The following is a 55,587-nucleotide window of genomic DNA, read 5'->3' as shown; positions in this document are numbered from 1 at the left end:
GATCCAGGCGATGGTGGAATCGGTCGCGACCGGCACCTCGCCGGCGGACGCTGCAAGCAAGTACGCGCAGGACGTATCGAGAATCGTGGGGGCCGACCATACGATGGAGAAATAGCAGCACGGCCGCGGCCCCGGACTGAAAGGCGGTCCGGGGCATACCGGCGAAGCGGGAAGCGGGACGCCTGCGCATATCCGATAGGAGGGATCGACCATGAGCTCCATAGCGGCCGCCGTGCCGGGCAGGACGCGCAAGAACCGTACGTGGATCTACTTTCTGCTTCCGTCCGTCGCCATCATGCTGCTCTTCTTCATCTATCCGATCCTGCTGACCTTCTTCTATTCCTTCACGAATCTCGCGCTGACCGGGGAATCGGCCAAGGAGCTCAAGTTCATCGGCATCGACAATTACACGCATATGTTCAAGGATCCTACGGTGAGGACGGGCATCTGGAACACGATCGTGTTCCTGCTCGGATCGGCGGTCATCGGCCAGCAGGTGCTCGGCTTTCTGATCGCGCTGCTGATGAAGCACAAGAACAAGACGTTCCGGCGCATCATCGGCACGGTCGTGCTGGCGGGATGGGTGACGCCGGAGATCGTATGCGCTTTATGCCTGTACAGCTTTTTCGGAGACGAAGGGACGCTCAACGCCATTCTCGGATTTGTCGGAGCGAAAGGAATCGCCTGGCTGTACACGATGCCCATGTTCACGGTCATCCTGGCGAACATCTGGCATGGCACGGCCTTCTCCATGCTTGTATTCCAGGCTGCGCTGGACGATGTGCCGAGCGAGATCGAGGAGGCTGCCGTCGTGGACGGCGCTTCGAGATGGCAGATTCTGATCCGGATTACGATTCCGTACATCAAGGATTCCATTACGACGAATATGATGCTCGTGACGCTGCAGACGCTGGGAGTGTTCGGCCTCATCTACGCGATGACCGGAGGCGGGCCCGGCACGGCGACGACGACGCTGCCGATCTTCATGTACAATCAGGCTTTCGTCAATTATCAGCTCGGATACGGTACCGCCATCTCGCTGCTGCTCCTGCTGATCGGAATCGTGCTGAGCCTGTTCTACATCCGTTCGATGAAGTCTTAAGGAGAATCCGCCCTATGAAGAGGATGAAACGCAAGCATGCGGGCCGGATGGTTCCCTATGCCATCCTGGCCGCCATCGGCCTTTGCTTTGTTCTGCCCCTTTTGTGGGTGCTTGTCGCGTCCGTGGATCCCAATGCGATGCAGACGCTGAAGATGCCAAGCCGCCTGACCGGAGGGAATTACGCGTCCGTGCTGTCGGACAGCGGCAACCAGCGCGTGTTCGCGATCGGACTGCTGATGTCGCTCGGCCAAGCCGTGCTCGTCGTGCTGCTGGCTCTGCTGGCGGCATATCCGCTCTCCCGGTATCAGCTCAAATACAAGAAGCCGTTCATGCTGACGGTGCTGTTCATGACCTCGCTGCCGATCACGGCGGTCATGGTGCCCGTGTATCAACTGTTCCTGAGCCTCAAGCTCTACGACAACGTGATCGGCGTCGTGCTGTTCTACGTAGCCTCTTCGATGCCATATGGAATCTGGATGCTCAAGAACTTCCTCGATGCCGTCCCGGCGGATCTCGAAGAGGCGGCCTGGGTAGACGGCGCTTCCGTGTTCGCCGGCATCCGCAAGGTCGTGGCGCCGCTCATGGTGCCGGGCATTTGCACCGTCGCGATCTTCACCTTCTCGGGCAGCTGGGGGAACTTCTTCGTGCCGTACATCCTGCTGCAGTCGCCGGGCAACTTTCCGGCCTCGCTCAAGCTGTACCAGTTCTTCGGCCAGTATGGAATGGCGGATTACGGCAAGCTGGCCGCCTTCTCGGTGATGTACGCCATGCCGTCCATCGTGCTGTACGTCCTGTCCCAGCGCTTCATGTCCAAAGGGTTCGGCTTGCAGGGCGGGACGAAGGGGTAGGATGAAGCGGGGGAGAGAAGAGAACGTGAAAAAGGGGCGGCTGCCTGCGGCATGCCGTCCTTTTTATTTTCCGTATGGGATCTAGCAGGAGAAACAATTTAGAAAGCCGATTTCGAAATATACTTTAGTACTGAATTAATAATGGCGGCAAAGAGTAATGACATGAGCGACAAGAGCTGATGAGGCTGGCGGCCGCGAGCAAGGTGGATCTGGCCTGTGCCCGATTGGACGGAACGGTTTCCTTCCGCTCGTCGGACTCCCTCCTTCCAGGAGTGGACAACGATATAGACGGTGACCGAATTATCACCACATAGGCTACGTGTCCCCAGAGCGCGTCCAGCAGCTGGGTTCTTAAGAACACCTGGTTATTGTGGCTGGCCAGATGGAGTAGAAGCTCGAATTCCTTGGCGGACAAGGCAATCTCTTGCCCGTCTGCCGTGGCTGTATGACAATGACATTCTATATTATGCAGGCGCCTTAACTCACGACATCAGCAAAATCGGTATGCCCGACACAATCTTAAAGGGCAGGGGTCTTTTGAATGCAGAGGAGCGTGCGTTAGTTCGTCAGCACGTCGAAGATGGCCATGACTTGCTCAAATATCTGAATATGCCGGTTATTATGCTAGATATCGTGCGGTATCATCACGAACGGTTTAATGGATCAGGCTACCCTATTGGGTCTATCTGGACAGGAGATTCCACTTGCCGGACGAATAGCTGCTATAACCGACACTTACTCCGCTCTTACATCGGATCGACCGTATTCCAAGGCTGTGTCGCATGAAACGGCAATAGCCATTATGGAGAAGGATGCAGAGCAGTTTGATCCTAAAATTCTTGAGGTATTCATCCAAATGCCTGACGTTAGATTACCTAACCGAATGGTAGGCCAATGCCGAAGTAAAATTCAAAAGAAATTAAAAGGAGCGAAAAATAATGAAAAAAGTAGCTATCGGATTTGCAGCACTTGTGCTTGGAAGTATGACTCTATTGAGTCCAACAAAAGGATCTGCGGCATCAAGCGAGGTTATTATTCAACCTAAGCTTTCTATTGAAGTTCTTGTCAATGCCCGAAAAGTACAATTCCCAGATTCGAAACCTCAAATGGTAAACAATACGGTTCTTATTCCGCTACGCTTTGTGTCGGATAAGCTCAATGTGAAGCTTTCTTTAAGCGGCAAAGCCATCACGATGGTTAAAGGTGACAAAACGGTTAAGCTGACAATCGGAGCAAAAACGGCGAGTGTGAATGGAAAAACCATTACCCTGGGAGCAGCTGCATCGGCAACCAATGGCCGGACGATGGTCCCTCTTCGTTTTATCAGCGAGGCATTTGGAGAAGTTGTAGAGTGGGATAACTTGAATCAGTTTGTATGGATTGGAAATAAAGAAATACCTGACGCTGAGGATCTTGGAAAGAAAGAAGACATGAAATCATACTTGCATTACTACGGCGATCAGGATTTCTTTTTAGACACCTTTACTGACAAAGGTAAAATCAGATTATCAACTGCTAAGGTTCTATCCTCAAGGGATCTACCCTTCAAAATGGGCAAACAAATTTATTATCGTTTGGATCTAGCAAATACAAACCGGGGGGAGAAATATATTCGAGTATCCTCCACTGACTTTACTAATATCGGAGTTCTACTGGTATGCTTGGCCGATGATAATTCGGCACGTTCAAGACTTAGTACACTTCGGTTTAAAGAAGGCAATAAATCCATCAATATTCAATATAATCCCATTACATCAAGGACAGATGAAATTCAGATAAACAAGAAAGACTGGGAGAATTTTAAACCTTCTAATATAGATTTTCTTCAGATTACCGGCGGAACTTCTTACGCTTTATTATTCAAACCTGATTGGAGTGAATAAGAATTGCAAATCTCCAAAAAGACATTTATATCAATTTTCTTGATCCTCAGTATTTTATCAAGTTTTATACCGGCATTCGGCAAAGAAGTTCTTGCTGCACCAGGCGAAGGAAACCCAAGTATTGTTCCAGCTCGAGATATAAATAATCCGAACAGCGTATTCAGATACGCTGTTGGTTTTATGTATATGGATATTTGGAGTAATTCCGCGGGTCAGTGGACTACATATAAACCCAATGATGAAGTAACTTTTGACGCTCCTTATACTTTTAGTTTTCCAGGCAGAACTGTAAAAGACGTTACGATTCGGAAATTTAATTCATCTTCCCAAGCAGATATTGATTATTTTAATGCTTCGCGCCCGACGGAAGACGGGCAATATCAGAGTTATGAATGCTACGTTGGTCAAACCATAGGAAGTCCACAAGTTGTAAGTGGTTCCAAGACCGGTATAGATACAAGTACGGTGAATTTTAAAGCGCAAATTACAGGGAAGCTGTCTTCCAGTGTCATTTTCGAGCTTGAATGTCCAAACTGTTCTTCAAACGTTCACGGATATAGATACAAGCTTCAACGATCAAAGTAGAGCTATGAAGAAGGGGGAGTCGGTTACCCTTGGTACAAGCAGTGATTATGAATACATCGGTTATAAGGAAAGCACGTCGGAGGTACCAAGCGGAGGAGCAATCATATCAGGGAATCCTTCGGCCTTCATATACGATGGAGCATACGATACAAAATTTATTACTCTATACTATTCAAAAAAAGCAGATGGAACGGCATATATTCGTCATGTGACTCGGGATGGCACTAGTATTGACAATGTTTTTACTGACAAGTCCTGCCGGCGCGGCCATGCGGTCATGCCAGCAGAAGTAAGCATTGATGCATGTTAGCAATTCGCTTAACGAGAACGGCTTCCTTCATATCCGGAAGCATGAGATCAAGAATGACATAATTTGGCTGAAGCAGCTCGATGATCTTCAAGCCGTCTAGGCCGTTTCCGGCCACAGCGGCTTCATAGCTGTTTCGGTCCAAGTAATCTCGTGCGGGAAATATTCTTTTCATCCTCGATAAGGATTTTTTTTAAGTCTATTCATCGTGACTAATTCCAAGCATAATTTTTCCCTCAATATCCTTATTGTAGCTGACGCGGGGCTCAGTTGGACAGGTCATGCAGCGAGCTCACATAATCAGCGCGCAGCAAAAAAAATCTGTCTTACAGACAGGTTTGGAAGATGTTCAATAGAATCGGCGCGGCGCTACTTCAAAATCTTCTTGATCCACTTCAGTTTATCTCCATAAGGCGGATACAGGAAGCTGGAATTGAACTTCGTACTGCGCTTCAAGATGCTCTTCTTGTGGGAGAACAGCTCGTAGCTGTGGCGCCCGTGGTAAGCGCCGATCCCGGAATTGCCGACGCCTCCGAACGGAAGCTCGGGATTGACGATATGGGAGATCGTGTCATTGACGCTGCCACCGCCGAACGGCACGCGGGCCAGCACTTCCTGCTCCGCCTGCTTGCTGGAGGTGAACAGATAGAGCGCCAGCGGCTTGGGGCGGCTGTTGATGAGGCGGACCGCTTCGTCCAGGCTTTCGTACTCGAGAATGGGAAGCAGGGGACCGAACAGCTCCTCCTGCATGGAAGCCGAGCGGTGGAAGTCCGCCTCCAGCAGCGTCGGCTCGATATAAAGCCGGTCGCGGTCCATTTTGCCGCCGTGCAGAATGCCTTCCTTATCCTTCTCCAGCACGCCGGCAAGCCTGTCGAACTGGCGGGCGTTCACGATTCGGCCGAAGTCCGGGCTTGCAGAGGCATCCTCCCCATAGAAGCGGGTGAAGGCTTCCTTCAGCCGGGCCACCAGCTCCTGCTTGATCGATTTGTCCACGAGCAGATAGTCCGGAGCGATGCAGGTCTGGCCGGCGTTCATCAGCTTGCCCCAAGCGATGCGCATCGCCGCTGTCTTCAGGTCGGCCGTCCGCTCCACGATGACAGGGCTTTTGCCGCCAAGCTCCAGCGTCACGGGAACAAGGTTTTTCGCCGCGGCCTCCATGACGATGCGGCCGACGGGCACGCTGCCCGTGAAGAAGATGTAATCGAACGGAGCCGCCGTCAGAGCGGCCGTCGTTTCCTTCTCGCCTTCGATCAGGCGGATATAGGAAGGGTTGAACGTGTCCCGGATGAGCTCCGCGATGACAGCCGACACATGCGGCGTATTCTCGGAAGGCTTGAGCACCGCGCAGTTGCCGGCGGCGATCGCCCCGAGCAGCGGCTCGATCAGCAGCTGGAACGGATAGTTGAACGGGCCGATGATGAGCACGGTGCCGTACGGTTCCCGGTGAATGCGGCTGCTGGCCGGCATTTGGAACATCGGGGTGCCGGTCCGTTCGGGCTTCGCCCAGCGCTTCAGCTTGCGCGTCATGAGGCGCAGGCTGCTGAGCGTATATCCAATTTCGGACATATAGGCTTCGGTTTCGCTTTTGTGCAGATCCAGGTAGAGAGCCTCGCTCAGGCGCTGCTCGTAGCGGCGTATCGCAGCGCCAAGCCGGTTCAGCTGCTCGATGCGGTAGGCGATCGGAAGAGTGGCTCCGGCGGCGAAGAAGCGGCGATGCTCTTGAAGAACGGCTTCGACATCAGCGGGGGTAACGGTATTCATCCAGCGTCCTCCTTGACAAAAATGATGGCTTACAGGCAGTGTTCTTCCAATGCGGCGAGAAGCTTCTTCAACAAAGCGGCTGAAGCCTCCAGGGTGATGGAGTAATGGCGCTGCGTGCCCTGCTGCTCGCAGGCGACGAGGCCGGCCTGCAGGAGCAGCTTCAGGTGGTGGGAGACGGCGGGCCTCGATAGATGGAGCTTGTCGGTCAGCTCGTTCACGGTCAAGGTTCCATGCTCATGCAGCAGCATCAGAATTTCCTGACGGTTGGAATCTCCCAGCGTCTGAAAGACAGGAAGGCATTCCCGCAGATGCTGAAGCGTCAGCTTGCCCATGGGAATCTCCTCCTTTATCTATAGTCCAAAGGTTTAAAAATTTGAACGGATCTATTGGAATTATATCATGATGGCCTGAATGATCCAAACGCTGCGGCGCAAGCCGGCGATACCGGCCTCCGTAGGGATTCCGGCATTTCGGAGCCATACCAAAGGAAGCCCGGGATCGCTCCCGGGCTTGTTCCTTTTCCATCGAATTCGTCAAACGGCTTCGGCAGTGCCTTCTCCGCTGCGAGGGTTCCTGGACGCAAGGCAGTACCAGGCCAGCACGGCTGACGATATCAGGCTGACTCCCAGCAGGACGGCATAGACCTTGGAATAGCTGTCGGCAGCGGGCAGAGCGGAATAATGATGCAGCAGCAGGCCGCATACGGCGGTGGAGACCGAGCCTCCGAAAAACTGCATCAGCTGCATGAGCCCCATGCCTGAGCCGAGGGATTCTCTCGGCAGCAGCTGCGAAGTCTCGTTGTTCAGCGATGCGGTCGAGGCTGATATGGCAGGCGAGAACAGCATATATCCGCACAGGATGAAGGCCGCCGAATGGGGCAGGCCGAGCATCTGGGCGAGCAGAACGCCGGCGAGCACGCCATGCCCGATGAGCAGGAACAGCCGGTTCCCGAAGCGGTCGATCCAGCGGCCGACGAACGGCGTCAGAATGGCGGACAGGACCGCTCCCGGAGCGATCGTGAGGCCGATCGCCAGCGGAGAGCGCCCATACAGGTCGGCCAGGGCGAGCGGCATCAGGAACAGATTGCCGAGGTTCATGACGAGCACGCACCAGCCGACGGCCAGCAGCTTGCGGTAGCGCCGGTTTTTCAGCAGTCCGGAATCGAGGAACGGAGCCGGGCGGCGGCGGATATGCCAGACATGGGCGGCGAGGGACAGCAGGCTGACGGCAAGCCACCATGGCGACAGCCTCGTTATTGCTAGCAGCAGCGAGAGCGCGTTGACGACGGTCAGCGCCGCCCCGGCCTTGTCGAAGCCGCTGGACGGCGGCGCATCCTTCGGCAGCAGCCGGAGCAGGAAGGGCATGACGAGCAGCACGAGGCATGTAAAGCCGAACAAGCCGTTCCAGCCCCAGTACTCGGTGATCAGGCCGCCCACGATGGGACCCATCCCGAAGGCCATGGCGCTTCCTGCCGAGATCATCGCAATGGCGCTGCCTCTGCGGTGAGCCGGGACATACCGTCCGGCGATGATCAGGCCGAGGCCGGCCATGACGCCCGCGCCGGCCGATTGCAGCAGCCTGGCTCCGAGCAGGATCGCGAAGCTGCGTGCGAACAATCCGGTCACAGAGGCGATGCCGAGCACGGTCAGGCCGATGACGAGCAGCCGCCGGAGCGGCACGGAATCCGAGAGCCGGCTGTAGATCACGGTCGAGAGGGCATAACCGATGGAGTAGCCGGAGATGATCCAGGAAGCGAGATCGGCGGTGATATGAAGATCCCGGATGATGCTCGGCATCGAGACGTTGAACATCGTTGTGTTCATGATGACGACGAAAAGACCGCAGGTCCAGACCGCCATGATCAGACGATCGTTGACGGGCCGCGGCGATGAAGCGGAAGCGGATGACAAGGCGAAGGATTCCTTTCCAGGCTTTCTATAATAGCTTACTATATCATAGTTCAGAAGTGAGATTTATTCCGGCGGAGATATTGCATAAGGTTATTCTGGCTGCGCTTGTCGCCGCCGGCGTCATCTTCATCCCGCAAGCGTTCGTCAGCAACCCCTGGGAGCTGATGGGGCTGCGGTTTCTGCTCAGCTTGACTGCGGCGGGGCTGACCCCGTCCGTCAACATCCTATTTAAAAAAATCACGCCGGTATCCCTGACGGGCAGGATGTTCGGATTCTCGATGTCCTCCAGCCGGCGGATCAGTGGGATGACCGGATGACCTGATGAAGCAATACGCAGGAGACAACAAATAAAGCCGCCCGGATGCTCCCGGGCGGCTTCGCGGTCGGGACGGTCCATTTGGACCGTTCCGTTTTCATTGATCAAGCTTTTTTGAGCAGAAGATAGATGAAGTAAGGGGCTCCGATGAACGCGGCCACGGTTCCGGCCGGGATGCCGGCCGGATCGGCCATGTTGCGGCCGATCATGTCGGCCGCCATCAGCAGCACGCCGCCGGTGAGGATGGCGATCGGCAGCGACAGCTGGTTGCGCGGTCCGACTAGCGTCTTGGCGATATGCGGCGCCATCAGCCCGATGAAGGAGATGCCGCCGGTGACAGCGACCGAGGAGGCCGCCAAGGCGACGGCGGCGATGAGCAGCTTGATCCGCTCCCGGTTCACGGGCAGGCCGATGCCGACGGCTACCGGCTCGCTCAGCTCCAGCAGATTGAGCTGGTTGGCCTTGTAGAGGGTGAACGGAATCAGGATGATCAGCCACGGCAGGAGAGCCCAGATGAAGATCCAGTCGGTTCCCCAGATGCTGCCCGCGAGCCATTTGGCGATGAAGTCCACCTTCTCGCGCGTGGCGGAGGAGATGATCACGACCATGACGCCGGAGAGGGACAGGGAAAACCCGACTCCGACCAGCACGAGCCGGACAGGCTGGAGGCCTTCTCCTCTTCGGTAGGAGAACAAGTAGATGAGCAGGGCCGTGGCCATCGCGCTGGCGAAGGAGACGAACGTGATCAGGTACACGAACGAGCCGGGCTCGATGGGGGCGAACAGGAAGAAGAGCGCGACGCCGAGGCCGGCGCCGGTATTGATGCCGATAATGCCGGGATCGGCCAGATCGTTGCGGGTCACCCGCTGCAGGATGGCGCCGGAGAGGGCCAGGCCCATGCCGGCCAGGAACGTAATGAAGATTCTCGGGAGTCGGATCGACAGGATCAGATCCTCCTTGCCGGTTCCGTGGCCGGACAGCACGGGGAGCAGGCGCTTGTAGCCGAGGCTGGAGTAGCCCCATCCGGCGCTGATGAACATGAGGGTTGCGGCGAGCGCGATCAGGACAGCGACGATGATGCGCTGCCGGCGGATAATCGAAGAGGCGATCATTGGAAGGCAGGCCCTCCTTTCTTCACGATCCAGAGGAAGAACGGCAGGCCGATCATGGCGACGATAGCCGTAATCGATGTTTCGTACGGAGCGTTGATCGTACGGCCGAGCGTATCGGCGACCAGCATCAGCGCCCCTCCTCCGACAGCCGATACCGGGATGACGAACCGGTAATCGGGTCCGACGATCTTTCTCGCGATATGCGGCACGAGCAGCCCGAGGAACGCCAGGTTGCCTGCCAAGGCGACCGACGCGCCCGCCAGGATGATGACGACGACATACAGCAGCAATTTGATCCGGGCGATGTTCTGGCCGAGCCCGGTCGCCACGTCTTCATTCAGGCTCATGATCGTCAGATGCCTGGAGAACAGCAGCGCCAGCACGATGCCGGCGGCGATGAAAGGCGTAATGGCGCCGAGCTGCTTCCAGGTCGTGCCGATGACGCCGCCGGAGTTCCACAGGGACACTTGCTGCGATATTTTGAAATAAAGGCCGACAGCTTCGGCGACCGCGTAGAGAAGAGCCGATACGGCCGCTCCCGCAAGCACGATGCGAAGTGGCGAGAAGCCGCCCTTCTGCACGGCTCCGATTCCGAAGACGACGAGCGCGCCGAAGGAGGCTCCGGCGAAGCAGCTCAGCATGATGCCGAAGTAGCCGGCCTGAGGGAACAAGGCGATCGTGATGGCCAGCATCGCGTTGGCTCCGGCCGTCAGTCCCAGCAGGCCCGGATCCGCGAGCGGATTGCGGGTCATTCCCTGCATGACGGCGCCGGATACGGCGAGCGCGGCTCCGACGGCAAGCGCGGCCAGCTCGCGGGGAAGGCGGAATTCGCGGATGAGCACTATTTTTTTGCTCGTTTCGCTGGAGGTCATGGCCAGCCATACTTCGCGGAAGCCGATGTCGGCCGCTCCGAGCAGCATCGAGGCGAGGAAGGCGGCGGCAAGGACAAGCAGGGACGCGGCAAGCTTATACCCGAAGTGAAGCCTTCGGCGGATTGGACTGGACATCGTTGATCATTCCTTTACCCGAAATAGCGGAAAGGAATCCAGATAGAGTTCCTTCCGGCACGGATTAGTTTCCGAGGAAATGCTGCTTGAAGAATTCAAGCTGGTATTCGAGCGAAACCGGGTCGTTGAAGTAGAACTCTTTGCGTTGGCTTCGTACACCCGGTTGTTCTTGACGGCCGGAATGTATTTTACGTTTCGGATTCCTGGTAGGAGTTGTCGGTCCGGGTTTTTGCTGATGATCATATAGTTGTCCTTGAAGCGGGGATTGTCTTCGGACCAGCTTTCCACTCCGACCAGGTTGACGCCAAGCGTTCTTTATAAATGATAATGATTATCAGTATTAGTTGGTTCCCACTATAAAACGAGTAGGAGGAGGTTGTCAATACAAAATAAGGATGGGAAACAAACGATCGAGGCAGGACTGAAGTCCTTCTCCGGAAGTCCCAACGTTAACAGGGAGTTGATGAAAATCATCATGTTCGTTAACTTTCCTCTGCTAGGATAGATGCTGAACTAGCATAAATTTACATCATGCGGGGGCTGACGAGATGAAGAAGATAAGCGCGGTTGCAAGGTCCATGAAAATGAAGCTGGCGGCAAGCTTCCTCTTTATTGCCCTCTTTTTCCTGGCGGCTGTCCTCTATCAGGGCGGCATGCAGGGCGGCGTCAGGAATTCCATGACGCAGCTGAAGACGGAGATGGAGAAGCGGATAACGACGGCCAAGATCAACCAGTTCCTGCAGGAGATGAACGCAGCCGAAAGCCTGCTTAAGCAGACAAGCGACACGGAAACGGCCAAGTCGTTCGAGACGATGAGCGCCGCCCTGCATAAGGAGCTGGACAAGCTGTCGTTTCCGGAAGGAGGGACGGCTGCGGAGGATCTCGCCAATCTGAGAAGCAAGGTCGGCGAATATGAGAAGGATTTCGCCGGCATGGTCGAGGTACTCGACGATGAGGACATGGATCCGCTCGCCGTCCTGGACAAGGTCGATCAGCTCCATACGCACGCCTCGGCGGAAAGCCAGAACATGCTGGACATCACCTCGCGGCTGGGAGCGGCAGCAGACCGGAACGCGCGGTCGGCGCAGGAGCATTCGTTCGAGCTGCTCAGCCAGACTTCAGATGCATCGCTTTACGGTCTTGCCGTCGTCCTGATCTTCACGGTTATCGTGGCTTTCGTCCTGATCCGGTCGTTTGCCGCTTCGGTGAGCCGGCTGCAAAAGGCGGTCGCGGCGCTCGCTTCGGGAGATATGCGCGTGCGGATCAATTCCCGCAGGCGGGACGAGCTGGGAGAGCTCAGCCGGCACTTCGACGATATGGTGTCCAAGGTCCGCAGCATGCTGGGACAGACACGCGGAGTGGCCGCCTCGATGACGGACTACTCCGAGTCTTTCCGCTCCTCTGCCGGCGTTACAGCCAAGGCCAACGAGGACATTCTCGTCTCCATCGGGGAGATCTCCGCCGGAGCGCAGCAGCAGTCCGGATTGTCGGAGCATAGCGCCCTGCTTATCGGGCGGCTGGAGCATGAGCTGGATGAGATGCTGAAGGCGATGGACGCCGTCATGTCGGCAAGGGAGCAATCCGGCGCCAATATCGGCAGCGGGCTGTCGGCGATGGGCGAGCTGGGCGGTTCGGCGAAGCGCTCCGGCGAATCGATCGAGGGGATGTACCGGCAGCTGGATACGCTTAGCCGCCAGTCGGAGGAAATCAGCGGCGTCACGCGTCTGATCGCGCAGATTTCGGCCCAGACGCAAATTCTGGCCTTGAACGCCTCCATCGAAGCGGCTCAAGCCGGCGTTCATGGCAGAGGCTTCGCTGTCATCGCGGAGGAAGTCCGCCAGTTGGCATCCCAGACGAAGCAGTCCACCTTCCATATCGGCGGCCTGATCGAAAGGCTTCAGGAAGGGATGGCGAGCTTCCGGGAATCCATGCTGGAGACGAAGCGCGGACTTGACGAGCAGGAAGGACAGGTCGCGGTCACGCTCGACGCCTTTGAATCCATCAGCCGTTCCATGGAAGACATCGGCACCCGCATCCATCATGTCCACGGCCAGGTGCAGCGCACGCGCAGCAGCAACGAGGAGTTGGCCGGAGCGGTCCGCAGCGTCGCCGCCATAGCCGGACAGACCGCGGCGGGAGTAGAGCGGATGAGCGCCTTGAGCACGGAGCAGCACGAGGCGATCCGGGGAATCGCCGGCCAGGCGGGAGATATCCACGATCTGTCGGGCCGGCTGTTCGGGGAGATCAGCGTATTCGTCCTTGAAGACGAGGATTCCCATCCTCGATCCTAAATGAAAAAACGCCTGCGAAGGCGTTTTTTTCTTGTTCTTATTTGGCGCCCGGAATCTCGACCTGAGGGTCGACATCCTGATCGTAATCGACGCCTTCCGTCTCGAATCCGAACAGCTGGAAAAATTCGCGGCGGTAGCCTTCGAGATCCGTCAGGCTGTAGATGGAATCCGTGTCGACACGGTTCCAGACGGCATCCACTTCCTCCTGCACGTCGGCTCGCAGCTCCCAGTCGTCGATGCGGATGCGGCCTTTCTCGTCGACCGGCGTGCCTGCCGGATTGTAGAGGCGGTCGGCGAAGAGGCGGTGGGTCTGCTGGATCGTATTCTCGTGCAGCCCCTTCTCCTTCATGATCTTGTAGAGAGCCGAGACATAGAGGGGAACGACGGGTATCGCCGAGCTCGACTGCGTCACGAGCGCCTTGCTGACCGATACGTAAGCGCGTCCTCCGATCGGGGAGAGCTGATCTCCGAGGCGCAGCGCCGTTGCTTCCAGGTCGTCCTTGGCCTGGCCGATCGTGCCGTCGCGGTAGATGGCTTGCGTAATTTCGGATCCGATGTAGGAATAGGCGATCGTCGCGGCTCCTTCGGCGAGCAGGCCGGCGTCCTGAAGCCGGTCGATCCAGCGCTGCCAGTCGGCTCCGCCCATGACGGCTACAGTCTGGGCGATGTCGTCGCCTTCGGCCGGCTCGATCGTCACGTCGGTCACTTCGCCGGTATGAAAGTTGACGGTCTTGTTGCTGTACGGAGCGCCGATCGGCTTCAGGACCGAGTTGAACGTCTCTCCCGTATCGGGATCGGTACGGCGGGGAGCCGCGACGCTGTAGACGACGAGATCCACCTGGCCGAATTCCTTGGCGATGACGTCAACGACGCGGTCCTTGGTCTCGTCGGTGAAGGCGTCGCCCGTCACGCTGATGGACTTCAGTCCCGCTTCGGCCGCCTTGCGCTCGAATGCGGCGGAGTTGTACCAGCCGGCGGATGCGGTGCGCTTATCCGTCGCGGCGCTCGGGCGGAAGACTCCGATCGTGTCGGCGCCGGCTCCGAAGGCGGCGGCGATGCGGGCGGACAGGCCGTAGCCGGTCGAGGCGCCAAGCACGAGCACGCGCTTCGGCCCTTCCCATCTAGGCTGGCTTTTTATGTAGTCGATCTGCTCCTGGACCTGCTTGGCGCAGCCTTCCGGATGGGCTGTCGTGCAGATGAAGCCGCGGGTTCTTGGTTTGATGATCATGAAACGCTTCCTCTCTGTACCGATAATGATTGCTGTCTATATTTTAACGAGTTTGGCGCCAAAAGGGAAACAAAAGGGCTGAGGCCATCATGACTTCCGGCATGCAGGGGCATTCTAAGCAGGCTTCGCTGCCTGGCCGGCCGCCTGCCTGGCTGTCTGCTTGGCCGTGTCAGTCTGCCTGTCTATCCGGCTGTCTATCCGGCTGTCTATCCGGCTGTCTGCCTGGCCGGCTGCCTGCCAGCGGAGCGGGCGCATGTTCAGGAGAGAAAGGAGGCATGAGCCATGTCGCGCAACAAAAAGCATTCGTTCGAAGACAAGCAGAAGGGATACGCGGAGCGGAGCAAGGAAGCCGAGAACAACCTTGCCGCTTCCACGAACGAGAACAGGAACCAGAAAGGCCATGTGCCGAACAGCCCTTCGACAGGCTGATCGGGCAAGAGCCAAGCGTGAGGGGGCCGGACCGGGCGGAAGCCGGGTCCGGCTTTTTTTGGAGGTTTGACGGCGGCTCCCCAAGGTAAAGTATGATAGGCAGGGAATGAACGCCGAAAGGGGAGGATGCAGGGTGAGATTCAAAGGAAAAACGGTCGTCGTGACCGGAGCCGGTTCCGGAATCGGACGGGCCGTCGCGCTCGGATACGCTGCGGAAGGCGCGGATGCCGTGCTTGTCGACCGGAATCGGGATGGAGCCGATGAAACCGCGTCTCTGATACACGCAAGCGGAGGAAGCTGTTCGGCATGGACGGCCGATCTCGGCAAGCCCGAGGACATCGGCGCATTGTTTGCAGGCATAAAAGAACGTTATGGAAAAGTGGATATTCTGATCAACAATGCCGGCATCAGCGCGTTCAAGTCCATCTGGGAGCTGGAGGTGGAGGAATGGGACGAGGTGCTGAACACCAATCTGCGCGGCGCCTTCCTTTGCAGCCGAGCAGCGGCCCTCCTGATGAAGGCGAACGGCCGAGGAGGCTCCATCGTCAATATGGCCTCGACGCGCGCGTTCATGTCGGAGCCTTCCTCCGAAGCCTATGCGGCCTCCAAGGGCGGGATCCTGTCGCTTACCCACGCTTTGGCGCTGTCGCTGGGCGAGGAGGGCATTCGGGTCAACTCCGTGAGCCCGGGCTGGATCGAGACCGGCAGCACGGCCAGGCTGAGCGAAGCCGACCACAAGCAGCATCCGGCAGGACGGGTAGGACTTCCGGAGGATGTCGTCCGGGCCTGCTTCTACTTGACCGACCCGGACAACGATTTCGTCACGGGAACCAATGTGACGGTCGACGGGGGCATGACCCGCAAAATGATCTACATCGACTGACAAGCGACCGCCCTTCGATGATGCTCCAGCCGGATGCGGCAGAGCCATCATCAAGGGCGGCTGTTTTCGTTTTGCTCCTGGGAGAAATAAGCCCAATGCGAGCAGCGGCGAAGTCAAAGGGCTCGAGCGCGGATCGGGATACGATGGATAAAGTTTCCGCCATAGGGCTAATCTATCCTCGAAAGAGAAGCGGCTGGCCAAGAGCGGGGAATGGCATCCGCGTTCCGAGCAGCTGAAGGTCGCGTTCATTTCGACCTGGTCCACACCGGCAAATTACATCTGACCTGAACCTGGCTCGCGTTGAAAAGGCGGACAACCATCACATTCCCCTTCTATCGGCATACGATAGTCTATCAAATGCTGATAGAGGGGGGTAACGGGGATGAAAGATGCGTCCACGGGCTCGCTTGTTGCGATCATCGGCTTGATGATCGGATTTGCGTTCGGCGCCTGGCATCAATCGCTGACGCTGCTGCTCGTCTGCATGGCGGTCGATTATATTTCCGGAATGGCGGCTTCTCTGCGCGAAGGGAGACGTCTGAGCAGTCTGGTCGGCTGGTGGGGGCTGGCGCGCAAGGGACTTACGCTGCTCGTCATCCTCATCGCGCACCGGATCGACGAGCTTATGGGAGGCAACGCCGTCATGACGACTGCGATTTTCTTCTATACGGGCAACGAGCTGTTGTCCATCACGGAGAATTACGGCCGGGTCGGCTTGCCGCTGCCGGGAAGGATCAAGGCGTTCATTGAAATCTTCCGCAAAAAAGATTCATGATCGCCACGGAATGTTCATGAATCTGTCAAACATTTCGGGATAAAATAAAATTGAAAACGGTTAAAGCTTGTGATCATTTCCTATTCTTAGGTATTATAGAAGCAGTCATGGTCAAATATGGGCATCTCATCTAAGCATGAAGGGGAGCAAGGAACGCATGAAATACGTAATGTCTACAATGCTGATTATCGCAGCCCTGCTGGGTCTGTACATGCTGACGATCGGACTTCCGCTGCCGCCGAAAGACGAGAGCGCTGGACTGCCCGAGGGCGTCGAGCTGCTGAAGGTAACTGCGTCGCAGGACTTCGTGTTCGACCAGAAGGAATACAAAGTCAAGGCCGGCCAGAAGTACAAGCTCGTCCTGCACAACAAGAGCGGCATGCACGGTCTGGCCATCGAGGATTTCGGCATCGACCTGCAAGGCGACAAGATGGAGCAGGAAGTCACCTTCGACAAGCCGGGCCGCTACAAAATGCACTGTTCCGTCATGTGCGGAACCGGACATGCGGACATGGTATCCGAGCTCGTCGTCGAGTAGCATCGGCATCGGAAAAGCGTTTCTCCTTTTTGAGGAGAGACGCTTTTTTTGCGCTTCAGCGCGTTTTTTGCGATCGCTCATGCCGCCTGAGATGCCGTCGGCGCAGTCGCTGCGTCTCCAGCGCCGGATTCGATCGGCCTGCCGTCCGGCTGCTCCTGTCAGAAGCCATGCAGCCGCTTGTAATCTCCGGTTCACGCTCCGTTCACGCAGCATCTCTAAGCTGAAGGCATGAGAAGGAGGAGATGTTCATGTTTTTGGCTTTGCGGGAAATCAGGCATTCCAAGCTGAAGTACGCGCTGATCGCGACGATCATGCTGCTCGTGTCTTTCCTGGTGCTGTTCGTGACCGGGCTGGCGCAAGGATTGTCCTATGCGAACGCATCCTCGGTCGTGAATATGAAGGCCGATTACTTTATTGTCCAGAAAGGCTCGGACAGCCGGCTCGCCCGCTCCGCGATAACGCCGGTGCAGGGGGCCGCGGCCAAGGAGGCAGCCGGGGAGGAAGCCGTCCAGCTGCTTGGCGTTCGCATGGCTTCGCTTCAGAACGAAGCGACGGGGGCCCGGCTTGACGCCGCGCTCATGTCGGTGCAGCCGGATGGCTGGCTGGCGCCGCCCGTTGTCGAGGGGACGAAGCCGGCCGCAGGGACGGATGGCGCCATCGTCGTGGACCGGAAGCTGTCGGAATCGGGAGTTAGGCTCGGGACGAAGCTAACCGACACGGTCACGGGCCGCAGCTGGACCGTCGCCGGCTTCGTGAAGGATGAATCCTACAGCCATACGCCGGCGGCGTTCGTCAGTCCGGCGGAGTGGAGCAAGCTGCAGCAGTCCGGACGGGAAAGCGGCTACAACGCGATTGCGTTCCGCGGCAGCCAGGCCGATGCGGAAGCGCTGCAGGGCAAGCTGCCCGGCACGGAGCTGCTCGCCAAGAATCAGATTATCCAGGCGATTCCCGGCTATTCCGAGGAGCAAGGCACGCTGGTCATGATGATCGCATTCCTGTTCGTCATCTCGGCATTCGTCCTGGCGGTGTTCTTTTATGTCATGACCATCCAGAAGACGAGCCAATTCGGAATCTTGAAGGCGATCGGCTCCAGAACCGGCTATTTGTCGGCAAGCGTCCTCTGGCAGGTGCTCCTTCTGGCCGCGGCCAGCTTGACGGGGAGCCTGCTGCTCATCTGGGGCATGCGCGCGGCGATGCCCGCCACGGTTCCTTTCCAGCTTGATGCCGGAACGGCGGCCTTCACCTGCGCCTTGTTTCTGCTTACATCGATAGTCGGCTCGTTGTTGTCTGTCATTAAGGTAGCGCGCACCGACGCGCTGGATGCGATAGGGAGGACGGCATGATGAAACCGAGACTGATCATGGAAAATGTGACCCAGAAGTTCCAGGACGGCGAATCGAGCGTGACGATTCTGGACGGCTTGTCGCTGGAAGTCGGAGAGGGGGAGCTGGTCGCCGTGACCGGACCTTCCGGTTCCGGCAAAAGCACCTTCCTCTCGATCGCCGGAGCGCTGCTGTCTCCGACCGGAGGCGAGGTGAGCGTAGACGGACAGCCGCTCGTCGGCATGGATGCCGGACAGCTGGCGGATCTGCGGCTCACCAAGCTGGGGTTCGTGTTTCAGTCCGCGAACCTGATTCCTTATCTGCGCGTCGAGGAGCAGCTGCTGCTAGTGGCGAAGCTGTCCGGAACTCCTGCCGCCGCGGCATCGGAGCGGGCGAAGGAGCTTCTTGAGCGGCTTGGGCTTGGCCACCGCAGAAGATACTATCCCGAGAAGCTGTCCGGAGGCGAGCGGCAGCGCGCGGCCGTCGCGAGGGCATGGATGAACGATCCGTCGGTCATCTATGCCGATGAGCCGACGGCAAGCCTGGATGCCGAACGAGGCCGGGATGTTGTCCGCATGCTCCGGGACGGCGTGAAGGCGCAGAAAAAAGCGGGCGTCATGGTCACGCATGACGATCGGGTTCTGGAGTTTTGCGACCGCGTGCTGAAGCTGGAGAACGGCCGGCTGCAGCCGGCTTGAGCCCGGCCACTGCAGGAAACGGAAAAGCCCTGGCGGACATCTGCTCGAAGCAGGTGTCCGCCAGGGCTTTCCGGTTGATCAGGCGTTGCTTTTGCGGCGCTCGGCCTGGATGATCCGGTCGCAGGCGTATCCGATGGCCGCATAACAGGCGATCGTGAGCGCGTACATGATCCAGACCGGCGTGGCATGGATGTCGTAGAATACATCCGAGATCCAGGCGACAGGGCTGAACATGAAAAAGAGGAAGTTATGGGGGTCATACCCCGTCGAGCTGAAAAGGCATAGGGCAAGGCTGATCAGGACCGCGGCGATCGTGACGGGATAACGCACCTGTTCTTGCTCCCTTCTGCTGGCATTGCCGAATGCTGCGGCTTGAGTTATTATGGGTCAAAAGGGCTCGGGACATGCAGATGACGCAAGTTCCGCGCCGATTCATGATCAAGAGGGAGCGTTTTCACTACCATGCTGACCCATATCGTGTTCTTCCGCCTCAAAGACCGCAGCGCAGACAGCGTGGAGCGCACGGCCTCCGTCCTGCGGGACATGGAAGGCCGCATCGAGGTGCTCCGGCACCTGGAAGTAGGCGTCGATGTCGTCCATTCCGAGCGTTCGTACGATATCGCTCTCGTGACCAAGTTCGATTCCCTGGAAGCTCTTGGAGAATACCAGGTGCATCCGGTCCATCAGAAGGTCATCGAGCACATGAACGAGGCCCGCGAATCTTCCGTGAGCGTGGACTACATAGGCTGAACCAACAAGCAGGAGGAGCTCCGGCTTCTTAAGGAAGGTGCGTAAGTATGCAGGAAGAATCGCTTGGGGAAGATTTTTATCAGATGATCGTCTATCTGTTCGTCGTCATCGTCAGCAGCATCATCATGATAGTCTGGCTGAAGCGGCGCGGCAGAAAAAAGAATAACCGATAACGGAGGCGCTTCATGTATTACGTCAATGTGCAAGACATCCGTCTCAGGCTCGGCGCCATGCCGGAGCTTGAGCAGGCGCTCAGGGAGCTGGCGGCCGGCTGGCAAGGAACGCTGCTTCAGGGGCTCGCGCAGGAGAGAGCTCTCCATCTGGCGATCGAGACCGTGACGGACGTAGGCAGCTGCCTCATCGACGGCTATATCATGAGGGATGCGAGCAGCTACGAGGATATCGTCGAGATCATCGGCGGCGAGGAAGTCATCGATGCCGGGCTTGCCCGCAGCTTGTCGGAGCTGGCATCGCTGCGCCGCAAGCTCGTCCAGGAATATTATGATTGGCCGCGAAGCGAGCTGCATCCTTTCACGACGCAGCTGCCCGGCTGGCTGGCGAGCTTCCGGGATCAGGTGGAGACCTATCTCGCCAAGGAACAATGACAGCACGACTTCAAGTTCGAAAGCCGCCCTCCGGAGGGCGGCTTTTTTATTTTTAGATTGAAGTGTCAAGCCAAGCCCACGCCGCATCTACTGATCTCAGGCAATGGGCTCCCGCCCGGAACCGGAACATGCAGGAGGTGGAGGCATGGCAGCTTGGATCGCGGCGCTAGGGGCCGCCGTGGCGGCAATCGCCGTCGCTGCGGCGGCATGGCAGTTCGTCGTGGTGCTTCGCCGTCTTAAAGCCTGGATGGAAGAAGCCCAGTCGTCAGGAAACAAATCGCAGGAGCAGCTCGACGAGCTTCTGAGCGATGCGCGCCATGCTCTGCGGCCCGCAAGAGAGGCGGCTGAGGAAGCGAGGCGGCAGCTGATGCTGCTCGGTCCGGTCCTGGAATCCGCCCTCAAGCTGCAGGACGCAGCGAACCATGCCCAGATGGCGGCGCGCAAGATCGCTCATGCGGCTGCGGACACGGCCGAATCGGCTGCAGTCCGCGTAGAGCAGGCTGCCGGCAAATACCGGGAGCAGATCGATCAGGCCATCGGCATCGCCGAAGTCGCGCTCGAAGGATGGATGTTTTGGCGCAGCCGCCGCGAAAAGATTGGGATTTCTGCATGTTCCGTACGGAAGAATGGGAACCCTAACGAGGAAGGGAGCGATTAAGATGGCGAAGAAGAAATTTGGATTTGCATGGGGCGCGATTGCAGGAGGTATCGTCGGATCGGTGACGGCGCTGCTGCTGGCTCCGAAGTCGGGCCGCGAGCTCCGCTCCGACATCGGCGAGTATGCCGTCAAGGCAGCCGACACGGCTGTTGAAATCGGCGAAATCATCGGCGACAAAGCTGCGGCCGCGGCAAGGCAGACGGCTGCCGGAGCAACGGCTCTGAAGGAAAAAGCCATTCAAACGGTCGATACCTTGGCATCCGGAATCAAATTCTGGGACCGCGAGGAAGATCGCGAGCTTGCGGTTATCGAATTGGCGGCAGCTGCCGACGATTCCGATGTGTCGGATTTCGTTATCGATGAGCGCCTTGACGCGATCGATAGCGAAGCAGACGGCTCCGGCAAAATCTGAGGAGCCTCCAGCTCATCCTAGCGGATGCGGCTGGCGTACATAGACGGCGGTTCTCCATAGGAGCGCTTGAACACCCGCTGAAAGTAGGACACCTCGGCATAGCCGAGATAGGCCGCGATTTCTTCTACGGTGAGCAGCGATTCCTGCAGCATGTAGACCGCCGTTTTCATCCGCAAGGAATGGACATAACCGCTGATGGTCTGCCCGGTGCCGCTTCGGAACAGCGAAGCGGCATAATTCGGCGTGCGGCCTATGCATTCGCCAAGCTCTTCCTTGGTTATATGCTCACGGTAATGATCCTGAAGGAAAGCTTTCATCTTGTCGATATGGCGGCTTCCGGCTGCCTTGGCTTCCCCCTTGGACCGCTCTCTTCCCCATAACGCCATGATCTCCAGCAGCAGACCCGTTCCCAGCAAGCGGGAGTAGGGCAGTCCCTCCTTGCTTTCGCCGAGCATCGACTTGATCCGGTCGAGCAGCAGATCATAGGCGGCAGGCCTTATCCGCTCCCATCTCCCTGGCAGGGGGAAGCCGGAGGCCGGGGAGGAATCCAGGCTGAACGAGATGACGTACATCTCGTGAAACACCCCCGGAAGAGCGATGGACCTGGCCTCTGCCGCCGCGGGAATGAAGATGAGGTCGCCACGGGCCGTCCCGAGGGGCTCCCCGTCTATATCGAGCGTGAATTTTCCGTAGCTGGCCAGCAGCAGAACATTCCGGTCGCCGGTTCGACGGCTGATCAGGGATTCGGAATTTCCTTGAATCCGGTTGATATCCCAATTATTAGGCCATTGCGCCATGAGTCGGCTCCTTTTATCGTACTATAGGTTTTTTATTATACTATAGGACGTCGTTTTGGTCTTCTTCAACAGGTACAATAGAGGAAGCAAACACCTAGGAGGACTTCAATCATGCTGCGCAAAACAAAAATCGTATGTACGCTCGGTCCGGCAAGCGAGTCGGTCGACACCCTCAAGCAAATGATGGAGGCCGGCATGAACGTGGCCCGCATCAACATGGCTCACGGGGAGCTGGAGGACCATGCCGCCCGCATCCGTTCGGTCCGCGAGGCTTCGGCCGCTGTCGGCGGACAGCTTGTTCCCATCCTGATGGATATCAAAGGACCCGAGGTGCGGATCGGCAAGCTTTCCGCTCCATCGGTCCACCTGCAGACGGGCTCCGAGCTGGTGCTGACCACGGTCGAGCTCGAAGGCGATGCGTCCCGCATCTCCGTCAACTACCCCGGCTTGCCGGAGGATGTGCATGAAGGCAGCACGATTCTGATCGACGACGGCCTGATCGAGCTGAGAGTGAAGGAATCCGGAGGCACGGAGATCCGCTGCGAGATCGTCAGCGGCGGCATGCTCAAGCCTCGCAAAGGCGTCAATCTTCCCGGCGTCCGTACCCGCCTGCCCGGCGTCACGGAGCGCGATGTCAAGCATATCCACTTCGGCATCGGCGAGAACGTGGACATCATCGCGGCCTCGTTCGTCCGCAAAGCGGAAGACATCATGGAGATCCGCCAGATTCTCGAAGAGAACGGTGCCGGACATATCCAGATCATCTCCAAAATCGAAAATGATGAAGGCGTCGAGAACCTGGACGCCATCATCGAGGCATCGGACGGCATCATGGTCGCCCGCGGCGATCTCGGCGTGGAGATTCCTGTCGAGGACGTGCCTGCCCTGCAGGAGGAAATGATCACGAAGTGCAACATCGCAGGCAAGCCGGTCATCGTCGCTACGCATATGCTGGAGTCGATGCAGGTCAACCCGCGCCCGACGCGCGCGGAAGTGAGCGACGTCGCCGGCGCCGTGCAGCAGGGAACCGACTGCATCATGCTCTCCGGCGAGACCGCTGCCGGCAAGTATCCGGTGGAATCGGTGCGCCGCATGGCCTCGATCGCCGTCAAGGCGGAGTCCATGCTGAATTACCGGCTTGAATTCCAGTCGCGCCAGGCGCTCCACGCCACGACGACGACCGAAGTGATCAGCCAGGCCGCCGTCGGCTCCTCCATCGATCTCGACGCCAAAGCGATCCTGACGCCGACGGAATCCGGGTTCACGGCGCGCATGGTATCGAAATACCGGCCGAAGGCTCCCATTATCGCCATTACCCCCGATCCTCGCGTAACGGCCAAGCTGTGCCTGCTGCGCGGCGTCATTCCCGTGCTCGGAGAGCGCGCGACGAGCACGGACGAGCTGCTTCAGTCCGCGATCGTCGACGGCAGCAAGACGGGCCTGCTGCATGAAGGCGATTATGTCGTCATCTCCTCCGGCGTGCCGAGCGGACGCTCGGGAGCGACCAATCTCATCAAGATCCAGCAGGTATAGAAGCAGGACCCGATCAAGATCATTATCCGTCCAGCAGGACGGAAAGCAGCCTCTGCTTCCGCATCATGACAGGCAGCCCCGAAGCGATCGCTTCGGGGCTGCCTGTTTTTTATGGGCCGACGAGACGCGCCCGGTAGGCGGAAGGCGAGCAGCCGGCGCTGCGCTTGAACTGCCGGGAGAAATAGAGCGGATCGGAGAATCCGCAGGATGCCGCCACCTGCTCCACGCTCAGTTCCGTGCCGAGCAGCGCCATCGCCCGGCGCAGGCGGATATTTTGGAGATACTGCATGGGAGAGAGGCCGGTGACGCTCCGGAACACCTTGGACAGATGGGAACGATGGTAGCCGAGAGCTTTCGCCAGCGCCGAGATGGATACGGCTTCGGCATAATGGGTCTGCAGCCAGCGCGCAGCCTGCTCCGCCTGCCGGCGGGCGGCGGCGGTGGAGCGGGCCGAGGGCAGAGCGGCATCCGGCTGCAGGCGGGCGAACTCGGCCAGCAGCAGCCGGAGCCAGCCGCTCGCCTCCATGTCCATCAGAGAAGCGCTGCTTCCCGATGCGAGGGAAGCCCGCAGCCGGGCGTACAGCTCTGCGGCCTTGCCGCTTCCTTGGCCGAGAATGGCGGGATTTTCCGGCGTAATCCCGGCCTCGGCGAGAAGCTGCAGGGCGGCATGTCCTCTGAACGCGACCCAGTTGTACTGCCAGGGATTCTCGCTGTCCGCCGTATAATGGAACAAGACGCCTGGAAAGATCGTGAAGCTGTCTCCTGAAGTCAGCTCGGCGGCCTGGTCTCCGCAGCGGAACGTTCCTTTGCCGCCTGTAACGGTATGGACAAGGACGTAATCATGAATGCCGGGACCGTTCTCGTGGCCGGGAATCGGGCTGCCCTCGCCGCTGAACAGAACCGTCAATTCTGCAGCGGGCACAGAACCCGGATTGTCGCTTACCTTGAACTCGTAGTGGTCCGGAGTGGCCGGCATCGGACGAAAGCCTCCTCAGCTTCTTTTGATTCCACAGTAGCGGAAACGACCACAAATGTCCATGCATTGCCTCCAACCTTCCATACCGCATCTGAAAGCGTTCTTTTACAATAATGACGAGGTTGAACGCCCGAAGCCGCCAACGTCGGCAAATGGCCTGCGGCTTAGCCGCAAGGCACACAAATGAACGTATTCAAGGAGGATGCACCTATGGACAAAATCGCCTTCCTCGGCGCAGGCAGCACCGTGTTCGTGCGAAATGTGCTCGGCGACGTCATGAAGACGCCGGCTCTGCAGTCGTTCGAGCTGGCTCTGTACGACATCAATCCCGAGCGGATGAGGGAATCGGAGCAGCTGCTCGGCGCCATCAAGGCGACCAGCGGAAGCAGCTGCCGGATCAAGGCTTATTCCGATCGGAAAGAAGCTCTGCGCGGAGCCAAATATGTCATCAACGCCATTCAGGTGGGCGGATACGATCCTTGCACGATTACGGACTTCGAGATTCCGAAGAAATACGGCTTGCGCCAGACGATCGCGGACACGCTCGGCATCGGCGGCATTTTCCGCAACCTGAGGACGATCCCGGTCATGCACGACTTCGCCGCAGACATTCGGGAAGTTTGTCCGGACGCGCTGTTCCTGAACTACACGAATCCGATGGCGGTGCTGACCAACTATATGAACACCTACGGCGGGGTGAACACGGTCGGCCTCTGCCACAGCGTCCAGGTATGCGTGCCCCATTTGTTCAAGGACCTCGGAATCAGCGCCGAAGGCGTCAAGACGAAGATCGCCGGCATCAATCATATGGCGTGGCTGCTGGAAGCGACCCGCGACGGGGAAGATCTGTATCCGGAGATCAGACGGAGAGCGGCGGAGCGGCAAAAGGAGAAGCATCATGACATGGTCCGTTACGAATTGATGCTGAAATTCGGCTATTACGTGACGGAATCTTCCGAGCATAACGCGGAATACCATCCTTATTTCATTAAAAAGAATTACCCGGAGCTGATCGAGCGCTTCAACATTCCGTTGGATGAATATCCCCGCCGCTGCGTGAATCAGATCGCCGACTGGAACCGGCTGCGGGAGGAGCTGCTCGGGAAGCAGGAGCTGGCGCATGATCGGACGCATGAATATGCTTCCCATATCATCGAAGCCATCGAAACCGACGTGCCGTTCCGGATCGGCGGCAACGTCATGAACACGGGCCGCCTGATCCCGAACCTGCCGAGCGAGGCGTGCGTGGAAGTGCCTTGCCTCGTCGACCGCGGCGGAGTCCAGCCTACGCATGTCGGCAATCTGCCGCCGCAGCTGGCCGCTTTGAACCGGACCAATATCAATACTCAGCTGCTGACGCTGGAGGCGGCGGTAACCGGCCGCAAGGAGCATATTTACCAGGCTGCCATGCTGGATCCGCATACCTCGGCGGAATTGTCCATGGACGACATCATCGCGCTATGCAACGACTTGATCGAAGCCCATGGCGACTGGCTCCCGAAATACCGCTGACGGCGGCGGCGGTCTGCCAGGCTGCCGTCAGCTGCGCTGTGTAGGCGAAAGCATCCCAGTCTTTTCCTTTCTTGCCCACGCGAAAGCGTTGCCGGCACGCATTTGAAAGCGGCAGATCCCCGATTGCAGATTGCAGCGGGGGTCTGTTTTTATATTCGGTCATGCTCCCGAGTACATATTCAGTTCATATAGGACGGTTACTATAAGCCCATCCGCTAATCCGGCACAATCAGGTTTACGGAATGAGAACACAACCGATAAAATGCCTATATGCGCAATTGGAAAGGCGGAACCGACATGACTCATATCCTTGTCGTCGACGACGACAGCCATATCCGCGAGCTGGTCTCCCATCTGCTCCGCAAGGAAGGTTATGCGACGGAAGAAGCGGCCAACGGCCGCGAGGCTCTGCTCAAGCTGTCTTCCAGGCGAGCCGATCTCGTCGTGCTCGATATCATGATGCCGGAGATGGACGGGTGGGAGCTGTGCCGCCGGCTGGGAGAGAACTACGAGGGCATGCCGATCCTCATGCTCACGGCCAAGGGCGAAACGGTGCATAAGATCAAGGGGTTCGAGCTCGGCACCGACGATTACCTCGTCAAGCCGTTCGATTCCCTGGAGCTGACCGCGCGGGTGAAGGCTCTGCTGAAGCGCTACCGGATCGCGGCTTCCCAGCAGATCCGGATCGGGGAGCTCGAGCTGGACCGCAAGACGTTCCAATGCCGGATCGGCGGCAAGGAAGCGACGCTTCCGCTTAAGGAATTCGAGCTGCTCTTCCTGCTCGCCAGCTACCCGGGCAAGACGCTCAGCCGCGACTCGCTGATCGAGCAGATCTGGGGCTTCGATTACGAGGGAGACGAGCGTACGGTCGACGTGCATATCAAGAGGCTGCGCGAGCGGCTGACCGAGGCGGAGCATCTGGAGATCCGCACGATCCGCGGGCTCGGCTACAGGCTGGAGGAGAAACGATGAAAAGGCTGGGCTCGAAGAGCAGGTTAAGGCTCATGGTCGCCTACACGATGGCGAGAGTCGCCGTGCTGCTCGTGCTTTGCTGGACGGCGTCGTTCTATTTCTTCGAGTGGCTTGCTTGGGAGCCCGCTCCTCTGGCCGGCCAGCTGTTGAAATCAGGGGCCGGCTTCATCCTGTTCGGATGCATTCTGTACCTATGGGGACGGTTCGCGCGCAGAAAGCAGATGGAAGCCTTTCAAGGAATCCTGGATGCCTTGGCCGCGATCGCAAAGGGGGACTTCCGCGTATCGATCGAGATGCCGAGGGAGATGAACGAAGGCTACATGGAAAATCTTGTCCAAGGCATCAACAGCATGGCAGCCGATCTCGACAAGATGGAGATTCTTCGCCAGGAGTTCATCTCCAACGTCTCCCACGAGATCCAATCGCCGCTCACGTCGATCAGCGGCTTCGCCCGCGTCCTCAAGGACAGCGAGCTGACTCCTCTTCAGCGCGAGCATTATCTCGATATCATCGAGCAGGAGAGCGTGCGCCTCTCGCGGCTGTCGGACAGCATGCTGAAGCTGGCCTCGCTCGATTCCGACAAGCATCCGTTCCATCCTGTCCCGGTCCGGCTCGACAAGCAGCTGCAGCGGGTCATCCTGGCATGCGAGCCCCAGTGGAGCGCCAAAAGCCTGGAGGTCGAGGCGCAGATGGACCCTGCCGAAACGGATGCGGACGCCGATCTGCTGGATCAGGTATGGATCAATCTCCTTCATAACGCCGTCAAGTTCACGCCGGACGGCGGGTCCATCCAGATCACCTTGCGGAGGACGAATGGGGAGGCGGTCGTCACCTTCAAGGATACGGGGACCGGCATTCCGATCGCCAGCCTGCCCCATGTTTTCGAGCGCTTCTACAAGGCCGACCAGTCAAGGACCCGGACCGGCGGCGGCAGCGGCCTCGGCTTGTCCATCAGCCGGAAGATCGTGGAGATGCATGGCGGAGCCATTGCAGCGCACAACGATTCCGAGGAAGGAGCCGTCTTCACGGTCACCCTGCCGCTGTCGCAGACGCCCCCGAGCTCCTTGCGTCCAGCCAGGCAAGCCGAGAGTGCCCAGGGGGCGAGTCCTGCCGCTCCTCGGCTTGAACAGGCCTGTCTAATCCGCTAAGATGAAGGTACGTTTGCAATATGGCATTCATATGCTGTCATAGTCGAAAACGGACCCTCATTTTGTTCATGGAAAGCGGTGTGTACGTGCAAAGACCTATAGCCATCCTAGATTCCGGAGTAGGCGGGCTGACGGTTGTCAAGGAAGTGATGAGACAGCTGCCCCGCGAGAAGGTCATCTACTTCGGAGATACCGCACGAACGCCCTACGGACCGCGTCCGTCCGATGAAGTCGTCCGGTTCACGCGGGAGATCGTCTCCTATTTGATGCAGTATAAGCCTAAAATGATCATTATCGCCTGCAATACGGCTACGGCCGCGGCTCTTGAGGATATCCGCTCCATGGTGGACATTCCGGTCGTCGGCGTCATCAATCCCGGCGCAAGAGCGGCCATCAACCAGTCGAAGACCGGCATCGTCGGCGTCATCGGGACGGTCGGAACGGTCCGCAGCCGCGCCTACGAGGACGCGCTCAAGCGGCTCAATCCCAATATCCATGTCGTGAGCCTGGCTTGTCCGCTCTTCGTGCCTTTGGTGGAGCAGGGCAACTTCCGTTCCCAGGAGACGATGGATACGGTGCGGGATTCGATGGAGGAGCTCAAGGACATTCCGCTCGACACGCTCATCCTCGGCTGCACCCACTATCCGTTCCTGTCGGAGACGATCCAGGAAGTGATGGGCAGCGGCGTCAAGCTGATCAGCTCCGACAACGAGACGGCCCGCGAGATGAGCACGATTCTGCAGGAATCGGGCAAGCTTGCGCATGGGCCCGAGCTGCCGATCCACCAGTTCTTCTGCAGCGGCGAGCCCAAGATGTTCAAGCGGATCGCCCAGCAATGGCTCGGAGAGCAGATCGAGCTGACCCCGGTCGTCTGGCAGATTCCGAAGATCGGATAGAGCGGATTCGGACTGCACAGCCTCTTGCCTTCGTGGCAGGGGGCTGTTCGGGCTTGAACCTTCATGGATGAGCGAGGCATTGCGCGTGCAATCCCCGCCTTCCAGCCCAGTCTACCGAATTTCTCCGCTGCAGCGGCGCTGGAGTTCCATGCTGCCCGGTTCCACCTGCATCGGAGGCGTGTTAGGTGGGCAAGTTCCCGCATACAATGGTCGTATCTCGAAAAAGGGCGGGATCCTCCATGAATGTCCAAGACAACGACATTGTACGGCCATGCCTGTACGGACCGGCCGTTTTGGCAGCCGATCTGGATGCCTTGAAGAAGCGCTACCCTTGCTTGCCGAGAGTGCCTGCCGGCACAAGCGTCATGGGCAAGCCGATCGAGGCGCTTCGCTTCGGACGCGGACCGCGCTACGTCCAGATCAACGCTTCCTTCCACGCCAATGAATGGATTACAAGCCTCATTTTGATGAAGTATGCGGAGGCATTGGCGGCACGGGAAGCCTCGGGAGATCGTTTCGCCGCGGAAACGACGGTATGGCTGCTGCCGATGGTCAATCCGGATGGAGTGGAGCTCGTGCTCGAAGGCGTGCCGGACGGCCATCCTTACGGACGCCAGCTTCTGGAGTGGAATGGCGGCAGCCTTGATTTCAGCGGCTGGAAGGCGAATATCCGCGGCGTCGACCTGAATGACCAATTTCCGGCCGGCTGGGAGGAGGAGCGCCAGCGCCGGGGAGTGCAAGGCCCCGGTCCGCGGGATTATTCGGGAGAATGCCCGCTCAGCGAGCCTGAAGCCCGAACGGTGGCTGCCCTTACGGAACGCGAATCCTTCGATATCGTCGTCGCCCTGCATACTCAAGGGGAAGAGATCTACTGGAACTACCGTGGCTTCGAGCCTCCCGGGGCGGAGGAGATGGCGGCAAGGCTCGGCGCTGCCAGCGGTTACGCTCCTGTCGCCCTGACAGACAGCGATGCCGGATTCAAAGACTGGTTCATCCAGCGCTTCCGCAGGCCGGGATTTACGGTGGAGACGGGCCTGGGCGTCAATCCTCTGCCATTGGAGCAGTGGAGCGGCATGTACTCCCGCGTGAGCCTGCTGCTGGACGAGGTGCTCCTGATCGCGATGGGAAGAGAATAGGATGGTTTGATGGAATGGGTGCCAGCAGATTCTTGCTGGTCGCGGTTTGATTTGAAACGGCAGAGAGCGGCTCGCATCCGAGCCGCTCTCTGCGTTTTATAATGGCAAGCTCATCGTTATGTTTCTGGCCGCGAATCCCATCCGCTCATACAGCCGGATCGCATGGCGGTTTTCCACGTACGCATTGAGACGGATTTCGGAGCAGTCCTCTTGTCTCATTTGGTCGATGGCCTGGTCCATCAAGCGGCTGGCGATGGACTGCCCTCTTGATTCCGGAAGGACAAAGAGCTCGTAGATGAAGCCGATTTCCTTGTCGGAGAACTCATCCGCTCTCTTTCCGAACAGAATCCAGCCTCTTACCTCCTGGTTCTCGGACGCAACCAAAAATCGGGAGCCTTTCGCCAGCAGCTCTCCGACCATCAGCTTCATTTTCGCTTCTGACGGCTTGGACCGGCCCATCGTGCCTTCGAAGGTGGATTGCGGCGAGAGCCTCATGATTTCTTCCCGTTCTTCGTCCGTGGGAGTTCGAATTTCCATTCGGATACGCTCCTTCCGCTTCGGCCATCCTTTGCCGGAATGTCATTTCTGCGCCTGCGGAGATGCTTCTCCGTCGACAGTGTGTATTTCGCCATCTCTGCGGCACAAACCCTTTTTTCCGGATAAAAGAAAGGAAGAACGTCTTCGGAACGGTCCCCTTGGGAAGCCTGCAGTCCTCCGGTGGGAATGCTGCGGCTGCCGATCCGCAACCTTTGGGGCTGCCGGTTCGTATAACCCTTCGCCGGGTTTGGCTCGCGCCTGATTCGGGAAAGATAGAACCATAGGGGGAATGAGCCTTGCGCAAGCTTCTATCGCTCAACCATTGGAGACATGTGTTTGTCCGGGTATTCCGGCTGCTGCGCTCCAAGAACGTCAAGCTGACGGATAAGCTGCTGTTCCTTATTCCTGTCGGACTGTACTGGGTTCTTCCGGACGTCATGCCGTTCATGCCCGTGGACGACATCGCGGTGACGATGATGGCAGCCGGCTGGTTCGCCAAAGGAATGGAAAACAAGTACGGCGCGTCTTGATGTTTTGGCCGTCTTTCGATAGAATTACTGGATGAGAGAGATGCAGTCGACAAGCTTGCCGCGCCTGCAGCGGGCAAGCTTTACTTTATAGCCAGGAGGAACCGCCATGAATTGCAAAATTACCCGCAATGCCGCGAAGGTGCTGAAGCTGGAGCTGGACAAGCCCGAGCATGAAGGCAAGAAGCTGCGCGTCTACATCACCCATTCCCACGGAGATCATGCCCACTACGGGCTCGGCATCGACGATCCGACGGAGAAGGATGAGCTCGTATCGACGGACAAGGAAATCGACGTGCTGCTCGAGAAGGGCGTCGAGCTGCTGGACGGCGTGAAGATCGATTATCTCTACACCCCCGAAGAAGGATTCGTCATCACGAATCCGGTCAAAGGAAACCACGGTGACCACTGAGACGCTGCCCGCACGGCAGGAGGATAGGCCCGCATCGAAGAACGACATCCGCGTCTGCGAGAAATGCAACTTCATGCGTCTGAAAACGATCATTCCGAAGCTGCAGAAGCTCGATCCGGCTGCCGACATCAAGATCGGCTGCAAGTCCTACTGCGGTCCTTGCGGCAAGCGCGCGTTCGTCTTCATCAACGGACGCTACATCGCGGCACCGACCGAGGACGAAGTCATCGAGAAAGTGAAGCCCTACATCAAGAAATAAAACCGGCGGCTGTCCGGGAGGAGCTGCATCTTCCCGGGTTTGCAGCCGGCTTTTTTATTGCAGAGCAAAAAAGCACCCTCTTCCCGAACCGTAAAGGGAGAGGGTGCTTTGCGTTATTCGGCGGAGCTGGAGGCCGGTGCGCCATCGAGCCGAGGCCTCGGAGGCAGCGGCCCCAGGTACTGGTACAGCTGGCATTCGATGCGCCCGTTGTACAGCTTGCGCTTCTTGTCCGCGTTGCGGCCGTAGCTCTGCTCGAACGACTTGGAAGGGCTGAGTGCGAATACGGACCAATCCTTCTTGACCGCGTCGATGAAGCCGAGCTGGCGGATGACCTTGTCGGCTTCCTTCTCCGTGCCGAGCCGCTCGCCGTAAGGCGGATTCGTGATGATGCAGCCGTAGTGCCCTTGAGGCTGCACGCGCGCGATCGGCATCGTCTGGAGCTTGATCTCGCGGGCGAAGCCGGCTTTTTTGAGCGCGGCCTCGGCGACCTCGATCGCTTCGGGATCGATATCCGACCCGGCGATTTCCAGCTTCACGTCATCCTTCACGGAATCGAAGGCTTCCTCGCGGGCGAGGTCCCAGCGGCTCTCTCCCATGATGTCCCAGGCGTCGCTGCTGAAGGATCTGCGCAGGCCTGGAGCTACATTCCAGCCGATCATGGCCGCCTCGATCGGAATCGTGCCGGATCCGCAGAACGGATCGTACAGAGGGCGCTCCGGGCTCCAGCGCGACAGCAGCACCATTGCCGCCGCCATCGTTTCCTTGATCGGAGCTTCGGTGACGAGCTTGCGGTAGCCGCGCTTATGCAGGCTCGGTCCCGTCGTATCCAGCGTAATGAGCGCCATGTCGTTCAGCAGGCTCACTTCGATGACGTAGCGGGCGCCGTCCTCGCGGAACCATTCCGTGCCGTACTGCTCCTTCATCCTCTCGACGACCGCTTTCTTGACGATCGACTGGCAGGCGGGCACGCTCGACAGCTGCGATTTCTGCGACCGTCCATTGACGGGGAACTCTCCGTCTTCGGGGATCCAGTCGGGCCAGTCCAGCGCACGCACGCCCTCGAACAGCTCCTCGAAGGTCATGGCGCGGAATTCGGCCATCTTGACGAGAACCCGGTCCGACGTGCGGAGCCAAAGGTTCGTCCTGGCGATATCCTCCAGGCCGCCCTTGAAGGTGACGCGGCCGTTTTCTGTTTTGACATCGGTATAGCCAAGATCCTTCAGTTCCCTGGCGACCACTGCCTCCAGCCCCATGGGCGAAGTGGCAATCAGTTCAAGCTGCATAGTCTATCGTTCACTCCATCTCTTGCCTGCGGGCGGAATTTGTATCCGGCCGCAGGTCGTCATACAATCAAGTATAGGCGATAAACGCAAGCAAGTACACCGACAGAAGGGATTGAGCCGCAATGAACGAAATGGAAGCTTATATCGAAGCTTTGTTTCCTCCCGATGAGGATCTGGCGAGGGTGCTGACGAGCATCTCCGCGAAGGGAATGCCGGAAATATCCGTTCCTACCGGCTACGGCAGGCTGCTTACGCTGCTCGTGCAGATGTCCGGCGCGAAGGAGCTGCTAGAGATCGGAGCGCTGGGCGGTTACAGCGGCATTTGCCTGGCCCGCGGACTGGGCGGCGAGGGGAGCCTCACCTCGCTGGAGCTGCTCCAGGAATACGCGGACACAGCGAAGGAGAACCTGGAGGCTGCCGGGCTCGGAAGGCGCGTCTCCTATCTCGTCGGCGACGCGGGCGAGAGCCTGGAGCGGCTCGCTTCCGAAGGGCGGCGCTACGACTTCTTCTTCATCGACGCCGACAAGGGCGGTTATGTCCGCTATCTGGACGCGGCGATCGGACTGGCCAATCCCGGCGCGGTCATCGTAGCCGACAATACGCTGCTGCGCGGCCGCGTCGCCGATCTCCAGCGGAGCGGACCTTCCGTGCTGGCGATGCGGCAGTTCAACGAGCGGGTCGCCTCCGATCAGAGGCTGACCGGCACGCTGCTGCCCGCCTATGACGGACTGGCGGTCGTGCGGGTCAATCCGTAGGGGCGATCAACGCTTGCCGCAAGCATCCCTTGATCGCTCAATCCAGCCGGGCAGGCTTCCTGCCCGGCTTCAGCAGCATCCGCCATACCCAGTAGGCGTTGGCGAACAGCAGCACGGAGCTGAGCAGGAAGATGCCTTCGATGCCGATCACTCCGCTGAGCAGGCCGCCGGCGATCGGCCCCAGCGTGTTGCCGAGCGCCAGCGTGCTGCTGTTGAGGCTGTAAGCCCGGCTTTCCTTGCCCTCGGGCGTATACACCCGGATCAATGCGTTCACGGACGGAATGAGGCCGCCGAGGAACAAGCCGAGCAGGAAGCGGACGATCAAGAGATCCCAGACGGATCCGGCGAACGCCTGCGGAATGAACATGGCGGCAGCCCCGAGCAGCGATACGGCCAGCACCTTGGTCTGGCCGATCCGGTCGCTCAGCCTGCCGAGCACGGGAGAGGCGACCAGATTCGACAGGCCGGTTACCGAGGTCACCATCCCGGCCAGAAAGGCCAGATTGCCTTTGGTCCCCGGCAGCTCCTGCACATACAGAGGCATGAGGCTCGATGGGCTCATCAGGGCGAACTGGATGAGCAGGGTGACGGTGAACAGCGCCATCAGCTGGGGAATTCCGCTCAGCTCCTTCATTCCCTGGAGGACGGAAGGCTGGATGACCTTGGCCGCCTTTTCACGGTCGAACGTCTCGCGGACGACGAACAGGACGAGCAGCGTCGCGGTGAACAGCATGGCTCCGGTTATGTAGAAGATCGGCCGGTAGCCGACGGCGTCGGCCAGCAGCCCGCCGATCAGCGGACCGAGGATGGTGCCGGCGATGCCTCCGGACTGGAGCATGCCCATCGCGAAGCCCATCCGCTCGCGCGGCGCGCTGGAGCTCATCAGTGACACGGCGGCGGGATTCATGCCGGATATCGTGCCGTTCAGCAGGCGCAGGGCGAGCAGCTGCCAGGGATGGTTGGCGAAGCCCATGAGCACGATGACGAAGGCCATGCCGAAGCCGGAGCGCAGCAGCATGATCTTGCGCCCGTACTGGTCGGACAGCTTGCCCCAGAGCGGCTGGAACAGGAACGAAGTGACGAAGTTGCCGGCAAAGATGACCCCGGCCCAGAGGGCGACGCTGTGGGGATCGCTGATGCCGAGATCCTGCTGCAGGTACAGCGGCAGGAACGGGGTTATCATCGTCATTCCGGCCATGCCGAGAAACAGCGTGACCCAGAGGACGATCAGATTTTTCATCCATGCTTCCATGGCGGTTCACCTTCTTGATGAGTCGGGCCTAATCCATGGGAGGATCCGGCCTTCGATTTGGAGATGCGAAGGGACATGACGGACGGGAATCATCGGCTGCTGCGGCGCATTCAGACGCTGCTGCGAAGCACGAGGCCGGGGACGAGGCCGACTCTCTCGACCGAGGAATGGGGCATCCTGATCCGGCGCTCCAGAGCTTCGACGGCTCTCTGGCCGAGCACTTCCTTGCCGAGATCGACCGTCGTCAGCGGCGGCTGGCTGCGCGTCGAGCCTTCGATGTTGTCGATTCCGGCGACGCGGCAGCGATCCGGCACCGCCACGCCGCGGGCGCGCAGCATGTTCAGCAGGACAATCGCGATGTCGTCGTTGGCGCACAGGAAAGCGTCGGGAAGGTCCTCTTCCTTGAGCCTCCCAAGCCTCGCATCCAGATCGCCTTCCCACTCCCCGGAGTAAGGCATATTCCATCGCCGCAGCTCGCCCGCCTTGCGCAGGGAGAACATCTGCTCCAGCGCCGAGCGGCAGCCGAGCCAGCGCTCGCGGAAGCTGACCGAGAACTTCTCGCTTCCGACGAAGATGAAGCGCCTGCAGCCATGGTCGAGCAAGGCGCCGGAAATCATGCGCGCGGCGGCGATGTTGTCGTTGGCTACGCTGTCGAGCCCCGAGAACGGCTCCTGGTGGTCGACGAGCACGACGGGAATCCCGGTTCTTTTCATGGCGGTGAGATGCCGCAGGGGAAACGCGCCGACGGCGAGCCCGCCGACGCACAGCGAACGGCTGAGATAGGGCGGCAGAATATCTTCCTGCCGGCTTTCTCCCATCGGAGAGAGGACGACGGTTCCCCAGCCGCGCGAGCGGCAGCCTTCCTGGATGCCGGACAGGACGCGCTGCCAATACATAGGTTCTTCCAAATGTCCCCGCGACATCCATATGACGACGAACCGCTCATGGCCGGGGGCATCCATCGCCCGTTCTTCCCCGCCATCGACGATAGCCTGAATGCCGGCGGCCGTGCCCGGCGATTCCGACGCGCGCGGCGCGGAGCGGGACAGGCGGACCTCAGGCGGGCTGTAGCCCATCGCTTTGGCCGTGTCCAGCACCTTCTGGCGCGTCGCTTCGCTGACGCCTGACTTGCCGGACAACGATTGGGAAACGGTATATTTGGACACTTGCAGACGATCGGCGATCTGCTGCATCGTGATTTTTTTTCCTCTTGACATGAAAGCCTTCACCCTCTAAAGTTTGGTTGCTTTCTGGTTGTTATTAGCCTAACAAACCTAACAAAACTATTATAAATCAAAACCGCGGGGTGCTCAATCATGAATAAATGGCTGACCTTCTATGACAACGAATTTCCTTTTGCCGGTCCGCGTCCTGGCGGCGCCGATCTCGGCGCTTTGCAGGACACGCTGATCGGAGCGGCCGAGCTGGCCGACAAATTGCGGGAAGAACGGCCGGCAGCGCTCGTCATGCTGCATGGACCTTATTTCCCCAAGCAAGCCTGGCCGGCTCTGCTGGAGCATGTGAAGCGCGGCGGAGGGCTCGTGACGATCGGCGGCATACCGCTGCGCATCCCCGTTCTCCATACAACGGAAGGCTGGCTGCCCGAGGCGGAGCAGACGTCGTACCACCAGACCATCGGCATCCATGAAGCGCTTGAAGTCCAGACCGGCTTGGTGACGGAGCTCAAGACCTCCCGCGCCATTCCGCTGCTGTCCGGCGACGAGGGACTCTTCTCGCCCGCTCCGACTTACGGGCTTGCTCTTCATGTGACGCGCTCGCATGACCATCCGGCCGAGAACGGTTCGGGCGGTCCGATGGACGCCCATATCTATCCGCTGCTGACCGGCCTCGACAAGGACGGCCGCGAGCGCTGCGCTCCCGTCGTGCTGATCGAGAACACGAAGGGCGACTTCGCCGGCGGACGCTGGATCCTTGCGAACCGCGAAGCCGGGGCGGCATTCTGGGAGAACGGGAAAGGCGCCGAGTCGCTCGCCCGCTGGGCGGCATTCGCCGCCAGCGGCGTGACGGAATGGTGGCTCAAGCCGAACTACGCCTGCTTCGAGATCGGCGAGAAGCCGGTGCTGACGTTCCAGCGCCAGCGGCTGAACGCGCAAGGGGACAGCGAGTGGAGCGTACGCTATGAGGTCCGTCTTGCGGACGGGCAAGGGAACCGCGTCGTGGCCGAAGGCAGCCTCGAGCTGTCTTCCGGCGCGCTGGCCGATTATGAGCGCGTGCCGCTGCCGTTCCAGGCGGAGCCGGGCTACTACAGCGTCGAAGCGGAGCTGACGGGCAAGCAGAGCGGCGAGATCCGCCGCCTCTCCCAGGGCTTCTGGGGACGCGACGAGGAGCTGCTTCGCCAAGGCGAGATGATTGCGGTGAACCGCGATTATTTCGTCAAGGAAGGCAAGCCGCTGCCGATCGTCGGCATGACCTACATGACGAGCGACGTCGCGCGCAAATATCTCCATCTGCCGAACGCGTCCGTGTGGGACCGCGATATGGCGCAAATGGCGAAGGCCGGCATCAACACGATCCGCACCGGCCTCTGGACGGCGCTGCGCAAGATGGCCTTCGTGGACGGGCATGTCAGTGAAGAGATGCTGCGCGCCGTCGATGCGCTGTTCCTGACGGCCAAGCGCCACGGCCTCGAGGTCGTCTTCAACTTCTTCGCCTTCACGCCGGAGCTGTGGGAAGGGGAGAACCCTTATCTCGATCCGCGCAGCGTGGAAGCGCAGAAGCGGTTCATCACGTCCATCGTAACCCGTCACAAGCATTCCGCCCACGTTCACTGGGATCTCATCAACGAGCCGACGATGTTCAATCCGGACAAGCTGTGGAACGCGGCCAGCACGCTCGGAGACCGCTTCGAGGTCGCCGCTTACCGCGAATGGCTGCAGGAGCGGCATGGCTCCATCGTCAAGCTGCAGGAGCGGTGGAACATGACGGAAGCCGAGCTGCCGTCGTTCGCCAGCATCATGCCGCCGACGCCGGGCGATATCGCCTTCTCCACGACGGAGCTGTACGAGAAGCGCAGCGGCCAGTGGCTCGACTACCTGCTCTTCTCGCAGGACATGCACAACCGCTGGGCTTCCGAGCTGCGTGCGGCTATCCAGGCCGTCCAGCCGAAGCAGCTCGTGACGGTCGGCCAGGACGAGGGACTGCAGGCGCAGCGTCCGTCCCCGCTCTTCTATGAAGAAGCGGTCGACTACACGACCGTGCACTCGTGGTGGAAGAACGACCAGCTCGTGCTGGACGGCATTTTCGCCAAGACGCCTTACAAGCCGAATGTCATCCAAGAGACCGGCATCATGTATATCGAGACTCCGGACGGCTTCGCCAAGCGCACCGAGGAAGAGCTGCACAGCATCCTGGAGCGCAAGTACGCCTATGCGTTCTCGACAGGCGGAGCGGGGGCGGTCCAATGGATCTGGAACATCAACTTCTACATGCACAACATCAACGAGTCGCATATCGGCGCCCTGCGCGCCGACGGCACCGAGAAGCCGGAGGCCGATGTCTCCTACGACTTCGGCCGCTTCATCCGCGAAGCGGGCCATCTGTTCGAGGACCGCAAGCTGGAGGAGGTCGCGGTCGTTTATCCGTACAGCAACGACTTCTCGAACCGCTCGCTGGCCGAGGACATCACTTCGCGCCTGACGCGCTCGCTTGCCCACCGCATGAATGTGTCGTTCCGCTCCTTGGGCGAATATGACCTGCATGTGCTGAAGGATGCTGCCTACGAGCAGCCGAAGCTGATTCTGATGCCGTCGGCGCATGCGCTCAGCGACGAGGCTTTGCGCGATCTTACGCACTGGGCGGAGACGACGGGAGGCACGCTGCTCGTGACCGGCCCGCTGAATCTCGATGCCTACTGGCATCGCAGCGACCGCGCCGAAGCGCTGACCGGCCCGGCCGTTCTCGCCAACATCCGCCGCGAGGAGGCGCTGGAGCTGGACGGCGAGCTGCTGCAGATCGGCTTCGCCGGCGACGCCATCGCCAAGCTGAACAAGCAGACGCTGCTTGGCGAAGACGGACGTCCCGTGCAGGCTCCCTCCCGGCTGCATGAGATCGCGATCGGCAATGGCCGCCTCCTCTGGTGTCCGCTGCCGCTGGAGCTGGCCGAGAGCTATATCGCTCTCGAGGCGGTGTATGACCGCGCCCTCGAGGCTGCGGGAGTATCGGCCGAGCTGGAATGGGAGCAGGGTGGAGAGCTCGCGGGCGTTTATGGACGCAAGCTGGACTTCGCCCAAGGCGCCGTGTATATTTTCGTATCGGAATACGCTCTGGACGCCAATATCGCGGTCAAGGACCCCGTTACGGGCATCCGCTATTCCTTCACGCTGGAAGCCGAGCGCTCGGTGCTGTTCGCGGCGGACCAGGAAGGCCGCATCGTCAGCGTCTACCGTCCGGATCAGGTCGAAGTCCAGGCGCAGAACGGCTGAGACGGAATGACTTGAGTTCTCGCCCATGAACCCTATCGCATACGGAAAGAGCCTCCGCCAGTTCGACTGGCGGAGGCTCTTTTATGTTTCAAGCATCCGCAAACGGCGCGACCGGCCGGGAAACGCTGTGAAGGAAGGCGCATCCAGTCCCGTTCAGGCATCGGACCCGTCATCATGCGCCGACAAACTCGGGAAAGCTATGGATTTGTACGATCATTTCGAGGGTAGGTGTGGTACAGTGTGCTCAAATCGTCCAAATAAATCCATGCTGTGGAGGGATGGCTGATGAAATTAAGCACGAGCGTAGATGTGAGGAAAGAACCGTTTCATCTCAATCATTATAAATGTTCCGGCAAGCAGGTTTGGGAAATCTATCATGCTCACCCTACGATGGAATTTCTTTTTGTCTATGAGGGCCATGGAACTGTAGAGGTGAACAAGCAAGTGATGGACATAAGCCCTGGCACGCTGCTCATGTTTCAACCTTTCCAATTGCATCGGATTCAAGTGGAAGGGCCGTTCATTCGATCGATTCTCATGTTTGATCCCTATAGATTGGATTCTGCGCTCCTTGCTTTCAGCTGCATACGGAAGCGGTTCAATATCCTTTGGAAGCAGCCATTAAAGTGTCAATCGCTGCCGCAGCAGCATCATCTTGCCCATCTGTTTGAGCAATTGAATCATAAGCTCAGGAACATGCCGGCCCATAAGCGGCAAGAGGAATTCATGCTGTGCCTATTGTCGATTCTCCAGCATCTGGAGCCCTTCGAGAAAGGAATGCATCTCGGCCAGGACGACCCGTTCATGCCGCGCTTCAGCCATACGGTCATGCAGATGATGGAATGGATCGAGCTTCACTACAAAGAGAAGTTCGATCTCCACCGGATGTCGGAGGACCTCCATCTGTCCACGTATTACTTGTCGCGCATGTTCCGGCAGTCGACCGGCAGCTCGATCACCGAGTTTATTATTTCGCGGAGGCTGAAGGAAGCTTGCCTGCTGCTGGAAACGACCACGAAAACAGCCGGCTTCATAGCCCAGGAGGTCGGTTTTCACAATGGATCTTATTTTTCCCGAGTATTCAAAACATCGCTTGGCGTCACCCCGAAGGGGTACAGAAAGCAGCTTTGAACAAGCGCAATACAGTGCAAGATTTAGGCAATAGATTGGCACATGGATGATTGACGTTCTTTTATACTGTGTAAGCGTCAGGTTAAAAATTTGACTTCAAGGAGGATGATTCACTTGGTTGGACCATTCACGGGAAACAAAGGCAGAAAAGGGGGGATCGCGTTCCTATCGTCGCTCATCGTGTTGAGTATGATGAGTGTTCCGTCGGTCGCCAGTGCGGCGGCTGCGTCCACGCTCAATCCATCGGAGGACTCCTATGTGTATTCAAGCAATGCGACGACCAATTTTGGAACAGCGACCTCGCTTTATGTCAAAAACGATTCAAGCGCGACTCGAATTGCATACTTGAAATTCAACCTGACTGGACTGACTGGAGTTACTAGCGCCAAGCTCCGCATTTATGGCAGCGCTTCCGCAGCAACCGTTCTCTCGGCGTACCAGACGACGGACAGCTGGACGCAAGCCGCCGTAACGTGGAACACGAAGCCTGCGGTCGGCCTTTCGGCGGGCAGTGTACCGATCAATACAACCAATATGTACAACGAGATCGACGTTACTTCCTACGTGGCAGAGGAGGCGGCAGGGGATGCTGTCGTTTCATTTGCCCTGCAGGAAAGTGTCGGCAAATACACGACGTTGAACAGCAATGAGAATGCTGCCAATAAGCCGCAGCTCGTTGTCGTCAGCGGCGGAAGCGGCGGCGACACGCAAGCGCCGAGTGCTCCAACAGGGTTGACTGGTACGGCGGCGTCTAGCTCCCAAATCAATCTGAGCTGGAGCGCTTCTTCCGACAATGTCGGCGTAACCGGATATGAGGTGTATCGGAACGGCGCTTTCCTTAAAAGTGCCGCAGGCACTGCAGCCAGCGATACAGGCTTAGCGGCTTCAACCTCCTACAGCTACTATGTCAAGGCGAAGGATGCTGCCGGCAACGTCTCCGCGCCAAGCAGCACCATCCTTGCCACGACGAATTCCGGCGGCGGAGCTCCTAGCTGTTCGAATGCGCTAAGTTCAACAACGGCTATTCAGAATGCGATGAAAAATGCCACAGCAGGTACGGTGATCTCCATCGCGCCGGGCACTTATGCGGGTGATCGGACTGCCAGCGGCGACCCTGGCGGGCAAGGATTGTTTTTCTCCGATAAGAACGGCACGTCCTCCAACCCTATCATCTTAAAAAGCTGTGATGCAGCCAACCCGGCTATTCTTAAAGGCGTCAATGTCAATGACGGCTCTTACGGCATTCACCTGACGGGAGACTACTGGCAAATTCTCGATGTCGAAGTGATGAACGCGCAGAAGGGAATCGTCATTGACAATGGCAACCGAAATCTGATCCACAATGCCGAGGTGCATCTCATCGGGGATGAGGCTGTTCACTTCCGTGACGGAAGCTCCTACAACACATTGGAATACTCGCTCATCTACGATACGGGCAGATATCAAGCTGATTATGGCGAGGGAGCTTATGTGGGATCCGATTCCAGCTCTCCTTATGAACATATCGTTGCGGGCAATGTGATCCGGTATACGAATTTCAATGGCGGCATTACAGCCGAGCATATCGATGTCAAAGAAGGCGCCAGCGGCACGATCATCGAGTACTGCACGTTCAATGGAACAGGAATCAGCGGGGCGAACAGCGCGGATAGCTTCGTAGATGTCAAAGGCGTGAATACCATTGTTCGTTATAATCAAGGCTATCGCAATGGCAATGCGAATGTGGTGGATGCCTTCCAGGTCCGTACACATGGGAGCGACTATCCGACCGGCATGAACAATTCGTTCAATAACAACACCGTGAACTTGGATAACTCAAGCGGTTATGTGGTCTATGCGACAAGCGCAACAACGGGTACGACGGCGCAGAACGATACGCGCACAGGCGGCGGGAACAAGTATAACGCGAATGTCAATAAGTGAGGAAGCCTGGCTGACTCTTTGAGGCAAGGAAGAAAAAAACAGACGCGGATTCCGACCCGCGTCTGTTTTTTTCTGTCATTTGTCTTCTTTATACTGGATGATCGGCCGGATAACCTGCGAGATCAGCCTGATTTTCTCGGGGGAGCAGCCTTCGAGCATATCCATGATCTCATGGCGGAGAAAATCTTGCGAGATGCTGTTGGCTCCGCTGAGCAGATATTCCGGAGTTTCCTCCAGGACGACGCAAAGCTCCGATAGTCGGTCGAGATTGAGCGGGGTTTTGCCGCGTTCGATTTTGCTTATGTAAGCATTCGATACATCCAGATGCTCGGCAAGAGCCTCTTGGGTCATCCCCTTCTGCTCACGGGCTTTCTTGATGCGCTTGCCAATTATCGAGTAGTCATATGCCACTATTCCATCACCCTACCAAACTATAACAACCTTTGAAACGGTCTTACATGTATGCCGATTCCAACTGAACCTATCGTTCAATCGATTTCGGAATGCGGGCATTCCTGGTACAGAAGTGATTCCCTGGATGTGCGATCGTTCATTTCCAAATGAAAAACCCCTATGCAATCTCTGCCCGGGCGGTGCTGAAGGCGCCGGCGAGCGGAGCTTGCATAGGAGATTGCAAGGATACGGAATCATTCACTTCTATTCATCGCTGGCGCGGGAGCCGATCGCGCCTGCGGCGAGCCGGCTGAGCACGCGGGCGACTTCGGCAGCGAACACCGGCTTGCTGATGAAGTCGTCCATGCCTGCATCGGCGCAGATCTTCTTGTCGGATTCCTGGGCGAAGGCTGTCACGGCAGCGATGGCCGGCTGCCTGCCGGGGGGCAGCCGGCGGCGGATGGCGGTCGCCGCTTCAAGGCCGTCCATGACCGGCATCTGCAAATCCATGAACACGATATCGTACCTTTGGCGCTCCAGGATGGACAACGCTTCCGCGCCGTTGCCCGCCGTATCGGCGAGGCAGTCCATCTTGGCGAGAATCGTCTTCAGCAGCGACCGGTTGACGGAGTTGTCGTCGACGACAAGCGCTTTGATGCCGGGATAAGAATTCGCGGTCAGCAACGGCTCTGCATGCGCCGCTCCGGAGCGTTCCTGCTGCAAGAGCTCATGGTCCCCAGCCTGAGGGAGCGCGAAGCGGAGGACGAAGCTGAATACCGAGCCTTGGCCTTCAACGCTCTCGACTCCGATGGACCCGCTCATCAGCTCCACGAGCTTGCGGCAGATCGCAAGTCCGAGGCCCGTTCCTCCGTACTTGCGGTTGATGGCCGGATGCAGCTGGGAGAACGATTGGAACAGCAGGCTCTGCTTGTCCAGCGCGATTCCGATCCCGGTGTCCCTGACGCTGAACTCCACCAGGCAAGACGCCTGATCCGAAGCTTGCAGCGAAGCCGACACCTTGACGAAGCCTGCGTCGGTGAATTTGACGGCATTGCCGATCAGATTGGCGAGCACCTGGCGGATCCGTCCCGAATCGCCGATGACGCTGGAGGGCAATTCATCCGGGAAGTCGAGCTCGAGCGAAATGCTCTTGGCGCGCGCGCTGCCGCGGAACAGATCCGCAACGTCTGCGACGGTCTCCCGAATCTGGAACGGCTCCAGCTCCAGCTCCATCTTGCCGGCTTCGATCTTGCTGAAGTCCAGCACCTCGTTGAGGATGCGCAGAAGCGCGTCGCCGCTCTCGATGATGGTTTGCGCGTATCCGCTCTGCTCCTCGTCCAGCTCCGTGCCGGCGAGGAGATCGGCCATGCCCATGATGCCGTTCATCGGCGTCCGGAGCTCGTGGCTCATGATGGCAAGGAATTCCGATTTGGCCCGGTCGGCTTCTTCCGCCGATTCCTTGGCGCGGATGATTTCCTTTTCCCCGGTAATGTCGCGGAAGACGATGACGGAGCCTTTATGCTCGCCGCGGTCGAGGATCGGGGTCACGCTGCATTCGGCCAGGAAGCTGGATCCGTCCCGGCGCCACAGCACCGTCTCCTGGCTGAGGTAAGGCTGGCCGCCCCGGATCGCCTGGTGGATCGGCGAGTGCTCGCTGCGGTAAGGAGTCCCGTCCGCCCTCGTCTGCTCGATCATGTCGAGGTAGGATCGACCGCCGATATCCGGGTGGCTCAGCCCGAGCATGGAGGCGGCCGCCGGATTCATGAATATCGAGGCTCCATCCAAATCCACGCCTAATATCCCCTCGGAGACGGCGTTCAGGATCAGCGTGTATTGATAGCCGAGCTTCTCGATCTGCTCCAGATGGCGCTTCCGCTCGGTGATGTCCTCGGAAAGGCCGTATACGCCGACAACTTCCCCGTCTACGACGATCGGAATGTTCATGGTATTGATCTCGAGCTCGTACCCGTCCTTGTGCCTGATTTTCAAATCGTAGGATTGCGGATGGCCTTTGCATGCCTGACCGAAGTGATAGAGGGTCTTGTCCATGTATTCGTCCGGAACAAGAGGCCCCCAATGATTGCCGAGCAGCTCTTCCAGAGAATATCCCGTCAGCTTCTCCAGGTTCGCATTCGCCGTCAAGTAGTCTCCCTGGAGGTTCATCGAGTAGACGGCCTGGGGACTGTTTTCGAACAGGGACTTGTACTGCTGCTCGCTTTCCTGCAGGCGCTTCTCCAGAAGCTTCTGCTCGGTGATATCCTGCACGAAGCCGGTATAGTGGTAGGGCCGGCCGGATTCGTCCACCCTGGGCACGCATTGGGAGTAGACATATCGAATGGTGCTGTCCGGAAGCGTGACCGGGTATTCCCATTCTCTCGACGTGCCCGGATTGTCCGCTCCTCGCCTCAGGAACAGCTTGATGTCTTCCGACACATCGGATCCGATGCGCAGCGCGTCGATGATTTCGTCGCTCGCGGGGGCAGACAGCGGCAGCCGGCCTTCGTACATGGCGCGGGTCTCCTCGGAGAACGACATCCGATTGGAGATGACATCCCACTGCCAGGCTCCGATCCGAGCCATGTCGAAGACGGTCTGAAGCATTTCCTCATACCGTTTCATGGCCGATACGTCCCGGGCAAAGGTAAGGATGCGCTGCCTGCCGTCCGGCATGTCCAGCACCTTGAAGTAGGTTTCCATCCAGATGAAGCGGCCGTCCTTATGGCGCGTCCTCCGCACGAAACTGCGGTTCTCGTCGAACATGCCGCCATCGGCCATCTGGACAGCCTCGTGCTCATGGTAGAATTCCTTGCGGTTATGCCCGATCAATTCATGAACCTCGTAGCCCAGAATTTCCCGGATGGACGGCGCGATATACAGAATGGTTCCTTCCGGAGTGCTGCAGCTGACCAGATCCCGCGTATTCTCCACGATCAGCTCGTGCAGGTCATCATCCAGGGCGTGCGGAAGCTCCCGCTGTGAATCGGGGGAGGACTGGACCATGATGAACGCATCCTGATCCTCCTCAAGCAGCGTGAGCAGGCAATCGATCATGATGGAGGAACCGTCAGCCTGGCTGAGAGTCAGGCTATGCTGCAAAGGGGACTGAGCCTCGAGCATCCGCTTGAGGCTTCCCGGATCGTCGCCGCCTCCCAGGGCGGGGCCGCGCCGGTCGAGTTCCGGGCTGCCTGATTCGGCGCTCCATCCGCATAAGCGGCGGAAAGCGGGATTCATCGCGCTCCAGGCGCCGTCCCGAAGAGACAGAAACGCGATTCCATCCTTCGAATGGCGGAAAGCCATTTCCGCGAATAGCAGTTCATTTTCGGGCAGTTTCATCTAGTATGATTTCTCCTTGTCCTTGTCACGCTGGCAGCAGCCCGCTTTGCTGATAGTATAATCCTTTTCCAATCAAGAAGGAATGCCTATCGTTTGTCATAGGATTGTCATCACCCCCCGCCGGGTAAAGGTTGTTAGCGTTTTTAAAAACGGGCATAATGGGAAGCGAAGGGAAATTCATAGAAAGAAATGGGGAGCGGATATGATGCAGAACGACTCCTTCCTCCGGGCGGCCCGCGGGGAAAGCACGGATCATGTGCCGGTATGGTACATGAGACAGGCAGGGCGGTACGATCCGGATTACCGCAAGATCAAGGAGAAGCACACGCTCCTGGAAATTTGCAGGCAGCCCGAGCTGGCAGCGGAAGTCACGATGATGCCGGTACATAAGCTTGGCGTCGACGCCGCCATTTTATATTCCGATATTATGAATCCCGTTGCGTCCATCGGGATCGATTTTGATATAGTCGCCGGCATCGGTCCCGTCATCCACAATCCGATCCGCAGCGCGGAGGATGTGCGCAGGCTGAAGCCGATCGACGTGGAAGGGGACTTGTCCCACGTCCTGGAGACGATCCGAATTCTTGACCGAGAGCTGAAGGTTCCGCTCATCACGTTCGCCGGCGCGCCGTTCACAATCGCCAGCTACCTGATCGAGGGCAAGCCTTCCCGCAACTATCTGCGCACCAAGGCGCTCATGTACGCCGAGCCGGCCGTATGGTTCGAGCTGATGGACAAGCTGGGCGACATGGTGATCGCCTATCTGCGGGCGCATGCGGACAACGGAGGCAAGGCGTTCCAGCTGTTCGACAGCTGGGTCGGCTCGCTCGCCCCGCATGACTTCCGCGTCTTCGTCCTGCCGACGATCACCCGTATCTTCAGCGAGCTGTCGGATCTCCGGCAGCCGGGCATCTACTTCCCGGGAGTCAGCTCGGGCGAGCTGCTGCCGGAGCTGAAGGGCCTTCAGGCCGACGTGATCGGCCTCGACTGGCGAGTCGGCATCGCCGAAGGACGCCGCCGCCTCGGAAGCGGATATGCGGTTCAGGGCAACCTCGATCCGGTCGTGCTCACCGCTCCGATGGATGTCATCAAGGACCATGCCCGCAGCATCATCGACGAGGGCATCAAGGAGCCGGGCTACATTTTCAATCTCGGGCACGGCCTGTTCCCCGAGGCGTCCCTCGAGAAGCTGAAGCTGCTGACGGAATACATCCATGAATATTCGGCCGATGCCATCGCCACCCGGAGAACGGCCGCAAAGGAGATGCCTCATGTCTGACAAAACGATCGGCGTCCTGGTCATGTCTTACGGCACGCCGGAGAGCCTGGATCATGTGGAAGAATATTACACGCATATCCGCCGCGGCAGCCCCCCTTCGCCGGAGCAGCTCAAGGAGCTCAGCGACCGGTATGAGGCGATTGTCGGCGGCGTCTTTCCGCTGCGCGAGAACACGGACCGCCAGGTAGCCAGCCTGCAGGACAAGCTGGAGCAGGCCGCTCCCGGCCGCTATCGGTGCTATCAAGGGCTCAAGCATGCCCGTCCGTTTATCGAGGACGGGGTAGAGCGGATGGCGGCGGACGGAATCACGGTGGCCGTCGGCATCGTCCTAGCTCCCCATTTCTCCACCATGAGCGTCGCCAGCTACAACAAGCGCGCGATGCAGAAGGCGGAGCAGCACGGCATCTCGATGGTGTGCGTGGAGTCCTACCACCTTCATCCCAAGCTGGTCGAAGCGCTGGCGGAGCGCGTGAGCGAAGGAATGAAGGCTGTCTCCGAAAAAGCGGGAGGCGCTTCGGTCAAGGTGCTGTTCAGCGCGCACAGCCTTCCCGTCCGCATCCGCGAATCCGGCGATCCTTACGAGGAGCAGCTGCTCGAGACTTCCCGCGCCGTAGCCGACGCTTCCGGCGCGCAGAACTGGGAGTTCACGTGGCAGAGCGCCGGCCGCACGAAGGAGCCATGGCTCGGACCGGATATTCTGGAGACGATGACCCGGCTGGCCGGCGAAGGAGAGCAGGCGCTGCTGGCGGCTCCGATCGGTTTCGTATCCGACCATCTGGAAGTGCTCTACGATCTCGATATCGAGGCGATGGCCGAAGCGGACAAGCTGGGCATCGCCTTCGGCCGGATCCGGATGCTGAATTCCGATCCTCTCTACATGGAGGTTCTAGCCGACGCCGTCGCGCAAGCGGCGCAAGGACTGGGGGAATGAACGGCGATCGGAGAGCTCTGCGGATCGCTGTGGTCGGCGGAGGCTTGACGGGCCTCAGCGCCGCCCATTATATCCGCAAGGGGCTCGAAGAACGGAATCTGGAGGGCGAGCTCGTGCTCGTCGAGGCTGGAGAACGGCTTGGAGGGCGCATCGAGACGCTGCGCAAGGATGGATTCACCATTGAAAAAGGACCGGATTCGTTCCTGGCCCGCAAGCTGCCGATTCTGGAGCTGACGAGAGAGCTCGGTCTTCTTGACGAGCTGGTCCGCACCAATCCGCAGGCGGCCAAAACGTACATCTATCAAGGCGGGCAGCTGCATCCGATGCCGCCCAAGCTGGTGCTTGGAGTGCCGGCGGACATGGCCGCATTCCTGAAGACGGAGCTGCTCGGCACGGATTCCAAATTCCGGGCCTCCTGCGATCTGCTGCTTGCGCCGCGCCCGGACGACGGGGAGGACGAATCCGTCGGCGCTTTCCTGGAGCGCCGCATGGGTCCCGATATCGTGGACCGGATCAGCGAGCCGCTGCTTGCCGGAATCTACGCAGGCGACCTTTACAATCTCAGCCTCGCAGCGACCTTTCCCCAGTTCCGCCGGGCGGAGCTCGAGCATGGCAGCCTGATCCGAGGCTCGCGGGCCGGCAGCAAAGGCGCGGCCCCTGCGGCTCCTCCCGATTACTTGCCCGAATCCGTCAAAGGCAGCGTCTTCATGACGTACCGGAACGGTCTGCGGACTCTGGTCGAAGGATTGGAGCGGTCGCTGGAAGGCGTGCGCATCCTGATGGGCACGACGGTTGCTTCCATCCGTGAATCCGGCGGGGAAGGCCGCCGCTACGAGCTTGAGCTCGGCAGCGGAGAGCGGCTTGAGGCGGACGCGGTCATCGTGACCGCTCCAAGTCAGGCTGCGGCTTCGATGCTGGAGCCGCTCGCGGACATGTCCGAGCTGCGGGAGGTCAAGTATGTATCCGTCGCCAACGTGGTCATGGCCTTCACGCGCCAGGATGTGGAGTCGATGGAATTCGACGGCTCCGGCTTCCTGGTTCCGCGCTCGGAGGGCCGCACGATTACGGCCTGCACGTGGACCTCTTCCAAATGGCTGCACAGCAGTCCTTCGGATCATGTTCTCCTCCGCTGTTATGTGGGAAGGGCTGGCGCCGAGGCCGCGGTGGAGCTGTCCGACGAGGAGCTGACGGCAGCCGTTCTCCGCGACGTGAAGGATACGATGGGCATCGAAGCGCGCCCGCTGTTCACCGAGATCACGAGACTGCGCCATTCGATGCCGCAGTATCCGGTCGGCCATGTCGCCGCCATGGCTCGGCTGCGGGCAAGAATGGCGCAGCAGTCACCTGGCGTTTACGCGACGGGGGCGGCTTTCGACGGCGTCGGACTTCCGGATTGCATCCGGCAAGGACGCGAGGCGGCGCAGCATGTTTTGGGTCTGTTCCAATAATTGGACGGCTCCTTTTCGCTATGAGGCGGAGAACTTGGTATAATGGCATGGTATTTGCATCGCGACCATCCTAATCCAAGCTACTTCATCATACCGAGAGGAGCTGTCTTTTTTTGTTCCTATCCCGTTCCAACTCCAGACAGCATCACAGTCGTCAGCGCAGGCACCGGCTCCGCCGGCTCGTCATCTTCAACTTCATTCTTCTGGCGGCCGCTGCCTTGCTTGTCGGCGGATTTCTATGGAACCGGCCGGAGCCTTCCGCCAGCGGAGACGGTACTTCAGCTTCTTCCGGAGACGCCGGCAGCGAGGGGGAGAACCCAGCGCCGGCAGCTTCGTCCTTTCCATCCAGCCCGAGTCCGCTGCCTTCTGCCAGCCCGGAGCAGCCTTCGGCGACTCCCGAGCCTAGCGAGGAGCCGAGCCCGTCGATGAGTCCGACGCCGGTACCGGCCGTCTCGGCGACTCCGAAAGCCACGCTGCCGCCGGCCGATTCCACGAGCCCGGGCAGCGGCTGGAGCGGCGATATGCCGAAGGATGCGGGAACCGTCCGCTTGGCTTTTACGGGCGACATCCTGCTGGCATCCAAAGTGGCGGATCAGATGGAGGCGAACGGCCTTGACTATCCGTTCACGGGCGCTGCTCCCTATCTGTCCAAGCCGGACCTGACGGCCGGCAATCTGGAGACGCCGATCACGCTGCGGGGCACGCCCGCAGAGAACAAGCAATATGTGTTCAAAGGCAAGCCCGGCTACTTGAAGCCGCTCAAAGACGCCGGCTTCGACGTCGTCACCGTCGCCAACAACCATACGCTCGACCAGGGTACGGAAGGGCTTCTGGACACGATGAAGTACCTCGACGACGTCAAGCTTCCCCATGTGGGAGGCGGCCGCAACGACAAGGAGGCCTTCGCTCCCGTCATTCTGGCAAGCAAAGGCGTCAAGATCGCCTACATAGGCGTCAGCCGCGTGCTTCCTGTAACGGACTGGATGGCAGGGCCGAAGCGGATCGGAGTCGCGGAAGCCTACAATTCGGCGAGGGCCGTCGAAGCGATCAGATCCGCCAAGGAGAAGGCTGATCTGGTCGTCGTCATGGTCCATTGGGGCACCGAGCGTTCCGAGCAGCCGAACGCGCAGCAGAAACGTCTCGCGAGGGATCTTGTCGATGCTGGAGCCGATCTCGTCATCGGCGCGCATCCCCATGTCCTGCAGGGCTTCGAGCTGTACAAGGGCAAGTGGATCGCCTACAGCCTGGGCAATTTCATTTTCACCTCGAATTCGAACTCGAAGACGAGCGAGACAGGCGTGCTGGACGCCGTCTGCTCCAAGGAAGGCAACTGCGGCCTGCAGTTCCATCCCATGAAAATTGCGCTGTCCCGGCCTGCTCCTATGGAAGGAGAGGAAGCCGCGGCGCTGCTGAGGCGTCTCGACAGCATCAGCTCCGCGGCTTCGGTCGGATCGGACGGCAAGGTGAAGTCGCGTTGAGGAATCCATGCGTCGCCCACCGCGGCTGGTCAGGCGCCGCGCCAGAGAATACGCTGGCCGCGGTTCGGCTGGCCGCGGAAGCGGATGATGTCGAGTGGGCCGAGATCGACGTGCAGCTATCCAGCGACGGCATTCCCGTTCTGATGCACGACAAGCGTCTGAGCCGCACGACGAATGGCGGGAGGGCGCAGGCTGCCCGCGTTGCTTCCGCCAAGCTTCTGTCCCTGGATGCCGGAAGCTGGTTTTCTCCGGCCTTCAAGCAGGAAGGCGTGCCGCTGCTGGAGGAAGTCCTGAAGGAAACAGGGGACAGGCTGAAGTTCAACATCGAGCTGAAGCGCCATGACCGGGTGGACGGCTTGCTGGAGGAGCGGGTGGCCGAGGCGGTGGAGCGGAGCGGAATGCGGGAGCGCTGCGTGCTGACCTCGTTCAGCAGGGAGTCGCTCAGGCATTTGAGCTCGCTTGATACGGGCATCAAGACCGGCCTGATCAGCGACAGCTGGAGCGCTTCCCTGCCGGCCGAGCTGTCGGCGCTTGGCTGCAGCCTGCTGTCGGCCGATCATTCCGCGATGAACCGCGAGCGGATCCGCCTCCTTAAGGCGGCCGGCATCCGGACGATGGTCTGGACGCTGAACGACTTTCGCCTTATCCGGCGTTATGCGCTCATGGACCCTTCGGTATTGATCTGCACGAATTACCCTGACCGCTGGCGGGAAGCGATGCGCAGCCTGCCGCAGCCGCTGGAGCTGCCGGGGCAGGAAGCGTGGCCGGGATGAGCAGACGAGGAAGCGGGGCGGAACGATGACGGAGAACGAGCTATGGACGCTGCTTGAATCGGAGCCGCTGCTGCGGCTGGCAATCGGAGCGGCAGGCAGCCTCGCCATTGCCGCAACGGCTTATCGGCTGCGGGCATTGTCGGGATCCGGGGCGGCAGCTGCCGCTTTCATGGGAGCCGGCTACGTCTTTTACGGGGGGCCGGTCTGGTTTGGTTTGCTGATCGCTTTTTTCGTCTCTTCGACCTTCTGGTCGAAGTGGAAGAAGAAGCATGCCGCCAAATCCGGAGCGGAAAAAAACTACGCCAAGGGCAGCAGGCGGGATGCCGGCCAGGTCATCGCCAATGGAGGCGTCGGCCTCATCCTTTGCGCGATTTACGGCTTCTGGCCGGAGCCATGGCTGCTGTATGCGTTTGTCGGCGTGATGGCCAGCGTCAACGCCGACACCTGGGCGACGGAGATCGGCGCGATCAGCCGCCGGGCGCCGGTATCGGTGCGCACGCTGCGCCGGGTGGCGCCCGGCGCGAGCGGCGGCGTCACGCCGCTCGGCAGCCTGGCGGCGCTCGCCGGCGGCGCCTTCATCGGCGCCTGCGCCATGCTGCTGGCGCAGGCGCCCACGGCCTGGAGCGCCGCGGCCATGCCGGCGCCGCCCGCAGCGGCTCTGCTGCTCGCCGGCGCCGCTGCGGGCTTGGCCGGCGCGTTCGCCGATTCATGGCTCGGCGCGACCGTCCAAGCCATGTACCGCTGCCGTGTCTGCGGCAGCGAGACGGAGCGCGCCGTCCATTGCGGCGCCGCTTCCAAGCGCATCCGCGGCTTTGGCTGGATGACGAACGACGCGGTCAACCTGCTGTCTTCCTTGATGGCCGGGGCGCTGGCTGCCCTGCTCGGACAGCTGTTCTAGCCCCGAAGCTGGAGAAATGGCGAGAGGGATAGGCTGATTTTTCAATCCAAAGAAGAGCCGAATGAAAGCATGCTTTCATTCGGCTCTTCTTTGTTCAGCAGCCTTGGGCTGGCCGTTAAGTTTGGACAGATTTATCCGAGCGTTCCTATCTTTTAGCCGGTAGGTATCAGATTGAATTCAACCTCGCCGTCATTTTTAAGAGGGTCCATGATGGAATATCCCAGATAGTTTTCGCTATTGAACAATTTGGAAGTGGTGAGTTCAAAGGGGGACTCCTCTGAAATTTTACCGCTTACTAAGTCGAGGCTGAGGATTTGATACATGGAATAGCGGTAATAGAGCTGATTTTGATCCGTAATAAAGGGTGAATCCACAGTCAGCTCCTTATCAGGCACTTCGACGATATGTTTGATTTCCCCTGTCTTTCTAAGAGCCGCCGTGATCTTGCCCATTTCCGTCCAAACGAACCAATCCTCATTTGCCGTGAAGTCGATCACAGCCAGACCATCCTTCAGCAGCTGAGGAGCTTCCTTGTTATCATAGCCGTAATGGACAAGCTGCACTTTTTTTTCGCTCTTACTCGCGAAGGAAGTTTGTTGGATCAGCATTCCGTTTTTGATGGGGCGCTGAAGCACAAAAAATGTCCCTGTGCGCTTCCCGCCTGTTTCGTCCAATTCGGCTTCTGCGACGATCTCGGCTTTCATGGCCGACGGTTTGAAGAGAATCGCATAGCTTGTTAGGATTTCCTTCTCTTTCTTTTTTTCAATCCAGGTCAGATCGTCGCCGTAGATCCGGAGGACGGGCGCATCAATTTCGGGGATGCCGCCGCCTTTGCGAATGGTCTGCAGGTCATTCGTGCTCAGATCCAGCGATCTGATTTCCCATGACAGCTCCTTGACCCGCTCCCGGTCATACTCGACCCAGTACAAAATGTTTTTGATGCCGACAAGCGAATTGATTATTTTATGGTCGGGAGCCGTGTATAGATCCTTGACGGATTTGCTGTTGATTTCCATCATGCTTATATAACTTTTGGATTCGTTGCTGCGGTCATATTCAAAAGCGATCAGCTTCTCATTTATATAGCTGGGAGCTAAAAAGGTGGATTCAAAAAATTTTTGTTTGATGGCATAGACATGCTCCTTGCGCACAACCGCTTTTTCAGGCACAGTCTCTACAGCCTTCACATCTTTTTCTTCCAGGGGCTCCAGTGCAGCGGGGGGAGATGTTGGTTCAGGCTCGGGCGTGCCTCCTCCGAAAAGGGAGCATCCGCTCAGCATGAAGACAAGTGAAACCGCGATGGCACTTGTCACGATCCTCTTCATCAGCTCTTCTCCCTCCTTTCTTTGACAGCGAGGGGGATTCCCCCTCGCTCGTTGCTTCACCAGATAACAGCCTTGCGGAAATGGGCTTGGTTTGCTGCCCATACACCATCGAACGGGTGCCATATGTTTCCAATCGTCACACCGCGCCCGCCTTGATCATAAGGGTCTGTGAGACGAAGCCTTTTGTTTTTGGAGTCCAATAAGTTATACCCGGAGGTATTCAAGATATGTCCCTCTACCGAGCTTGTATATAGAGGCATATTTTGAGGAGTGATTCGAAGATCCAGTACAGCGGGATTTCCCCAATCTATCGACAGAATCATAATTGATTTCCATGTTTCGTATTCTGTAGAAGAGAGGCTTTGATAGATATAACTTACAGCGCTTTGATGATTATTCAATATATCGTCCACCAGCGAGAAGTCCGTGCCATCTTTTGTTGTTCCCAATTTGCCGGCATAGTAGGTTTGCGACTCGGAGCTTCCATTTATTGCACCGAGAACTTGCTTTACTGTAGCTGGCCCGCACCAGTAGGATGTTTCTTGCTTATACCCTGTGACCGCAATCGTCCTGCTTTCAAGATCGGCCATCGTACCGTAGTCACCGTTTGCTTGGAGTTTTTGTGCGGCTAGTTTTTGCTTATGTTCTTGAACAAGCTTCATTTTTTCCGTGCTTGCTATCTGTTGTTCGTTTGTAGGCTTATCTTGGGTGTTTGTCGGATTATCGCCGGACCCAGCTGCAAAAATCGCGTTCGGTGCTGCAAGCGTAAGCATAAGAGCAGTCGTAGAGAGAAGCTTAACGGATTTTTTCATTTTTTC

The 55,587-nt window shown here is 58.8% G+C and carries 57 protein-coding genes and 2 pseudogenes (2 of these 59 cut by a window edge); 40 read left to right on the top strand and 19 right to left on the bottom strand.

What is annotated here, in order from left to right:
• From ACLBWT_RS05555 to ACLBWT_RS05545, 3 genes are all read left to right on the top strand, one after another.
• Positions 1-115 carry the 3' end of an ABC transporter substrate-binding protein gene (locus ACLBWT_RS05555; RefSeq protein ID WP_447662045.1) on the top strand. Its footprint begins 1,259 nt before the window's first position, so 115 of the gene's 1,374 nt are visible here — the last part of the coding sequence; the start codon falls outside the window, past its left edge; it ends in the stop codon at positions 113-115.
• A gap of 96 nt (positions 116-211) precedes the next feature.
• Positions 212-1,102 carry a carbohydrate ABC transporter permease gene (locus ACLBWT_RS05550; protein WP_447662044.1) on the top strand — a complete coding sequence of 297 codons (891 nt, stop codon included), beginning with the start codon at positions 212-214 and terminating at the stop codon, positions 1,100-1,102.
• Positions 1,103-1,125: 23 nt separating this feature from the next.
• Positions 1,126-1,950: a carbohydrate ABC transporter permease gene (locus ACLBWT_RS05545; protein WP_447662257.1), complete on the top strand. Its 825-nt coding sequence runs from the start codon at positions 1,126-1,128 to the stop codon at positions 1,948-1,950.
• 124 nt (positions 1,951-2,074) lie between these two features.
• On the opposite strand, the gene ACLBWT_RS05540 is transcribed toward ACLBWT_RS05545, so the two are convergent.
• On the bottom strand, positions 2,075-2,332 hold the full coding sequence (locus ACLBWT_RS05540; protein WP_447662256.1) for a hypothetical protein: 258 nt from the start codon (positions 2,330-2,332) through the stop codon (positions 2,075-2,077).
• On the opposite strand from ACLBWT_RS05540, the gene ACLBWT_RS05535 reads away from it, so the two are divergent.
• Genes ACLBWT_RS05535 through ACLBWT_RS05520 form a run of 4 tightly spaced genes read left to right on the top strand, consistent with a single transcriptional unit; the run spans position 2,242 to position 4,418 of the window.
• A complete protein-coding gene (locus ACLBWT_RS05535) occupies positions 2,242-2,736 on the top strand; it encodes an HD-GYP domain-containing protein (protein WP_447662255.1) in 495 nt (164 codons plus the stop codon). The two genes, ACLBWT_RS05540 and ACLBWT_RS05535, sit on opposite strands and share 91 nt — an antisense overlap.
• On the top strand, positions 2,627-2,995 hold the full coding sequence (locus ACLBWT_RS05530) for an HD-GYP domain-containing protein (protein ID WP_447662254.1): 369 nt from the start codon (positions 2,627-2,629) through the stop codon (positions 2,993-2,995). Before ACLBWT_RS05535 ends, ACLBWT_RS05530 begins: the two co-directional genes overlap by 110 nt.
• Positions 2,889-3,833, top strand: a complete 945-nt coding sequence (locus tag ACLBWT_RS05525) for a copper amine oxidase N-terminal domain-containing protein (protein WP_447662043.1) — start codon at positions 2,889-2,891, stop codon at positions 3,831-3,833. The genes ACLBWT_RS05530 and ACLBWT_RS05525 overlap by 107 nt, the downstream gene beginning before the upstream one ends.
• 3 nt (positions 3,834-3,836) lie before the next feature.
• Entirely contained in the window at positions 3,837-4,418 is a 582-nt protein-coding gene (locus ACLBWT_RS05520; RefSeq protein ID WP_447662042.1) for a hypothetical protein, read from the top strand.
• Positions 4,419-5,094: 676 nt separating this feature from the next.
• Here the strand turns inward: ACLBWT_RS05520 and ACLBWT_RS05515 are convergent.
• The 3 genes from ACLBWT_RS05515 to ACLBWT_RS05505 all read right to left on the bottom strand — a co-directional run bounded on the left by ACLBWT_RS05515 (position 5,095) and on the right by ACLBWT_RS05505 (position 8,396).
• Positions 5,095-6,486 (bottom strand): aldehyde dehydrogenase, encoded by a 1,392-nt coding sequence (locus ACLBWT_RS05515; RefSeq protein ID WP_447662041.1) that lies wholly within the window; start codon positions 6,484-6,486, stop codon positions 5,095-5,097.
• 29 nt (positions 6,487-6,515) lie between these two features.
• Entirely contained in the window at positions 6,516-6,818 is a 303-nt protein-coding gene (locus tag ACLBWT_RS05510; protein WP_447662040.1) for an ArsR/SmtB family transcription factor, read from the bottom strand.
• A gap of 201 nt (positions 6,819-7,019) precedes the next feature.
• A complete protein-coding gene (locus tag ACLBWT_RS05505; RefSeq protein ID WP_447662039.1) occupies positions 7,020-8,396 on the bottom strand; it encodes an MFS transporter in 1,377 nt (458 codons plus the stop codon).
• An 80-nt stretch (positions 8,397-8,476) separates the two neighbouring features.
• Between ACLBWT_RS05505 and ACLBWT_RS05500 the strand changes: the two genes are divergently transcribed.
• Entirely contained in the window at positions 8,477-8,713 is a 237-nt protein-coding gene (locus ACLBWT_RS05500) for a hypothetical protein (protein WP_447662038.1), read from the top strand.
• A gap of 103 nt (positions 8,714-8,816) precedes the next feature.
• Here the strand turns inward: ACLBWT_RS05500 and ACLBWT_RS05495 are convergent, their stop codons facing one another.
• The 3 genes and pseudogenes from ACLBWT_RS05495 to ACLBWT_RS05485 all read right to left on the bottom strand — a co-directional run.
• Complete coding sequence (locus ACLBWT_RS05495; RefSeq protein WP_447662037.1) at positions 8,817-9,824, bottom strand: FecCD family ABC transporter permease; 1,008 nt, start codon at positions 9,822-9,824, stop codon at positions 8,817-8,819.
• Positions 9,821-10,831, bottom strand: coding sequence for a FecCD family ABC transporter permease (locus tag ACLBWT_RS05490; RefSeq protein WP_447662036.1), 1,011 nt, complete (start codon positions 10,829-10,831; stop codon positions 9,821-9,823). Before ACLBWT_RS05490 ends, ACLBWT_RS05495 begins: the two co-directional genes overlap by 4 nt.
• Before the next feature lie 64 nt (positions 10,832-10,895).
• A pseudogene (locus ACLBWT_RS05485) lies at positions 10,896-11,095 on the bottom strand (ABC transporter substrate-binding protein); the annotation flags it as partial.
• 284 nt (positions 11,096-11,379) lie between these two features.
• On the opposite strand from ACLBWT_RS05485, the gene ACLBWT_RS05480 reads away from it, so the two are divergent.
• Entirely contained in the window at positions 11,380-13,122 is a 1,743-nt protein-coding gene (locus ACLBWT_RS05480; RefSeq protein ID WP_447662035.1) for a methyl-accepting chemotaxis protein, read from the top strand.
• 37 nt (positions 13,123-13,159) lie between these two features.
• On the opposite strand, the gene fabV is transcribed toward ACLBWT_RS05480, so the two are convergent.
• Positions 13,160-14,350 carry an enoyl-ACP reductase FabV gene (gene fabV / locus ACLBWT_RS05475; protein WP_447662034.1) on the bottom strand — a complete coding sequence of 397 codons (1,191 nt, stop codon included), beginning with the start codon at positions 14,348-14,350 and terminating at the stop codon, positions 13,160-13,162.
• A 282-nt stretch (positions 14,351-14,632) separates the two neighbouring features.
• Here fabV and ACLBWT_RS05470 point away from each other — a divergent pair, with 282 nt between their 5' ends.
• The 6 genes from ACLBWT_RS05470 to ACLBWT_RS05445 all read left to right on the top strand — a co-directional run bounded on the left by ACLBWT_RS05470 (position 14,633) and on the right by ACLBWT_RS05445 (position 18,995).
• Complete coding sequence (locus tag ACLBWT_RS05470) at positions 14,633-14,779, top strand: hypothetical protein (protein ID WP_164762954.1); 147 nt, start codon at positions 14,633-14,635, stop codon at positions 14,777-14,779.
• 106 nt (positions 14,780-14,885) lie between these two features.
• Complete coding sequence (locus tag ACLBWT_RS05465; RefSeq protein WP_447662033.1) at positions 14,886-15,662, top strand: SDR family NAD(P)-dependent oxidoreductase; 777 nt, start codon at positions 14,886-14,888, stop codon at positions 15,660-15,662.
• A gap of 382 nt (positions 15,663-16,044) precedes the next feature.
• Complete coding sequence (locus tag ACLBWT_RS05460) at positions 16,045-16,437, top strand: phage holin family protein (RefSeq protein WP_447662032.1); 393 nt, start codon at positions 16,045-16,047, stop codon at positions 16,435-16,437.
• Between the two features lie 157 nt (positions 16,438-16,594).
• Positions 16,595-16,975, top strand: a complete 381-nt coding sequence (locus ACLBWT_RS05455) for a cytochrome C oxidase subunit II (RefSeq protein ID WP_447662031.1) — start codon at positions 16,595-16,597, stop codon at positions 16,973-16,975.
• Between the two features lie 248 nt (positions 16,976-17,223).
• The gene (locus ACLBWT_RS05450) at positions 17,224-18,318 is read left to right on the top strand and encodes an ABC transporter permease (protein ID WP_447662030.1); all 1,095 of its coding nucleotides are present in this window, start codon (positions 17,224-17,226) and stop codon (positions 18,316-18,318) included.
• Entirely contained in the window at positions 18,315-18,995 is a 681-nt protein-coding gene (locus ACLBWT_RS05445; RefSeq protein WP_447662029.1) for an ABC transporter ATP-binding protein, read from the top strand. The genes ACLBWT_RS05450 and ACLBWT_RS05445 overlap by 4 nt, the downstream gene beginning before the upstream one ends.
• 78 nt (positions 18,996-19,073) lie before the next feature.
• On the opposite strand, the gene ACLBWT_RS05440 is transcribed toward ACLBWT_RS05445, so the two are convergent.
• Complete coding sequence (locus ACLBWT_RS05440) at positions 19,074-19,325, bottom strand: hypothetical protein (protein ID WP_447662028.1); 252 nt, start codon at positions 19,323-19,325, stop codon at positions 19,074-19,076.
• Between the two features lie 132 nt (positions 19,326-19,457).
• Here ACLBWT_RS05440 and ACLBWT_RS05435 point away from each other — a divergent pair, with 132 nt between their 5' ends.
• From ACLBWT_RS05435 to ACLBWT_RS05415, 5 genes are all read left to right on the top strand, one after another.
• The gene (locus ACLBWT_RS05435) at positions 19,458-19,745 is read left to right on the top strand and encodes a Dabb family protein (RefSeq protein WP_076358198.1); all 288 of its coding nucleotides are present in this window, start codon (positions 19,458-19,460) and stop codon (positions 19,743-19,745) included.
• 47 nt (positions 19,746-19,792) lie between these two features.
• Entirely contained in the window at positions 19,793-19,918 is a 126-nt protein-coding gene (locus ACLBWT_RS05430; protein ID WP_021880370.1) for a hypothetical protein, read from the top strand.
• 12 nt (positions 19,919-19,930) lie between these two features.
• Complete coding sequence (locus ACLBWT_RS05425) at positions 19,931-20,350, top strand: DUF86 domain-containing protein (RefSeq protein ID WP_447662027.1); 420 nt, start codon at positions 19,931-19,933, stop codon at positions 20,348-20,350.
• A 145-nt stretch (positions 20,351-20,495) separates the two neighbouring features.
• The gene (locus ACLBWT_RS05420; RefSeq protein WP_447662026.1) at positions 20,496-21,008 is read left to right on the top strand and encodes a hypothetical protein; all 513 of its coding nucleotides are present in this window, start codon (positions 20,496-20,498) and stop codon (positions 21,006-21,008) included.
• 1 nt (position 21,009) lies between these two features.
• Complete coding sequence (locus ACLBWT_RS05415; RefSeq protein ID WP_447662025.1) at positions 21,010-21,420, top strand: YtxH domain-containing protein; 411 nt, start codon at positions 21,010-21,012, stop codon at positions 21,418-21,420.
• 17 nt (positions 21,421-21,437) lie between these two features.
• On the opposite strand, the gene ACLBWT_RS05410 is transcribed toward ACLBWT_RS05415, so the two are convergent.
• Positions 21,438-22,217, bottom strand: coding sequence for a helix-turn-helix transcriptional regulator (locus ACLBWT_RS05410; RefSeq protein ID WP_447662024.1), 780 nt, complete (start codon positions 22,215-22,217; stop codon positions 21,438-21,440).
• 114 nt (positions 22,218-22,331) lie between these two features.
• Here ACLBWT_RS05410 and pyk point away from each other — a divergent pair, with 114 nt between their 5' ends.
• Complete coding sequence (pyk, locus tag ACLBWT_RS05405) at positions 22,332-23,750, top strand: pyruvate kinase (RefSeq protein ID WP_447662253.1); 1,419 nt, start codon at positions 22,332-22,334, stop codon at positions 23,748-23,750.
• Positions 23,751-23,859: 109 nt separating this feature from the next.
• Here pyk and ACLBWT_RS05400 read toward each other — a convergent pair whose 3' ends face one another.
• Positions 23,860-24,726 carry an AraC family transcriptional regulator gene (locus tag ACLBWT_RS05400; RefSeq protein ID WP_447662023.1) on the bottom strand — a complete coding sequence of 289 codons (867 nt, stop codon included), beginning with the start codon at positions 24,724-24,726 and terminating at the stop codon, positions 23,860-23,862.
• A 210-nt stretch (positions 24,727-24,936) separates the two neighbouring features.
• On the opposite strand from ACLBWT_RS05400, the gene melA reads away from it, so the two are divergent.
• From melA to ACLBWT_RS05375, 5 genes are all read left to right on the top strand, one after another.
• Positions 24,937-26,238: an alpha-galactosidase gene (gene melA, locus ACLBWT_RS05395; protein WP_447662022.1), complete on the top strand. Its 1,302-nt coding sequence runs from the start codon at positions 24,937-24,939 to the stop codon at positions 26,236-26,238.
• 297 nt (positions 26,239-26,535) lie between these two features.
• Positions 26,536-27,210, top strand: coding sequence for a response regulator transcription factor (locus ACLBWT_RS05390; protein WP_447662021.1), 675 nt, complete (start codon positions 26,536-26,538; stop codon positions 27,208-27,210).
• A complete protein-coding gene (locus tag ACLBWT_RS05385) occupies positions 27,207-28,358 on the top strand; it encodes a sensor histidine kinase (protein ID WP_447662020.1) in 1,152 nt (383 codons plus the stop codon). Before ACLBWT_RS05390 ends, ACLBWT_RS05385 begins: the two co-directional genes overlap by 4 nt.
• A gap of 86 nt (positions 28,359-28,444) precedes the next feature.
• Positions 28,445-29,254, top strand: a complete 810-nt coding sequence (gene racE, locus ACLBWT_RS05380; RefSeq protein WP_447662019.1) for a glutamate racemase — start codon at positions 28,445-28,447, stop codon at positions 29,252-29,254.
• Positions 29,255-29,493: 239 nt separating this feature from the next.
• On the top strand, positions 29,494-30,390 hold the full coding sequence (locus tag ACLBWT_RS05375) for a M14 family metallopeptidase (protein WP_447662018.1): 897 nt from the start codon (positions 29,494-29,496) through the stop codon (positions 30,388-30,390).
• A gap of 96 nt (positions 30,391-30,486) precedes the next feature.
• Here the strand turns inward: ACLBWT_RS05375 and ACLBWT_RS05370 are convergent, their stop codons facing one another.
• The gene (locus ACLBWT_RS05370; RefSeq protein ID WP_447662017.1) at positions 30,487-30,927 is read right to left on the bottom strand and encodes a GNAT family N-acetyltransferase; all 441 of its coding nucleotides are present in this window, start codon (positions 30,925-30,927) and stop codon (positions 30,487-30,489) included.
• A gap of 296 nt (positions 30,928-31,223) precedes the next feature.
• Here ACLBWT_RS05370 and ACLBWT_RS05365 point away from each other — a divergent pair, with 296 nt between their 5' ends.
• The 3 genes from ACLBWT_RS05365 (at position 31,224) to ACLBWT_RS05355 (ending at position 32,125) form a co-directional block, all read left to right on the top strand.
• A complete protein-coding gene (locus ACLBWT_RS05365) occupies positions 31,224-31,457 on the top strand; it encodes a hypothetical protein (RefSeq protein ID WP_447662016.1) in 234 nt (77 codons plus the stop codon).
• A gap of 106 nt (positions 31,458-31,563) precedes the next feature.
• On the top strand, positions 31,564-31,866 hold the full coding sequence (locus ACLBWT_RS05360; protein ID WP_447662015.1) for an iron-sulfur cluster assembly accessory protein: 303 nt from the start codon (positions 31,564-31,566) through the stop codon (positions 31,864-31,866).
• Positions 31,856-32,125, top strand: coding sequence for a DUF1450 domain-containing protein (locus ACLBWT_RS05355; RefSeq protein WP_268802147.1), 270 nt, complete (start codon positions 31,856-31,858; stop codon positions 32,123-32,125). Before ACLBWT_RS05360 ends, ACLBWT_RS05355 begins: the two co-directional genes overlap by 11 nt.
• A gap of 113 nt (positions 32,126-32,238) precedes the next feature.
• Here ACLBWT_RS05355 and ACLBWT_RS05350 read toward each other — a convergent pair whose 3' ends face one another.
• Positions 32,239-33,408, bottom strand: a complete 1,170-nt coding sequence (locus ACLBWT_RS05350) for a THUMP domain-containing class I SAM-dependent RNA methyltransferase (protein ID WP_447662014.1) — start codon at positions 33,406-33,408, stop codon at positions 32,239-32,241.
• 122 nt (positions 33,409-33,530) lie between these two features.
• Between ACLBWT_RS05350 and ACLBWT_RS05345 the strand changes: the two genes are divergently transcribed.
• Complete coding sequence (locus ACLBWT_RS05345; protein WP_447662013.1) at positions 33,531-34,163, top strand: O-methyltransferase; 633 nt, start codon at positions 33,531-33,533, stop codon at positions 34,161-34,163.
• A 37-nt stretch (positions 34,164-34,200) separates the two neighbouring features.
• Here ACLBWT_RS05345 and ACLBWT_RS05340 read toward each other — a convergent pair whose 3' ends face one another.
• Positions 34,201-35,415 carry an MFS transporter gene (locus ACLBWT_RS05340; RefSeq protein ID WP_447662012.1) on the bottom strand — a complete coding sequence of 405 codons (1,215 nt, stop codon included), beginning with the start codon at positions 35,413-35,415 and terminating at the stop codon, positions 34,201-34,203.
• Positions 35,416-35,525: 110 nt separating this feature from the next.
• Entirely contained in the window at positions 35,526-36,632 is a 1,107-nt protein-coding gene (locus ACLBWT_RS05335; protein ID WP_447662011.1) for a LacI family DNA-binding transcriptional regulator, read from the bottom strand.
• A gap of 99 nt (positions 36,633-36,731) precedes the next feature.
• Between ACLBWT_RS05335 and ACLBWT_RS05330 the strand changes: the two genes are divergently transcribed.
• The 4 genes and pseudogenes from ACLBWT_RS05330 to ACLBWT_RS05315 all read left to right on the top strand — a co-directional run bounded on the left by ACLBWT_RS05330 (position 36,732) and on the right by ACLBWT_RS05315 (position 42,911).
• Positions 36,732-39,857, top strand: coding sequence for a beta-galactosidase (locus ACLBWT_RS05330; RefSeq protein WP_447662010.1), 3,126 nt, complete (start codon positions 36,732-36,734; stop codon positions 39,855-39,857).
• A 285-nt stretch (positions 39,858-40,142) separates the two neighbouring features.
• A pseudogene (locus ACLBWT_RS05325) lies at positions 40,143-40,544 on the top strand (cupin domain-containing protein); the annotation flags it as partial.
• Positions 40,545-40,583: 39 nt separating this feature from the next.
• Complete coding sequence (locus ACLBWT_RS05320) at positions 40,584-40,988, top strand: helix-turn-helix domain-containing protein (RefSeq protein WP_447662252.1); 405 nt, start codon at positions 40,584-40,586, stop codon at positions 40,986-40,988.
• Positions 40,989-41,093: 105 nt separating this feature from the next.
• A complete protein-coding gene (locus ACLBWT_RS05315) occupies positions 41,094-42,911 on the top strand; it encodes a CBM96 family carbohydrate-binding protein (RefSeq protein ID WP_447662009.1) in 1,818 nt (605 codons plus the stop codon).
• A gap of 75 nt (positions 42,912-42,986) precedes the next feature.
• On the opposite strand, the gene ACLBWT_RS05310 is transcribed toward ACLBWT_RS05315, so the two are convergent.
• Both ACLBWT_RS05310 and ACLBWT_RS05305 read right to left on the bottom strand, forming a co-directional pair.
• Entirely contained in the window at positions 42,987-43,322 is a 336-nt protein-coding gene (locus ACLBWT_RS05310; protein ID WP_447662008.1) for a helix-turn-helix domain-containing protein, read from the bottom strand.
• A 246-nt stretch (positions 43,323-43,568) separates the two neighbouring features.
• Entirely contained in the window at positions 43,569-46,637 is a 3,069-nt protein-coding gene (locus ACLBWT_RS05305; protein WP_447662007.1) for a PAS domain S-box protein, read from the bottom strand.
• Positions 46,638-46,839: 202 nt separating this feature from the next.
• On the opposite strand from ACLBWT_RS05305, the gene hemE reads away from it, so the two are divergent.
• The 6 genes from hemE (at position 46,840) to ACLBWT_RS05275 (ending at position 53,444) form a co-directional block, all read left to right on the top strand.
• Positions 46,840-47,916, top strand: a complete 1,077-nt coding sequence (gene hemE / locus ACLBWT_RS05300) for a uroporphyrinogen decarboxylase (RefSeq protein ID WP_447662006.1) — start codon at positions 46,840-46,842, stop codon at positions 47,914-47,916.
• The gene (gene hemH, locus ACLBWT_RS05295) at positions 47,909-48,847 is read left to right on the top strand and encodes a ferrochelatase (protein ID WP_447662005.1); all 939 of its coding nucleotides are present in this window, start codon (positions 47,909-47,911) and stop codon (positions 48,845-48,847) included. The genes hemE and hemH overlap by 8 nt, the downstream gene beginning before the upstream one ends.
• Positions 48,844-50,295: a protoporphyrinogen oxidase gene (gene hemG / locus ACLBWT_RS05290; protein ID WP_447662004.1), complete on the top strand. Its 1,452-nt coding sequence runs from the start codon at positions 48,844-48,846 to the stop codon at positions 50,293-50,295. The genes hemH and hemG overlap by 4 nt, the downstream gene beginning before the upstream one ends.
• Positions 50,296-50,408: 113 nt before the next feature.
• Positions 50,409-51,773 (top strand): CapA family protein, encoded by a 1,365-nt coding sequence (locus ACLBWT_RS05285; RefSeq protein ID WP_447662003.1) that lies wholly within the window; start codon positions 50,409-50,411, stop codon positions 51,771-51,773.
• Entirely contained in the window at positions 51,770-52,546 is a 777-nt protein-coding gene (locus tag ACLBWT_RS05280) for a glycerophosphodiester phosphodiesterase (protein ID WP_447662002.1), read from the top strand. The genes ACLBWT_RS05285 and ACLBWT_RS05280 overlap by 4 nt, the downstream gene beginning before the upstream one ends.
• A 25-nt stretch (positions 52,547-52,571) precedes the next feature.
• Complete coding sequence (locus ACLBWT_RS05275) at positions 52,572-53,444, top strand: DUF92 domain-containing protein (protein ID WP_447662001.1); 873 nt, start codon at positions 52,572-52,574, stop codon at positions 53,442-53,444.
• A gap of 152 nt (positions 53,445-53,596) precedes the next feature.
• Here ACLBWT_RS05275 and ACLBWT_RS05270 read toward each other — a convergent pair whose 3' ends face one another.
• Positions 53,597-54,769 carry a hypothetical protein gene (locus ACLBWT_RS05270; RefSeq protein WP_447662000.1) on the bottom strand — a complete coding sequence of 391 codons (1,173 nt, stop codon included), beginning with the start codon at positions 54,767-54,769 and terminating at the stop codon, positions 53,597-53,599.
• Between the two features lie 56 nt (positions 54,770-54,825).
• Positions 54,826-55,587: the 3' portion of a C39 family peptidase gene (locus tag ACLBWT_RS05265; RefSeq protein ID WP_447661999.1), read on the bottom strand. It continues 66 nt past the right edge of the window; only the last 762 of its 828 coding nucleotides appear in the window; the start codon falls outside the window, past its right edge — the gene reads right to left on this strand; it ends in the stop codon at positions 54,826-54,828.

This window comes from Paenibacillus sp. D51F, assembly GCF_053345695.1.
Note: the sequence above shows the minus strand (reverse complement) of the source record. Positions and strands in the feature narration are given on the sequence as shown.

Excerpts from the sequence above, each read along its gene's own strand:
- ACLBWT_RS05330 (WP_447662010.1), top strand. The coding sequence starts at position 36,732 with ATGAATAAATGGCTGACCTTCTATGACAACGAATTTCCTTTTGCCGGT.
- ACLBWT_RS05445 (WP_447662029.1), top strand. The coding sequence starts at position 18,315 with ATGATGAAACCGAGACTGATCATGGAAAATGTGACCCAGAAGTTCCAG.
- ACLBWT_RS05510 (WP_447662040.1), bottom strand. The coding sequence starts at position 6,818 with ATGGGCAAGCTGACGCTTCAGCATCTGCGGGAATGCCTTCCTGTCTTT.
- ACLBWT_RS05490 (WP_447662036.1), bottom strand. The coding sequence starts at position 10,831 with ATGTCCAGTCCAATCCGCCGAAGGCTTCACTTCGGGTATAAGCTTGCC.
- ACLBWT_RS05465 (WP_447662033.1), top strand. The coding sequence starts at position 14,886 with ATGAACGCCGAAAGGGGAGGATGCAGGGTGAGATTCAAAGGAAAAACG.
- ACLBWT_RS05345 (WP_447662013.1), top strand. The coding sequence starts at position 33,531 with ATGAACGAAATGGAAGCTTATATCGAAGCTTTGTTTCCTCCCGATGAG.
- ACLBWT_RS05425 (WP_447662027.1), top strand. The coding sequence starts at position 19,931 with ATGTATTACGTCAATGTGCAAGACATCCGTCTCAGGCTCGGCGCCATG.
- ACLBWT_RS05390 (WP_447662021.1), top strand. The coding sequence starts at position 26,536 with ATGACTCATATCCTTGTCGTCGACGACGACAGCCATATCCGCGAGCTG.
- hemH (WP_447662005.1), top strand. The coding sequence starts at position 47,909 with ATGTCTGACAAAACGATCGGCGTCCTGGTCATGTCTTACGGCACGCCG.
- ACLBWT_RS05375 (WP_447662018.1), top strand. The coding sequence starts at position 29,494 with ATGAATGTCCAAGACAACGACATTGTACGGCCATGCCTGTACGGACCG.
- ACLBWT_RS05385 (WP_447662020.1), top strand. The coding sequence starts at position 27,207 with ATGAAAAGGCTGGGCTCGAAGAGCAGGTTAAGGCTCATGGTCGCCTAC.
- ACLBWT_RS05515 (WP_447662041.1), bottom strand. The coding sequence starts at position 6,486 with ATGAATACCGTTACCCCCGCTGATGTCGAAGCCGTTCTTCAAGAGCAT.
- ACLBWT_RS05400 (WP_447662023.1), bottom strand. The coding sequence starts at position 24,726 with ATGCCGGCCACTCCGGACCACTACGAGTTCAAGGTAAGCGACAATCCG.
- ACLBWT_RS05315 (WP_447662009.1), top strand. The coding sequence starts at position 41,094 with ATGATTCACTTGGTTGGACCATTCACGGGAAACAAAGGCAGAAAAGGG.
- ACLBWT_RS05360 (WP_447662015.1), top strand. The coding sequence starts at position 31,564 with ATGAATTGCAAAATTACCCGCAATGCCGCGAAGGTGCTGAAGCTGGAG.
- ACLBWT_RS05460 (WP_447662032.1), top strand. The coding sequence starts at position 16,045 with ATGAAAGATGCGTCCACGGGCTCGCTTGTTGCGATCATCGGCTTGATG.
- ACLBWT_RS05305 (WP_447662007.1), bottom strand. The coding sequence starts at position 46,637 with ATGAAACTGCCCGAAAATGAACTGCTATTCGCGGAAATGGCTTTCCGC.
- ACLBWT_RS05420 (WP_447662026.1), top strand. The coding sequence starts at position 20,496 with ATGGCAGCTTGGATCGCGGCGCTAGGGGCCGCCGTGGCGGCAATCGCC.
- ACLBWT_RS05275 (WP_447662001.1), top strand. The coding sequence starts at position 52,572 with ATGACGGAGAACGAGCTATGGACGCTGCTTGAATCGGAGCCGCTGCTG.
- ACLBWT_RS05525 (WP_447662043.1), top strand. The coding sequence starts at position 2,889 with ATGAAAAAAGTAGCTATCGGATTTGCAGCACTTGTGCTTGGAAGTATG.
- hemE (WP_447662006.1), top strand. The coding sequence starts at position 46,840 with ATGATGCAGAACGACTCCTTCCTCCGGGCGGCCCGCGGGGAAAGCACG.
- ACLBWT_RS05320 (WP_447662252.1), top strand. The coding sequence starts at position 40,584 with ATGCTGTGCCTATTGTCGATTCTCCAGCATCTGGAGCCCTTCGAGAAA.
- ACLBWT_RS05350 (WP_447662014.1), bottom strand. The coding sequence starts at position 33,408 with ATGCAGCTTGAACTGATTGCCACTTCGCCCATGGGGCTGGAGGCAGTG.
- ACLBWT_RS05480 (WP_447662035.1), top strand. The coding sequence starts at position 11,380 with ATGAAGAAGATAAGCGCGGTTGCAAGGTCCATGAAAATGAAGCTGGCG.
- ACLBWT_RS05495 (WP_447662037.1), bottom strand. The coding sequence starts at position 9,824 with ATGATCGCCTCTTCGATTATCCGCCGGCAGCGCATCATCGTCGCTGTC.
- ACLBWT_RS05335 (WP_447662011.1), bottom strand. The coding sequence starts at position 36,632 with ATGTCAAGAGGAAAAAAAATCACGATGCAGCAGATCGCCGATCGTCTG.
- fabV (WP_447662034.1), bottom strand. The coding sequence starts at position 14,350 with ATGATCATCAAACCAAGAACCCGCGGCTTCATCTGCACGACAGCCCAT.
- ACLBWT_RS05450 (WP_447662030.1), top strand. The coding sequence starts at position 17,224 with ATGTTTTTGGCTTTGCGGGAAATCAGGCATTCCAAGCTGAAGTACGCG.
- ACLBWT_RS05550 (WP_447662044.1), top strand. The coding sequence starts at position 212 with ATGAGCTCCATAGCGGCCGCCGTGCCGGGCAGGACGCGCAAGAACCGT.
- hemG (WP_447662004.1), top strand. The coding sequence starts at position 48,844 with ATGAACGGCGATCGGAGAGCTCTGCGGATCGCTGTGGTCGGCGGAGGC.
- ACLBWT_RS05340 (WP_447662012.1), bottom strand. The coding sequence starts at position 35,415 with ATGGAAGCATGGATGAAAAATCTGATCGTCCTCTGGGTCACGCTGTTT.
- ACLBWT_RS05470 (WP_164762954.1), top strand. The coding sequence starts at position 14,633 with ATGTCGCGCAACAAAAAGCATTCGTTCGAAGACAAGCAGAAGGGATAC.
- ACLBWT_RS05370 (WP_447662017.1), bottom strand. The coding sequence starts at position 30,927 with ATGGAAATTCGAACTCCCACGGACGAAGAACGGGAAGAAATCATGAGG.
- melA (WP_447662022.1), top strand. The coding sequence starts at position 24,937 with ATGGACAAAATCGCCTTCCTCGGCGCAGGCAGCACCGTGTTCGTGCGA.
- ACLBWT_RS05410 (WP_447662024.1), bottom strand. The coding sequence starts at position 22,217 with ATGGCGCAATGGCCTAATAATTGGGATATCAACCGGATTCAAGGAAAT.
- ACLBWT_RS05435 (WP_076358198.1), top strand. The coding sequence starts at position 19,458 with ATGCTGACCCATATCGTGTTCTTCCGCCTCAAAGACCGCAGCGCAGAC.
- ACLBWT_RS05270 (WP_447662000.1), bottom strand. The coding sequence starts at position 54,769 with ATGAAGAGGATCGTGACAAGTGCCATCGCGGTTTCACTTGTCTTCATG.
- ACLBWT_RS05430 (WP_021880370.1), top strand. The coding sequence starts at position 19,793 with ATGCAGGAAGAATCGCTTGGGGAAGATTTTTATCAGATGATCGTCTAT.
- ACLBWT_RS05545 (WP_447662257.1), top strand. The coding sequence starts at position 1,126 with ATGAAACGCAAGCATGCGGGCCGGATGGTTCCCTATGCCATCCTGGCC.
- ACLBWT_RS05415 (WP_447662025.1), top strand. The coding sequence starts at position 21,010 with ATGGCGAAGAAGAAATTTGGATTTGCATGGGGCGCGATTGCAGGAGGT.
- ACLBWT_RS05455 (WP_447662031.1), top strand. The coding sequence starts at position 16,595 with ATGAAATACGTAATGTCTACAATGCTGATTATCGCAGCCCTGCTGGGT.